Here is a 57362-nt window from a genome sequence, read left to right as displayed (position 1 = left end):
CGTTGCCTTGCGGCAGGTCTTGTTGGGGGAGCAGGCGCGGGAGCACGGCCTCACTGGCAGGCGCAAAGAAAGCGGAAGCAGTTCCCGTGATGGCAGCCAGGATGTACAGCTGCCACAGTTGCACGGTGCCGGTAAAGCTCATGGTCGATACCAATGCCATGGCACCGGCGCGCACTAAGTGGCAGACGAGCATGACGCGACCTGGCGAAAAGCGGTCTGTCAGTGCACCGCCGATCAGCAACAGCGTTCCCCGGGGTATCGCCTGTGCCAGCAGCACGCCGGCAAGGGCAACAATCGACCCCGTTGCTGTAATGACCAGCCAAGCCAGTGCGATAGAGAAGGCAGCTTCGCCTGCCATCGCCAAGCCTTCGCCGAGCAGAACGTGACGGAACTTCGGGTACTGTTTCAGCAGGGTCAAAGGGCTGCGCACTTCACTCCTCTGAGCCTCATCAGTACGTCCCAAAGAGAATGAGGTCTGATCTGCCGTCGTCCGCGGTCACGCCTCGGATCTCCGGGGTGGCTTCACGAATCTGCATGGCCACAGCGTACCGGGCGAGCCGAAACACCACCTCGTCCACACACTTATGCTCATCTCCGTGCGTGAGGCAGTTTTACTTGAGGAGTGCGAGGATGCCGAGTTCGTTGCAGATGTCCGCTGTACCTGGAATGACTCCTACCTTCCCATCAATGACGCATTCTGTGAGGAATGGGGTGTAGTTACCGAAGGTCCGGATGTTGGGGTCGAGGTAGAGGGGGTTGCGGCCGCGGGTGCCGAAGAGCTCCGTGCCCAAGCGGCGAAGCTCGCCCCCGAGATGGAGCGCCACCAGGTGCCGGTGGAGTACCTGGCCAATCCCGCACTGACCAAGGCACTCCAGCTTGCCCACAACGCTAAAACACCCAAGGCACGAGAGGTAGCCGACTCCGAAATCAAGGAGCGGATGTTCCTCATCGGCAAGGAGGGCGTTAACGGACCCGACATCGACCAGCTCCGTAAGGAAACCACCGCCAACGTCAACGGTGCAGGCGATGAACACTTCAAGGACCCCGCCTTTGTGGACGCAGCCAAGGACCTCCACGAAGCCAGACTGCTGGCAGAGGGCGGCTTCAAGGGCGACAAGTGGTCCACCCAGGAACAGCGATACGAGCGAGCGGAGAAGGAACTTTTCGCCCGCATGGAAGACGTCGGCCGGGAGATCGAGAACCGCGTCACCGGCAACGACAGCAGCCGGCTAAAAGACCAAGGCCTGAAAACCGAGACCGCTGCACAGGCCGGCTACGGTTCCGCTGAGCACCACAAGAAGTTCGCGGAATCACTCGCCGGCACCGGTGCCAACGAAACGCAGATCCGCGGCCCGACTGGCAGCCGCCCGCAGCGAGGGCACAAACCCCAGCGCAGCAGTGACGATCGGGAAGGTGGCCAAGGCCAGAAAATCTTGTTCAGGGTCCTCCGCAGGTGCGGAACGAGGCAAGGGCGGCCTGAGCGGGTACATTGTCGGACGCCCGAACCTTCAGACTGCGTCCTCACAGGCCACGTCAAGCTTAGGGTGTGCATAATGCGAGGGAAGCTTCGGTCAACCGCTATTTGATCGGGGCTTCGCCAAATTCCCGCCAGGGTTAGCGGCAGAGGGCCCGCGATTCGGGAAGGCCCTGTCATCACTTCATTGATCGTGCGATAGTGTTCCCACTCATACTGCTGGGGGAGGCTATGGCTAGGAAATTACCTTTGGTAGTACTTCTCCTGTCACTCTGCCTGGGCTGGTATTTTTTAGTCGCGTACATCGACCGGGGGCTCTTGGCCCACAATTCGCCATCCATCTCAGCTCCATGTCTCAGCAGCGAAAACCTTCCATCAGGTACGATCCATAGCCCGGAGGGTGCTCCCATTCCACCTGACGGAGGCTACGCCTTTTTGCCCCTGGGTTTGGAATGCACGTACACAATGATGGACGGCTCTCTGCAGCGGGCCTTTCACCCGCGATATGTTCAGATGACTATCGCTGTCGTTCCAGCCTTTGCACTGCTGATGTGGAGTGCCAAGAAGGCTACGTCTTCACGCACTTGGAAGGAAGCCACGTCGTTCAGCTAAGTTCTGATTCATTCGGCAAGGGATACGACATCGATCAGCTCTGCCAAGAAACTACTGCGAACATCAATGGTGCAGATGAAGAGCATTATTAGGACGTCGAACGGGACAACGAGGGGCGCCGAGCGGTGCAAGAGCGGCCCGGGAAAAAATCACAAATTGCCCCTTTGCCTCCTGACGAGGCTGTGCCGCCGGTGGACAGGGGTCCAGCTGTCTGTAAGCCCCTGTGATGTGTTGATGCTGACGAACAAATTCGTCTATGTTTAGACAGATTCACCTGCATCTTATGAACTCCTTTGCACTGCGCATTTCCCGGGCGTCCTGCTCCCGTTGATCGTGCTGGGAATCGGCCAGGGAATCGCGACCATCCTGCTGACCGAGTTCGGCATGTCCGAAATGGAACCGGGCGATAAAGGAGAAGCCGCTTCCGGATTGGTCAACACGGCACTCGTGTTGGGCGGCTCCATTGGCTTGGCGCTCTCACCGGTGGTTTTTGCCGGCTCCTCCGCGGGGCTGGCGGCGGCCCACGCCTATGGGACAGTCTTCACCGCGGCAACGTGGTTCTACGTCATTGCCCTCCCTTGAGCTGCGATTATCTATCTCGCTCAGCGGACGGCAGCGCGCAGGGTGCCGGCTGTCCAAAGATGACCTGCACGCAACAAAGGCAACTTTGCCTGCCATGAGATTCCTCTTGTAGCCAGGGCAGTCAAATCACCTCCTCACAAAAGCTGCAAAGGGGTTGAGCCGGAAAAGGAAAGCCGCCATGGCATCACGATCAACTGGTTGTAGGGGGCGGAATGTTCCGTCCGGCCAACCGGTGGAGACGCCCAGGGCCGAGATAAAGGAAATCTCTCTGTAAAACGGGTTATCCGTCTGTACATCCTTAAACGGACTCTCCGCTGGTGTTATGAATCGTGCGTGATCTACCGTGCGGTACAGGAAGGCGGCCATAGCGTCACGGTTCACTGGTTCTAGCGGACGGTAGGTTTGGTCAGGCCAGCCTTGGGAGATCTTGTTTGCGGCCAGCCAGGTGATCTCCTTGTAGAACTTGTCCGAGATGCTCACATCCGTGAACGGAGAAACGGCTGGAGGAGTGAAGTCAGGGGAGCCGTGGAACCGATACATGAATGCTGCCATGGCATCGCGGCGGACAGGTTCCAACGGCCTGAATGTGTGATCGTCGAAGCCCGTGGTGATACCGGCAGTCGCGAGCCAAGTGATTTCACGGTGGAAAGATGCTTCCGATGGTACATCAGTGAACCTGGGAGAAGGTTCTTCTTCGGGGATTGCGACTTGGGCAACGAAGTAGGGTCGGCTTTGTGTTACGTAGATGGTGCGATTGTCGGGACTTAACACGGCATCTGTCGCCCGGATGGTATCCGGGCGGTCCATCCAGTGTGAGCAGATCAGTGCGTTGGTGTTCAGGTCCACGACAGCGATGCTTGAAAACTCCCACATCGGAATATAGGCGCGCTTTTCCGATGAACTCAGAATGAAGTCGTACCCTGAGACTGGGATGGTGGCTTTGACGGATTTGGAGGGCACATCCACTACCGCAGTGCGTCGGTTGAAGGTGTCCATCACGTACAGAGTTCTGCCGTCACTGGAGAGGGTCAGATCCGAACCCCGGACAGGGATGCTGTCGACAATGGCCCCGGTTTTCAGATCGACAACATGAGTTTCGCCGCTCGCGATATAGGCATAGGTTCCTGTGGGTTCAACCACGATGTCGCTGAAGGACGGCAACCTTATGTCGTATTCCCAGGTGTCGATGACCGTGTCTGTGTCGGCATCTATGACATGGATCTTTTGGTTATAGTCCATGGCGTACAGCCGGGTCCCGTCCGGGCTGAAAGCCAGCCGCGAAGCCGCGAAAACAGGGATGGACGTGGCCATGGTGTTGGTGGCTGTGTCGAATACCTGGACCGTTCGGTTATTCGTGGGGAAGTAGCCCTTGCTCTGCGATGGGTTGAGCTGGACTTTTCCCGGGTACGCGTTGTAGCCCGGCACGGGCATGGCCGCCACTTCCGAGTGCGTCTTTGTATCGAAAACTGAGACAATCGCCTGGCTGTTGTCTTCTCCCAGAACAGAACGGGGGATATAGAGCCGGGATCCGTCTTTATTTAGCGTGACAGCACCAGTGTCACCTTCTTGAACGGGTAGCTGCCACAGCGGTGGACTCTGCGGTTGCCCACAACCGCTCACCGCCGCAGTAGAGGTTGGCCTAGTCGGTGGCGCAGACTCCTCTGCCGATGCTGGATTGACGGGCGCTAAAAGCGCCACCATAGTAACGAAGCCCGCAATCGCGGACAGGAATCTGCGATGACCCATTCTTATTCCCCCAATAGACACCATGGGCCACGTCAGTCGAACGAAGCGACAGCCGTTATCTGTCTCATCACTGGTGACCGTCTTAGAAGGGTACCGTTCCCTGCGCGTCAAAGGCCCCAAGAGGGAAAATACGAGAACAACTCATTTTACTGGTGCCGTGCGAGGCCATACGCTTCGATGGGGCTGACTCGGGCAAGAAGGCTCCAAGGTGTGGAAGACAAAAGCAGCTGTTCTATATTCAAAAGCAGATTGACAAGGGGCTCCGCCCGCCCCCTTACCCTTGGTAGGCAGTAATGAGTTTCCTTCTCGTCTTGCAATGGCCCGCCCGTTCTGAGGTTGACTATGACGAACTTATCGCCATGGAGGACCTGCTTCTGGAGCAGCTGCCGGAAGCCCACGGAGTGGTGGACGGGCACGATTTTGGATCAGGCGAGATGAACATTTTTGTTTACACGGAACGGCCGATGGAAGCCTTTGAGGATGTAATGACCTTGTTGAGTTCCCGGTCCCGCTGGTCTGACGCCCGGGCGGCGTACAGGCCGATAGATGCGGAGGAATTCGTGATTCTGTGGCCATAGGCCCTCGAATACTTTGCAGTGTCCTGAGAATTCGAGTGAGTCCTTGGAGGTTCAAGCCTTTGAAGTCAGCGGGAACACTGGTGGTTTCGAAGTCAAGGCCCAACCTTACTGGTAACCAGCATTATTCGATTTGGAACTATTCAGCAGAGTCACGCGAGGGGAAGCGGTCCGGATGCTTAGGATCCCGTCCTTTTTCCCGCCAGTACTCGTCCCGCTGCCATAGCGAGAATCTAGTGATCTGGACGCAGAACACGACGGCGGCGATTCCAAAGAGAATGCTCCGAGTCCAGAGCCATGGCTCCGAATCGACACCAACGAGACTTAGGGCGGTGGAGATCAGCATGATGATCGTTACTGGAAGGAACCAGCGGAGGATGCGTTGAAGCCTCCGCTGCAGTTCTTTCTTTGTTGCCACCATTGCCTCCATTAGTCGGGCCCTTCGGAGAGGCCCGCCCCCGTTCCAGATCGAAGATCTCGAGGGAGTGCCTATCGATCGATTCCGATGGTGTCAGTCACTATCCGCGTCGCTTGGATTTTTGGATAGCGGGACCAGACCCCGGACGACCATTCGTAGGGCATATCCGCAGGTCAGAGGCGCATTTCGACTTCAAGTGACGCGATACCTGGTGGCCGTGGACGGAGGAGGGGTGATCGTGCGTCCGATGCAATGATCACTGTTCTAGATTACATAACGCAGGCTATCGGTGAACTGTGCTGCTCGTGGGGAAGTGCGGGAGGCGTATTTTTGATCAAGCATTCTTAGGGACAGGTCCAACCTAACTCTCCACGTCGACGACGGCGATGCTTCGTCCCAAAGCGGTCACCTTGGCAGCTACGAGTCCCGGTGCATCCACTAGACGATAGCTGGACCTGCCCGCAGCTCCGCTTGAGCGGATGGTCGAAGCAATTAGAGGGTGTTCAAGCAACTGCAGAACCTCCTCAATGTCCCTCGTGGAGGGCCGGGGGTCGATTTCGTCTCTGACAATGAGGTAGATCTGTTCGGCTGACAGAGCGCCGAGGGTGACTTCGTCAGCTACACGAGCCTCATGTGCGAGAACTGCGACTACCTGGGACAACAGCGTGATTCGTCGCTCCGCTTGAGACCACCCACTTTCTAAATCCTTGCGGGCACCGGACCGTGCGTCCACGAGATTCAGGAAGGTGGCAGCTGACCTGGGGGTAATCTCCTGCCGGCGAAGCGCTCGACAAAGCTCCGCCACAGTGATGAGGGCAACGCCGTTCTGTTCGGCTCGTGCACGGACACGTCCACCATCGAAACCCGGTCCCACGAGTGCTACGAAGTCTGCCTGATGCTTCTCCTTGTGCTCCGAAAGAGTGTCAAAGGAAACAGCCCCTTCATTAACGGTCCCGCTTCGGGCAGCCTTCGCATCCAGGATTACCCTCACGGGGTTTCCATTTGAATCCTCCACGGTGGCAAGTACGTCAGTCTTGCCTCCGCCCCCGATGTGCCTCGCCTCAAAGCCTAGATACGAAAAGGCATCCGCAACAGCTTTCTCCAATCGGATCGGGGTTTCTCCTGCTATGGCCGCCGCCTCGAGCTCGAGCGAGAGAGTGTTAGCAAGCGAGTCGCCGGGCCCCCTTGCACCAGCATCACGGCCGCTACCAGTGTCCTCTTCTAAGACAGCTTGGAGGGGGACTTCGAGTGCCAGTCGTTCCCCCAAAGGCGTCGGCTGGTACCTCCAGTTAGCCCTCTCCGCGATGAGCCCAGCTGCCTTTAGGAGCTGCAACCGTGTTCGTACTCCGCCCACATCTACCCTGGCCATCCCATAGTGCTCGTATGCGGCTCGGGCTAGATCCGGGGCTTTATCGAACTCTGCCAGCATGGGAAGGATTTCGAGCATGAACAAATATCTGCGGTGTAGTAGAAGTACGAGATCTAGAGTGCTCTGACTCTCTAGCCACGCGGCTGCGGGTCCGGACGGGGAGTAGATATTGAAGCCAACCTGTTCGAGGAGGCCTGATTTATTCAGAGTTGTCATGACAGCGCTGAAGGAACTCTCTGAAACACCAAATGACTTCTGAGCAAATGCGAGAAGGTCTGCTCTTGAGATGCTTGGAGATGCTGCGTTTACCAGAAGATAAAGCGACTGCACCAAATCCGTCTCGCCGTTCCCCCTGGGTATGTAGCCGAGGACAGGGTTTCGGGCAGCTAACTCGTCCGGCGATAACTGCTTAAGAAGGGCGGCGATTATTTCAGGCGCCTCAGGCAGCGTGACTGCCGTAGCCATTGATTCAAGAATCTGCTCGGGCCCTCCTACCCGCAGTGAGGAAGTAGCCTCGAGTCCGGTCGCAGTCAGCCCAATGAGCGTATTCGTCTTGTACTCCACAAGCCCCATGGCTGACATCCAAGTGATGCGCCTTCTCACTTGATCCAGAGTGGACCACTGCAGCTGATACCTGGTTGTGGCCTCATCCGTGAGTTCACGCACCGTTTTGTGCCCAGCCGCGAATGTGTGAAGGAGCTCGCCAACAAACCGCACGTGCCGGTGGAAGATAGCGAGCAAGTCCCTCGGATCACGGGAAGACAACCAAACCCGCGCCTCATCCGACACCACGAGATGATCGCGGTCCAAGTGGGTTACGAAGCCTGCCGGTGCGATTTGCTTCACCGCCTCACGTAAGGACCGGTGAACCCCATCGCCCAAGTCGACTTCGGCCGTAGCAAGACCATCGTTGGAATCCACCGCGGCCAACAAGGTCTCCAGCGTTTGTATCTGGTTTTTGCCACCACCCGGCATATATGGCATTGCAGAAATTCGAGACGCCCACGGAAGTGGAACAATATCGGCTCGATCAGTTGGGACAAGAGTATCGTCCGCGGATGAAGCAGGGGTTTCCTCATTCATTTCTGCTGTACCTTTCAGTTTGCCGCCAGGGAGGCTACGACGGCGCTCATGCCCGAAGCTTTCCTCTAGATTGTCACCTAGTCGGCCGCAAGTTATGCGGAGGGAAACAAGGCTCCGTTAGAAGAGATGCGAAGGCGGTACGGTTAGGGCTCTCGCCCCAAGGTCCTAATGGCCCGCCAACAAAAATTGCCGGTTTCCGTCTAGGCTAAGGAAGCATATCGGCGCTGGGCCGGAGGCAATCATGCTCGTGGGGGCGAATTGAAGAAGACAGCAGTAGTAACTGTTGCCTTGGCCTTGACTGTCACATCCTGTGGTTCTCCAGTGAAAAAGGACGCGACCTACGGAACTGTCGAAGAGCTAGGGCGTGCCGTGAAAACTGTCGTGGAAGTTGATTGCGGGAAGGGAACCGGAAACTCGGCCAAGAGTGGCTGGGACCAGGACACATGTGGGGATCGAGCAATTCTGGGAGTCTTCACTAACGCGCAGACACAGCGGGAAGTCAAAGCGAAAAATCCAACCGATGCCAGCTCTGTCATCGTCGAAGGGCCTAACTGGATTGTGTGGGCCAGCGGCGGGAGAGAAAAGGCCGTACAAGAGAAGCTCGGGGGAACAATCGTCAAAGCTCCTACGCTGTTCACCGGCCGCATTGAAATGCATGTGACCACACCGCTAAAGCCAGGCATACAGAAACTCAAGCTCGGCAGCAAAAATGAGTGCAGCATCCACCCAGGCAGCCTAATGAAGGACCTGTCCGGAGACAGCAAGGCGACGATTACGACCGCATCGAAACTAGTCCTCACCGGAAGCATCGTTTCTGGGAAGCTAGTCGGTGAAACCTGCGTCCTGAGCTACGAAGTGCCAAACATCCCCGGGGAGGACGGTCCCTATGAGGTCATGGTCGGTTACCGCACTGCAGACCCAGTTTCGCAAAACGAACTAGTGAGGGGTGTCGGCCTGCAAATTGGTTCCGGCTGAGGGGCGTGGGTTGAGCATTAACAAATTGCTTCACATAACATCGTGGTCAACTGACTCTGTCCGGCCTCACAGGGAATCCTGTCGTCGCTGCCATGAAACAGTGCAGGATCTTAAGGAGATCCACACCGCGGGTATGACTGGTGCCTGAGGGGGGCCCCGATGCATCCTCACTTTACATAAGATCCCTTATCGGCACTTGAGCGGGGCGACCGGAAATACGTGAGAGAACCCGCCTCATCCTGATTCGGATGTTTTCGCGGGATAGCCGATGCAATCGGCGGCGTGCACCGCGGGCCGCAGCCTTCGCGCCTGCGGCGAGTACCGGCGTCGGACGCTGCTTCCGTAACCAAGCCCGCGCCCGCCATACAGAGACCGGGCTGAGACCGAATAAAAAACTTTTTCAATCCGCACCCATCCACCCAGCCCCACCCTCCGAATAGCTGGTGAGACACAAACAAGCCGGTGGCGCAGATGCAACGCCGGGCCGCCCGTGTCCCACTACCGAATGGATCCAACGCCCTGGTTCCAAAAACAAGGAGAATGACATGTTGTCCACAAAGCGCCCCGCCCTCGCCTTCGTTGGCCTCACTGCAGCCGCCCTTCTCGGACTCACGGCCTGTGGTGGTTCAAGCACCTCCAGCACCCCCGCTTCTTCGTCGGCTGCCGCGCCGTCATCCGCGGCTCCTTCTTCGATGGCACCGTCGCCATCGTCCTCGGCCATGGCCAGCACCGCCATGGATCCGGCCCGTGACTTGGTTGGTCCCGGCTGCGCCGGTTACGCGGCTCAGGTACCGAGTGGTTCCGGCTCCGTTACGGGCATGGCCCAGGACCCGGTAGCGGTAGCTGCGTCCAACAACCCGCTGCTGAAGACGCTGACCGCCGCTGTTTCGGGCAAGCTCAACCCCAAGGTGGACCTGGTTTCCACCCTGAACGGCAGCGAATTCACGGTGTTCGCACCGGTTGACGACGCGTTCGCCAAGATCGATCCCGCAACGATCGAAACGCTCAAGACGGACGACGCCCTGCTGAGCAAGATCCTCACCTACCACGTAGTCCCCGGCCAGCTGAGCCCGGACAAGATCGCCGGCACCCACAAGACTGTCCAGGGTGGCGAAGTGACCGTAGCCGGAACCAAGGACGCCCTCACGGTTAACGGAGCCAACGTGATCTGCGGTGGCGTTCACACCGCCAACGCAACGGTTTACCTGGTTGATTCGGTACTGATGCCCAAGTAGGCCTTGACGCTACAGCAGTCCAAACAAGAGCAGGCGCCGGGATCCGGCGCCTGCTTTGTTGTTGGTTCAGGAGGACTCTACTGGTGCGTGTGATCCGTCCGAGACTCGGCACAGCTCTCCGCGCACTCATGCTTGGTGACGAGGTCGAACTGGACACCGCCGTGTTGCTCCACACCCGTGCGGATGGCGCGTTCCACCACGGACGTGGCCAAGCGCTTGTGCAGCGACAGGGGATCGCGCCTCAGGTCCTTGGTCAGTGCGAAACAGAGCAACAGCATGACGATCACGAACGGCAGCGCGGCCACGATGGTGACTCTTTGCAATCCGGCCAAAGCCTCCGATGGCTCGTCACCACCGGCCAAGAGCATGACGGCGGCAACAGCGCCAGTGAGGCTTCCCCAGAAGATGACGACGGCGCGTCGCGGGTGCTCAGCCCCGTTGGAGCTGAGCGAACCCATGACGATCGAAGCCGCGTCGGCTCCGGTGATGAAGAAGATAGCTACGAGCACCATGGCCAGGACAATGACAGCGGCTGTGGCCCATCCGGGCATTCCGAGGTTCTTGACCAGGTCGAAGAGAGCGCCGTCGAAGTTGACGGAGGGGACCCCGTTGGTGGTGGTTACCAGCCCGGGTGTGCCGGCCTTGTCCGCTTCCTGTTGGATGTTGAACGCAGCCCCGCCGAAGATGCCGAACCAGATCACGCTGACAACGCTGGGGACCAGCAGCACGCCGGTAACGAATTGGCGGATGGTGCGGCCCCGGCTGATGCGTGCGATGAACAGGCCAACGAAGGGCGTCCAGGAGATCCACCAGGCCCAGTAGAAGATGGTCCAGCTGGTCATCCAACTGCGCAATGCGTCGTCGCCCACGGCTTCTGTCCGGGATGACATTTCGGCAAGGTCGCGGGCGTAGTCGCCGATGGCGGAAGGGATCAGGTTGAGGATGAAAAGGGTGGGGCCGGCAACAAAGACGATGAGGGCCAGCACCACGGCAAGAACCATGTTGATGTTGGACAGCCACTGGATTCCGCGGCTGATGCCGGAGACGGCCGATGCCACGAAGCAGAAGGTCAGGATAGCCACAATGACCACCAGCACAGGAGTGCCGACTTCACCGAGCCAGCCGTTGGACGTCATGCCGCTGCCGATCTGGAGGGCACCGAGGCCGAGGGACGCGGCGGTTCCGAACAGCGTGGCGAAGATGGCCAGGATGTTGATGAACTTGCCAACGGGCCCTTCCACCATCCGGATCCCGAACAGCGAGGTGAACGCAGCAGAGACCAGTTGCTTGCGGCCCAAGCGGTACGTCCCGTAGGCCATGGCGATGCCCACCACTGCGTACATGGCCCAGGGGTGGAGGGTCCAGTGGAAGATCGAGGTGGCCATGGCGGTCTGGATGGCGGCAGGGGTGCGGCCGTCCACAGTTCCGGGCGGCGGTGAGATGTAGTGGTAGAGCGGCTCGGCGACACCGTAGAACATAAGGCCGATGCCCATGCCCGCGGCGAACATCATGGCTACCCAGGAGACCGTGCGGAATTCCGGCTTCTCACCGTCCTTGCCCAGCGGGATGTTGCCGAACTTGCCAAGGGCCAGCCACAGCACGAAAACAACAAACAATGATGCAAGCACCATGAAGAGCCAGCCGGTGTATTCCATGACCCAGTTGAGGGCGCCCTTGGAAGTTTCCGAAAGGCTGTCGCGTCCCACGAAGCCCCAGATCACGAAGGCGACGGCGATGGCGCCCGTGATTCCGAAGGTGACTTTGTCGAGGGTAAGTTTCTGGTTCCGGCGGGCCGAAACGGCCTGCTCGGTCTTGGCGTTGCGCAGTTCTACCAGGATCTGTTCGTATTCTTCGGAATCCGGGAGAGCTGCTGCGCCTCCGTCCTCATCGTTGAGGGCTGTTGCATCGGGGGAGACAGTGATCTCCACGTGGACGGGGTCGGGTGCTGCGTTGGCAGGTAAATCCTCGGGGACTAAGGATTTTGTGTCACTGTTTGTAGCCATGAGCGGGTCCTTTACTCGGCGAGTCATGGGTTTGCGTTGATGCACGCCCCGTGGGTGTGCGTCCGGAGGTAGGGATCGTTCCGCATGAATCAACAACGTTCGCGGTAAGCAACAGAGTGCGCTTCGTCACACGTCAAAGTCAAGACTTTTACATCTTTTGTGGCGTATTGATATATCAATTGGCTTTGACAAAGTCCGTTGCTTATTATGAGTGGTGTTGCCTACAGAGTGCCCGCTAGGGGGACGTGTAACCCGTGTGCGCTGATGGTCAGCCCGGCCCTCGCCTAGCCCGTCGATGAGACCCGGTGCTGGTCCAGCAACGTCCTGATTTTCCCGGCCAGGAATTGCTGTCCTGCGCTGCTGGGGTGTTCTCCGTCCGGACCCAACAGTGGGGAGTCCGGCCCAGCGACCCATTGTTCGGCGACGGGGTCGATAAATTCGGCGCCGGCGTCGCGGGCTGCTGCCTGTTCCTGATCACGAATCATGGCGACGTCCGATTCGAGGGCGTCGAAGCCGGTCAGCGGGCCGATCATGATTTGCCTGGCGTGGGGAGCCAACGTCGTTATTTCCCCGAGGGCATCCGTAAGAGCGGCGCGTAGCTCTGCGGGGTCTTGGCCTGCGTCGTTGTCCGAACCAAAGAGCACAACGACGTCCGTCGATGCGTTAACGGATCCGCTGATCTGTGAGGCAAAGGTGGCGTCTTCGTCGCCGAGGGTAAGGTAGCCCGCGCCGTTTTGAGCCTCATTGGTGATCTTCGCCGGCACGGAGGCTGCATGGAGTTCATGCCGAAGGAGGCGGGGCCAGGCTTCCTCCGGGCTGGTCCCATATCCGGTGCTGAGAGAATCACCGATGATGACGATATGTTCGGGGGCAATCGAGCCGTGCACCGGATGCGCCGCATCCTGGGGTGGTTTCGGTTGTGGAGACTTCAAATCCACGGGACTGCTGGCAGCGAGGGAGCAGCCAGTAAGGACGAGAACGACAGCTGATGCGCATAAGGCGGCCACGGAAATGCCTGGGACTCGGAAGCCCCGGCTTGTCGAGCCGCGTCGTCGTGTCATGCCATTAACGATAAACGCTTACCGGTCCTTGGGTTCTTGCGGTGAGTGCAACACCTAGCCGATTGCACTATCCCGGCAAGCGGCTCCACGGCAGGGGAAGGACGGGAACCTGCCCGCCAGCGGCTGTACCTTCAGGTGGGACGGCCATATACCCATCGGCCCAGGCAAGCCCGCGCATCATCCCGGGGCCGGCATGGGCGGCAGGAAACACCAGTCCGTGGATGACGCTGCACGGTATGAGGCGGGTTTTTCCCGGGGCGGGTTCGATGTCGACGCCGGAGAGCATAGGTGTGGGCTCTTGGAGGGATTGCCTTCCCAAGGCAGCGAGGAGCGGTTCACCGAGGGTCATAAGGGCCAACATGGCGGCCAACGGATTTCCCGGCAGTCCCAGGATGAAGTGTCCGTCCGGTAGCTCCGCCAGCACCGCAGGATGGCCCGGGCGCATGGCAACCCCATCCAGCAGCAGCCGCCCACCAAGCGCCGCGACGGCAGCACGGAAGTGGTCTGTTCCGGACTTGCCGGTCCCGCCGGTGGTAATGGTGACCTCAGCCCGGTGGCGGTCAGCACCGCCGTCGTCACCGCCAGAGAGCGCAGCCAGCCACTCCTCGTAGGAGTCGCCGATCCGCAGCTGCCCTACCGCGACCCCGCCCAACTGCGGGATGACCGCATCAAGCTGCGGACCGAAAGCGTCGCGCACCTGTCCGGGCGCCGGGTCACCGGAGGTGACCACTTCCGAGCCCGTCATGACGACGGCGACCCGCGGCTTGCGCTGCACCTGGACGTGATCGTGTCCGGCTACTGCAGCGAGGGCAAGGTGTGCCGGATTGAGCCGGGTCCCGGCGGGTATGAGGACATCACCCGCACTGGCCTCTTCGCCGGCCGGTCGGATGTGCCGGCCGGGGAGAAGCTCATCCGGGTTTGCATGGGGAGTGAGCGAAAGACGCCCGTCTCCGGATATGTGACCGCTTTCCTTGCGGAGCACGCCTGTAGCACCGGCGGGTACCAGTCCTCCGGTTGCGATGACACTGGCTTCACCGGAGTAAAGCCGGCGTCCGGCCGTGGTGATGGTCCAGGGGCCTTCGCCGTTGACTGACCAGCCGTCCATGGCGGACGACGCGTAGTGGGGAAGATCCTGTCGGGCAATGACGTCACGGGCCAGGGTGCATCCGATTGCCGTGCCGAGTTCGGTCTTCCATGAGGGGAGCGGCGTGGCACAGCTGAAGGCCAACTGCCGTGCTTCGGCCCACGTGGTGGCGTGGTGCCGCGTGAGGCCGGCTGGTGAATCCGCTGGTGCAAGCATGGGCGTCCGATTCCTGGGTGCGTTCATGGGGCACGGATGCCGGGGACTCCTCGGCCTTCCCGTAATTACTGCCGCGCCGTCCCCGGCATCCGTTGAGTGCGTACTCAGTTCTTCACGTAGCCGTTGGGGTTCAGTACGAACTTTGTTGCCGCTCCGGCGTCGAACTCGGCGTAGCCGCGGGGTGCGTCCTCGAGCGGGATCGCCTTGGCGTTCACGGCCTTGGCGATCTGGACCTTGTCATGGAGGATCGCCATCATGAGCTGGCGGTTGTACTTCATCACGGGGCATTGGCCGGTGGTGAAGGACAGGGATTTGGCCCAGCCGGTGCCCAGGGACAGCGAAAGCGATCCGTGCTTGGCGGCCTCGTCGATTCCGCCCGGATCACCGGTGACGTAGAGGCCGGGGATGCCCAGGGAGCCTCCGGCCGCCGTGATGTCCATCAGGGAGTTCAGCACCGTGGCCGGCGCTTCATGCGATGCGTCCTTGCCGTGTCCGCGGGCCTCGAAGCCCACGGCATCCACGCCGCAGTCGACTTCCGGCACGCCGAGGAGCTGTTCGATCTGGTCCTTGGGGTCGCCCTTGGAGACGTTGACGGTTTCGCAGCCGAAGGAGCGTGCCTGGGCCAGGCGGTCTTCGTTCATATCGCCCACAATGACGACGGCGGCCCCCAGCAGTTGGGCGCCGACGGCGGCGGCGATACCCACGGGACCGGCGCCGGCCACGTAGACCGTGGAACCAACGCCCACACCGGCGGTGACGGCTCCGTGGAAACCGGTGGGGAAGATGTCCGAGAGCATGGTCAGGTCCATGATCTTCTCCAGGGCCTGGTCACGGTCCGGGAAGCGCAGCAGGTTCCAGTCCGCGTAAGGGACCAGGACATACTCGGCCTGTCCGCCCACCCAGCCGCCCATGTCCACGTAACCGTAGGCGCTGCCCGGCCGGTCCGGGTTCACGTTGAGGCAGATGCCGGTCTTTTGTTCCTTGCAGTTCCGGCAGCGGCCACAGGAAATGTTGAACGGCACCGAGACGATGTCGCCCACCTTGATGAACTCGACGTCGGGGCCCACCTCCACCACTTCGCCCGTGATTTCGTGGCCAAGGACCAGGTCTTTCGGTGCGGTGGTCCGGCCGCGGACCATGTGCTGGTCCGAACCACAGATGTTGGTGGTCACGGTGCGCAGGATGACGCCGTGGGGTACCTTACGGCCGACATTGGCGGGATTGACGCCTGGCCCGTCCTTGAGTTCGAAGGTGGGGTAGTCGGTATTGATGATTTCTACGACACCGGGTTCCTTGTAGGCGACTGCTCTGTTTCCTGACATGACACTCCTTAGGGCGTTTGGTGGTGCGGAAATGTGGGGCTGGCCGGTTGCCCGAAAGCGGTGCTTCGATGAGGAAATACCTCCCCAGGTTTCAGGCATCGAAGCACCATTTACAGGCAACCGATCAGCGGCGGTCCTGGGCTTATGGGCTGGCGGCTCGTTCCAGCCTGATGATCACTGACTTGGATGTCGGTGTTCCGCTGATGTCTGCAACCGAGTCCAGGGGCACCAGGACGTTGGTTTCGGGATAGTACGCGGCCGCGCAACCCTTCGGGGTGGAGTAGGAGACAATCCTGAACTTCTCCGCGACCCGGTCGGTGCCTTGGAACTCGGAGACCAGGTTGACCATGTCCCCGTCCGCGAAACCAAGCTCGTTGATGTCGTCGGCGTTGATCAGCACCACGCGCCGGCCGCCGTGGATGCCGCGGTACCGGTCGTCCTTGCCGTAAATGGTGGTGTTGTACTGGTCATGGGAGCGCAGGGTCTGCAGGACCAACCTGCCCGGCGGCACCTTGATGTACTCCAACGCATTGCCCGTGAAATGGGCTTTGCCGGAGGCTGTATTGAACTGCCGGGCATCGCGGGGAGGATGGGGAAGGACAAAGCCGCCGGGGTGCTGGATCCGGGTTTCGAAGTCTTCGAAGCCGTCAAAGACTGCCTCGATGTGTTGCCTGATGAGGGTGTAGTCATCCCGCATGGCCAGCCAGGAGGCCTTGGGGGTGTTGGGCAGTCGGTGGTGGCCATCGGTGAACAGCTTGTCCGCGAGGTTGCAGACGATCGCAACTTCGGAGTGGAGGTGCTCGCTGGCCGGCTTGAGCCTGCCCCGTGAAGCGTGGACGGCACTCATGGAATCTTCTACCGTGACCCGCTGGTCCCCGGTCCGCTGGGTGTCCTTTTCGGTCCGTCCAAGGGTCGGCAGAATCAGGGCCCGCCGGCCGGTGGACAGGTGGGAGTGGTTCAACTTGGTCGAGATCTGGACGGTGAGCCGGGTGTTGGCCAGGGCTTGCTCGGTCACCTCCGAATCCGGGGCGGCACGGACGAAGTTCCCGCCCATGCCCATGAAGAAGCGGACCTTCCCATCGCGCATGGCGCGGATGGCTGCCACTGTGTCATAGCCGTGTTCCCTGGGGGAGCGGAACCCGAATTCCTGGTCCAGGCGGTCGTGGAACGCCTCCGGCATCTTTTCGAAGATGCCCATGGTGCGGTCGCCCTGCACGTTCGAGTGTCCTCGAACGGGACAAACACCGGCGCCGGGTTTGCCGATGTTTCCCTGGAGGAGCAGGACGTTCACCACGTCCCTGAGCGTTGGCACTGAGTGCTTGTGCTGGGTGAGGCCCATTGCCCAGCAGACAATGGTGGAGCCGGAGGCCAGCAGCCGTTCGCCCGTGGCGTGGAGCTGCTCAAGGGTGAGGCCCGTGGCTTCCACGATGTCTTCCCATTCCACCTTTTCCAGGAAGCGCAGGTATTCGTCGATGCCCACCGTGTGGTCATTGATGAAGGCGTGGTCAAGGACGGTTTCCAGTCCCGGGCTGTTGCGGCCCGCTGTCTCGGCCTCCAGGAGGTACTTGCCCAGGCCCTGGAAAAGGGCCTGGTCGCCACCGGCGCGGATTTGGAGGAAATCATCGGTCAGCTGGGTGCCCACCACCATGCCGGCCACATGCTGGGGGTTCTCGAAGTGCAGAAGTCCCGCCTCGGGAAGCGGATTCACGGACACGATGACTGCGCCGTTTCTCTTGGCCTTCTCCAATGCGCTGAGCATGCGGGGATGGTTGGTTCCCGGATTTTGCCCGGCAACGAAGATCAACGATGCCGTTTCCAGGTCAGTGAGGCTGACTGAGCCCTTCCCGATGCCGATGGTTTCCACCAGGGCGGAACCTGAGGACTCGTGGCACATGTTGGAGCAGTCCGGCAGGTTGTTGGTGCCGATGCCTCGGACCAGGAGTTGGTACACGAAGGCTGCCTCGTTCGAAGTCCGGCCCGAGGTATAGAAAACAGCCTCGTCAGGTGACGCCATGCCTTTGAGTTCGGCTGCCATCAGCTCGTAAGCGTCGTCCCAGCTGATCGGCGTGTAGTGGGTGGCGCCTTCCTCGAGGACCATGGGATGGGTCAGTCGGCCCTGCTGTCCCAGCCAGTAGTCATCGCGGGTTTTCAGTTCTTCCACGGAGTACTTGGCGAAGAATTCCGGAGTGACGCGTCGGCGGGTGGCTTCCTCGGCCACGGCTTTCGCCCCGTTCTCGCAGAACTCCGCAGCGTTGCGCTTCTCATGCTCGGGCCACGCGCAGCCCATGCAGTCGAAGCCGTCCAGTTGGTTCACGGCCAGCAGGGTTTGGACGCTGCGAACCGGGCCCATTTGTTCCAGGGAGATCTTCAGTGCGTTCGCGACGGCGGGGATGCCGACGGCCTTTGTCTTGGGTTTGGTGACGGTCAGCTTCGACTCGTCGATGTTTCCTTCGGGGGCTTTCGTTGCCATGCGGGTTCCCTTCAGGTCCGGGCAGCAGACGTCGCGGCGGCCAGTTGGGCGGGTTTCTGCTGCCCTGCGGCCTCAACGGTATGCAGGAGCAACAGTGCGGTGGTGACGGAACCAACGCCGCCGGGAACGGGCGTCAACCCAGCTGCCACACCGGTGACGCTCGCTTCATCAACGTCCCCCACCAGCGAGCCGTCGGGCAGGACGTTGGTTCCGACGTCGACCACTACCGTCTCCGGCGAGAGGTGGTTGCCTTTCAGCAGTCCGGCCCGGCCTGCGGCAACAACCACGACGTCGGCCGGCTGGGTGTAGCGTTCCAGCGGCCCCGACTTGGAATGGCAGACAGTGACGGTGGCGTCCCGCTCCAACAGCAGCAGCGCCAGCGGCTTGCCCACCACTGCGGAACGCCCGACGACGGCCACGTTCCGGCCCGCGATGGGCACCTGGAAGTGTTCCAGGAGTTCAACCACGGCCTGCGCCGTTGCCGGGGCGAAGGCGGGTTGGCCGACGGCGAGGCGGCCGAGGCTGAGGGGATTGGCGCCGTCGATGTCCTTTTCGGGAGCGATGAGCCCTACCAGGGCATCAGCTTTCACTCCCGCCGGCAGCGGCGTTTGCAGGATGATTCCATTGACCGACGGTTCGGCGCTGAGGTCCCGCAGGACGCTGGCCAGGACGTCTTCGGTGGATTCGGGCCCAAGATCGATAATTCTGCATCCAATGCCCAGTCGTTCGGCCGCGCGTTCAATGGACCGGACGTACCAGAGCGTTGATTCGTCGTCCGTGGCCACAACCACGGCCAGGACAGGATGGCACCCGCTGTTTTCCAGGCCCCGCGCCTGTTCCTGGGCCTTTTGCTGGATGAGTGTGGCCAGTTTCTTGCCGGAAAGCACATTGGTGCTCACGAGAGAATCCTTTCGCGGACGCGCTTGACCAGGGAATCGGCCGCCAGGACCACTTTGTCTTCAAGCCCGTCGGTCTCCCCGGCCAGCTGGGCGCGGGCGGCGGGGTCCTTGATGGCCACCACGTTGATGTCGATGTTGACGCGTGCTGTCGTGGCTGCGGCACGGGCTGCATCCGCTGCTGCGGCAACATCGCTGATGACGTTGGGGTTCGCCGCGTCCAGGAGGTCGCTGGCGAGTTCCACTACTTCGCCGGCAACCCGGATGAGCTGCGCGGGGGTTTGGGCTGCCTGCACCAGGGCGGCCTGGATGGCTGCCTTGCGTGCACCCTTCAGTTCGTCCGTGTCGGACGGGAGCTTGTAGGAGTCGATGACCGCCTGGAAGGCGTGTTCATCGGCGTCGGCAAGGCGCAGGGCCGCTTCCACCAAGTGGTCGGCGGCGCTGGTGACCCGTGCGACGAGCCCGGCGTGCTGCTCGAACTTGGCCCCCGTGGTGTACCTGGCCACCATGGCAACCAGAGCCGCCCCCTGGGCTGCGTGCAGCGCGGCAGCCGCCCCGCCGCCCGGTGTGGGCTGGCGGGCGGCGAGCCTGGCGAGGTAGTCCTGAATGGTTTCTGAGCTGATCATGGGGACGTGTACTAGCCGCGGAGCCGGCTCATGGTGGGGTCGTACAGCGGGTCCTCGGTGACGGTCGCCTGGATACGGCGTCCGAAGTATTCGATCTCCACCGAGTCTCCCAGCGAAACGGCCGCAGGCAGGTAGGCGTAGGCGATCGGCTTGCGGACCGTGTAGCCGAAGGCCGCGCTGGTCACGTAGCCCACCGCCTGGTCCTTGTAGAACACCGGTTCCTTGCCCAGCACGAGGCTCCTGCCGTCGTCGACGGTCAAGCAGCGCAAGCGGCGGGCAGAGCCTTCCTCCGTGCGTCCTTCCAGGGCCGCCTTGCCGATGAAGTTCTCTTTGGTCATCTTCACGGCGAAACCGAGGCCGGCTTCGAAGGGGTCGTGCTCGGTGGTCATGTCCGTGCCCCAGGAACGGTAGCCCTTTTCCAGTCGCAGGGAGCTGAAAGCTGCGCGGCCCGCGGCGATGACGCCGAACGGCTGGCCGGCCTTCCACAACGCGTCCCACAGCCGCTGGCCGTTGTCCGCGCTGGTGTAGAGCTCCCAGCCAAGTTCGCCAACGTAGGACAAACGCATGGCGGTGACGGTGACGCCGCCGATGGTGACCTTCTTGGCACGGAAGTACTTCAGCCCGTCATTGGTGAAGTCGTCGCTGCTGACGGTGCTGATGAGGTCGCGGGCAAGGGGCCCCCACAGGCCGATGCAGCAGGTGCCGCCGGTGGTGTCGCGGACCTGGACCCAGTCGCTGGCACTGCCGCTGGCCGTCTGGTGGCGGGCCGCGCGCTCAAAGTAGGCGGTGTCGATGTTGCCGTTGGCACCCAGCTGGAACGTCTCCTCATCCAGGCGGGCAACAGTGATGTCGCTTCGGATGCCGCCGGCTTCGTCCAGGAGCAGGGTGTAGGTGACGGCACCGGGCTTCTTGGCGAGGTCGCCGGTGGTCAGTTCCTGCAGCAGCTTCAGGGCTCCGGGACCCGAAACTTCCAGGCGCTTCAGCGGCGTCATGTCGTACATGGCAACAGCAGTACGTGTCTTCCACGCCTCCGCCGCAGCGATAGGGGAGCTGAACATCCCGGACCAGGCATCACGGGCCGGCGGCTGCCACTCGTCCGGCATTTCCTTGAGCAGTTCGGCGTTCGCCTCGAACCAGTACGGGCGTTCCCAGCCGGCGCCTTCCAGGAAGAAGCCACCAAGCTGCTTGTGGCGGGCGTGGAAGGGGCTGACGCGGAGGTTGCGGGGGGAGAGCTTGGGCTGGAGCGGGTGCAGGACATCGTAGATTTCCACGAAGTTCTGCTGGGACGTTTCGCTGACGTACTCCGGCGTGAGCTGGACCTCTTCGAAGCGGTGGATGTCGCAATCGCCAAGATCGATCTTGGACTTTCCGTCAACCAGGAGCTCCGCCACCGCGCGGGCGATGCCGGCGGAGTGGGTGACCCACACGGCCTCGGCAACGAAGAAACCATCCACTTCCTTGGACTCGCCCACCAGGGAGCCGCCGTCCGGGGTGAAGGAGAAGATGCCGTTGAAGCCGTCCTCGATTTCGCTTTCGCGCAATGCCGGAAGGATCTGCTTGGTTGCCTCCCAGGCGGGAAGGAAGTCTTCCAGGGTGAAGTCCAGGCGCGACGGCATGTTGTGTTCGCTGATGCTGCTGGGCTCGTAGCTGCCGAGTTCGTCCAGGTCCACGGGCATGGGGCGGTGCGCGTAGGAGCCGATGCCGTAGCGCTCGCCGTGTTCGCGGTAGTAAAGGTCCTGGTCCTGGTGGCGCAGAATGGGCAACCGCGCGCCGTTGGGGAGCTCGTTCTTACCCTTCTGCGCGGGGACCGGCGTGGTCTTGACGTACTGGTGGGCCAGCGGCAGGAGCGGAACGGACATGCCGATCAGCTCGCCCACCTTGGCGCCCCAGAAGCCGGCGCAGGACACCACAATGTCCGCCGGGATCACGCCGTCGGCAGTTTCGACGCCGGTGACGCGGCGGTTGGACTGCTCGATACCAGTCACCTCGGTGTTGCCGATGTACTTCACGCCGGCGGCTTCGGTGCGCTTGATGAGCAACTGGACGGCGCGGGCGGCCAAGGCCAGGCCGTCGGTGGGTACATGGAGTCCGCCGAGGATGTCTTCCTCGTTGATGAGCGGGTAAAGCTCCTTGCACTCTTCACGGGAGAGGATCTTGCCGTCGATGCCCCACGCCTGCGCATAGCCGAGCTTGCGCTTGAGGTCCGCCAAGCGGGTTTCGGTGGTGGCAACTTCAAGGCCGCCCACCTGGTTGAAGCAGCTTTGGCCGTCCTCCGTGAGGGACAGGAGCTTTTCCACCGTGTACTTGGCGAAGAGTGCCATGGACTTGGAGGGGTTTGTCTGGAAGACCAGGCCCGGCGCGTGCGAGGTGGAGCCGCCGGGCATGTTCAGTGGTCCCTGGTCCAGGACGGTGATGTTGTTCCAACCACGGGTGACGAGTTCGTCGGCGAGGTTGGTGCCGACGATCCCGGCTCCGATGATGACAATGCGAGGCGTGGTTGCCATGGAAAATTCTCCTGCTGAAGTTCGTGGGGCTGGGGCGGGGTGGTTAGCGGAAGACGACCGTGCTGGTCTGGTCCAGAAGGACCCGGTGTTCGCAGTGCCAGCGGACGGCACGGGAAAGCGCAAGGGCTTCGGCATCCTGGCCCACGGTGGCGAGCGCATTGGGACCGTAGCTGTGGTCCACGCGGATGACTTCCTGCTCGATGATCGGGCCCTCGTCCAGTTCCGCCGTGACGTAGTGGGCTGTTGCACCCACCTGCTTCACTCCGCGGTCATAGGCCTGGTGGTAGGGGCGGGCACCCTTGAAGCCGGGCAGGAAGGAGTGGTGGATGTTGATTGCACGGCCTTCGAGCTTGCGGCACAAATCGTCGGAGAGGACCTGCATGTAGCGGGCCAGGACCACGAGGTCGGCCTCGTATTCGTCCACCAGGTCCAGGAGCCTCTGCTCCGCTTCAGTCTTGGTGTCCGCGGTGACGGGAACGTGGATGAAAGGCAGGCCTGCTGCCTCCGCCATGGCGCGGTGTGTCTCGTGGTTGGAGACAACTGCCACCAGCTCGCCGCCAAGGCTGCCTCCGCGCCAGCGGAAGATGAGGTCGTTGAGGCAGTGGCCAAACTTGGAGACCATCACCAGGACCCGTTGCTTGGTTTCGCCGTGGAAGCTGAACTTCATGTCGAAACGGTCCGCGATGGAGCGGAACTCGTCCTCAAGCTGTTCCGGTGTGAAGGTTTTGGCACCGGAGAAGGCCGTGCGGAGGTGCAGGGTCTGGCGCAGGCTATCGTCGAACTGCTGGTGTTCTTCGATGTTGAAGCCCCGGTCGAAGAGGAAGGTGGTGACTGCCTGCACGATGCCGGGCTGTTCGACGCACGACAGTGTGAGTACGAACTTCTGCGCCTGCTCGTCATTGAGCTGGCCGCGTTCAGCCGGAAGAGTGCTGAGGTGGGGGTCTGAAGCTACGAGGGTCATGGGTCCTCCTGGGATGTTTTGCCTAGATATATTCTTGGGACATGAACTGATATATTAGGATTGGAAATCAGCGTATACTGGTGTCCAAGGCAGGTCAATAGATTTCCCGTTCTTGAAAAAGGAGTTGGCGCGTTGGCAACTGGAACTCTGGCAAGCATCGGCGACGCCACCAGGAAATCGCTGGCTGACGTGGCCTATGAACGGCTTCGTGATCGACTCCTGATGCTCGAAATCAAACCCGGGGACATCCTCAACGATGAGCAACTCGCCAAGGAACTGGAAGTCGGGCGCACTCCCGTTCGGGAAGCCCTGAAGCGGCTGGAACTGGACCGCCTGGTGATTACCTACCCGCGGCGCGGAACATTCGCCACCCGTGTGGAGGTAACCGATCTTGCTTTCATCTCCGAAATCCGGGCGCAGCTGGAGCCACTTGCCGCAGCCCGGGCGGCGCGCGTCGCGTCGGCTGCCACCCGGGACCAACTACGCAGCGTGATGCGGGCTGTGGAGGAATTTGATGTCAGTGCCGCCTCGGTAGTGGAGACGCTACGACTCGACGCAAGCGTCCACCAGGGCATCTACGCGGCGGCGGCGAACCCGCACCTGGAAGACATCCTGATCCGTTATGACAACCTGGCTACCCGTATCTGGTGCATGGTGCTGGACCGCTTGCCGGATCTCGAACATCACGTCCGCGAGCATCTGGATCTCCTGAAAGCCGTGATCGACGGCAACGAAGATGAAGCTGCCGAGCTCGCCAGGGTCCACGTCAATGGATTCGAGCGCGCCGTCCGTCAGGCATTGTTCGCGGCCTAGGGGCAGTCTTCCCATTCGCGCGGTGGCTCCCGGGACATGGTTGACGCAGGGAGAAGCCGCTTGCATACTGACTTCACTAATATATCACTCGGATATCAGAAGAGCGTTGGCAGCTACCCAGCGTCCTTCCGGTGCTTGTGATGGCGTCCCCCAATTTCCCGGAGTATCAGATGAATACACGAGAACCACTTTTCGATGAGTCGATGGTCGGCATCACGTTCGACGAGATCCGCCATCCCCACCGCCTCGCAGAGCGCGGCCGGTGAGTCCGATGCCGCAGACAAAGCCGGCCCGGACGGTGCAAGGGCGGGCCTTGCGCAAGGACTGGGCCCAGCTGACGGGACATGTGGTGGAAGTGTGGTTCGCGGGCGACCGCGTAATGACCGGGGTGGTGGAGCAGGCGGCGGCTGATGACTCCGTCCTCTGGATCGCAGCGCACGGAGCTGATCGGCGGAAGCTCTTTGACCAGTCCACCGGCTACGAGGTGTGGGCCTAGCCCTGCAGCGAGGGTCCCTGGCTCAGGCCTCATCCTCGGGCCGGGCCATGAGGATGCGCTGCGCCGTCTTGTGGAGGATATCCAGCGACTCCTTGATCAGGGGCGAGCCCATGCTTCCCCTTCGTACCGCAGCGACGATGCGGCGTGCGGGCTTGCCCTTCCCGGTGATCCGTAGCCGGACCACATTTTCGGCACCGTGCAGGGGCGCCAGGCGGGGCAAAAGGCCGACGCCCAGCCCCGCACCCACGAACGCGATCTGGGTCTCCCATTCAACGGCCTCATGGGCGATCCGTGGTGTCACTCCGACCGCCGTGAAGGCCGCAGTGAACAGTGAGTGGTAGGTGGAGCCCGCCGCCTCGGTGATCCATGGCTCCGATGCCAGTTCTTCCAGAGTCACCTTTGCGCGGGCTGCCAGCGGGTGGTCTGCCGGAATGATCACGTCCAGGGGATCGTCAAGCAGGACCGTTTGCTCGAAGCGGGGATCGTCTTCGCCGTAGTTGTCGGACTGCATGGCAACAATGACCGCGAGGTCGATCCGCTCCGCCACCAGCAGGTCGAAGCAGCGTGAGGGGTTGGCCTCCAGCACCTGCACCTCCAGGAGGGGCCGTGTTGACCGCAGCGTGGCGGCCAGCGGCGCGAGCAACTGGGCTGCCGCCGTCGAAAATCCGCCGAGGCCAAAGTGGGACTGGACCTGGTCGCCGGCCTTCATGGCAGCGGCCCGCAGGTTCTCCCAATCCGCGATCAGGGTGTCCGAGCCGGAGACGAGGAAGCGGCCGGTGGCGGTCAGGCGCACGCCCCTGCCGTCCTTAGTGAGCAGTTGCATCCCCAGCATGCGCTGGAGCTCGCGTAGCTGCGCGGAAACCGCGGAGGGAGAGTACCCGGTGAGTTCCGCGGTTGCCCCGACGGTGCCGCAGCGGGCAAAAACCCGGAGGGTAATCAGCCGTGGATCGATCATGCACCCATCATGCACCGAATGTGCAGAGTTATCTCCTAAATGTTGCGCTTTTGTTGCAGGTCGATGGTCCCTAATCTCGTACTACGAAGACTTCGACAACGCCCGGCGCAAAGAAGCACCGGCGGCATCCCCAAACACGTACTTATTTAGCCTCCCGGGAGGAACCCCATGACTGCTCCAGTGAACTCACCCCTCAAATCACGCGGGAAACTCGCTTCCACCTTGCCCGCCGAGCAGCTCGCTGAAATCTCGGAGCTGTTCGAGTTCCGCCGCCCGGGGTACTCCCTGGACGCCCCCTTCTACACGGACTCCACGATCTTCAAGATCGACATGGAAGCCATCTTCGGCCAGCACTGGATCTTTGCCGGAAGCGTTGCCGAACTGCCGGAACCGGGCGATTACATCACGGTGGACTACGGCCCCTACTCCCTGATCGTGCTGCGCAACGACGACGGCGGCGTCAACGTCCTGCACAACGTGTGCCGCCACCGCGGCGCCCGCGTCCTGACCGAATCCACCGGCTCCACGGGAAACCTGGTGTGCGGCTACCACTCCTGGACCTACTCGCCCGAGGGCAACCTGATCCACGCTTCAGCACCGGGAGAGGCGAAGTTCGATAAGAACTGCTTTGCCCTCAAGCGCGCCCACAGCCGCGAGGTGGCCGGACTCATCTTTGTCTGCATCGCCGACGAACCGCCCACCGACTTTGACGAGACCGCCAAGATCTTCGAGCCCTACCTGGCGCCGCACGATCTGTCCAAGACGAAGATTGCCTACCAGCAGAACATCATCGAAGAGGGCAACTGGAAGCTCGTCATGGAGAACAACCGTGAGTGCTACCACTGCGACGGCCACCCGGAGCTCGCGTGCTCGCTGTTCCCCACGTGGGGCTTGACCGAGGGATTGATCCCGGCCCACCTCGAGGAAGTGTGGGACCGCAACAAGGAAGCACAGTCCTCGCTGGAAGAGCGCTGCCGCCGTTACGGCCTTCCCTACGAGGTGGTTGAGGAACTCGACACCCGCATTGCCGGTATCCGCATCTCCCGCGAATCCCTGGACGGCGAGGGCGAATCGTTCTCCGCCGACGGCCGCCGGCTCTCCAAGAAGCTGCTCGGCGACCTGCCGGACTTCCGGCTCGGCCGCTGCTCGATGCACCTGCAGCCCAACAGCTGGTTCCATTTCCTGGGCGACCACGTGATCACGTTCGGCGTCTTCCCGATCAACGAACACCAGTCCCTGGTCCGCACCACCTGGCTGGTAGCGGATGACGCCGTAGAAGGCGTGGACTATGACCTGGACAAACTGACCTACACCTGGAAGCAGACGAACCTGCAGGACAAGGCATTCGTGGAGCTCTGCCAGACAGGCGCCGGCAGCCCTGCGTATGAGCCCGGCCCGTACATGAAGAGCGAGTACCAGGTTGAGGCCTTCATCAACTGGTACGTACAGCGGGTCCAGGAGCACCTGGCGTGATGGAACTCCTTACTGAGACGGCCATCCAGGAGCCACAGCGCATCCGCGGCCTTGAGATGCCGTGGAACAGGGTGATGGGAAGTGCTGAGGCGCCAGCCCGTGCCGCCCGTGCGCTGGGTCCGTGGCATCCGCAGGAGTTCATGGCTGAATGCGTGGAGACCGTTCCTGAAGCGGGCGGACTCATGACCTTCGTCTTCCGACGCTGCGATGGTGCGCCCTTGGCATTCCGCGCCGGGCAGTACGTCAACGTCGCGTTCCCTGTGAACGGCGAGGACCAGGACCCGGTGGACCGCAGTTACTCGCTGTCCAGTTCCCCCACCGAGCCCTGGACCTTCAGCATCAGCGTCAAGCGCGACGCCGGTGGACTGGTTTCGCCGTGGGTGCATGAAAACGTCAAGCCCGGCACAGTGCTGGAGATGCTCGGTCCCGTGGGAGCCTTCCACCTGCCCGACGCCGACCGGCGCGCCCGTTACTTGCTGCTGGCCGCCGGCGCAGGCATCACGCCCATCATGTCCATGGTCCGGACCATCCATTCGCTGCCCGGCCATGCCGACGTCGTGGTCCTTTACCACGGGGCTGAAGCCGGCGGCTTCGCCTTCCATCGGGAGCTGGCCTATATCGCCTCCGTGGACTCGCGGATCCGTGTTTTCTACTCCCTGGGCGACCGCAGCAAGCCCGAAGGCTGGGAAGGCTTCACCGGGAGGCTGACGGCGGCCATGCTGGACCAGGTGGCCCCTGATGCCAACGGCAGGCAGGTGTACGCCTGTGGTCCGGAGGGTTACCTGAATACAGCCACGGAGCTCCTGAACAAGGTGGGCGTCGATGACACGTCCATTTACATGGAATTCTTTACCGGCGACCGCCAGACACTCCTCGAGTACCAGGCAGAGCTGGCGATTGCGGCTGACATTGCCGAGGAAATCGCGGATGAGATCGCCGATTCGGCCGAGGACTACTTTGAGAGCCAGCCGGCTGCGTTCGGTCTCTACGAGCCCGGCTACGATGCCGACGGCACGATGGAAGCGTCCGGGCTCACCCTGGAAACCCACGACGCCGGAGACGCGGCTTCCGAAGCGGACGACGGCGGTTCCGCCGCAGGTGCCGCGCCCGAGGCTGCAACACCTGATGCTTCGAGCTTTGACACGGTTGGAACGGGAAGCCTCACGTTGTCCTTCATGCGCACTGGCATCAACGTGCGGATCGACCCGACCGAGCACATCCTTGAGGTGGCCCAGCGCGCAGGTGTCAGGATCGGCGCGAATTGCAAGGAAGGCATGTGTGGTTCCTGCAAGGTGGTCAAGCTCTCGGGCGACATCGAGATGAACCACCAGGGCGGTATCCGGAAAAGGGAAATCGATGCCGGCAAGTTCCTGCCCTGCTGCTCCACTGCACAATCGGACTTGGTGATTGATGCCTGACCGTTCCAAGTTCGTGGCTCCGATGATGACCCCTCAGAGGATGCCCGACGCCAAGAGTTAATCTGCTTTCCTCTTCCGGGTAGCCGGAAGAGGGCTATAGTAGGCAAATAGGACATTCGCTGATGCAGCCCGGCGGCCCTTACTTCTCTCCGAAGAGGCCCCAAGAAATGACCGACACTCAAATTAGCCAATTCTTGCGCGACTCCGTGGTGTTCGAGGACGACAATGAGAAGGGCCTGGACTTTGACACACTCTATGGCCTGTACATCAGTTGGTGCGTTCTCGGCCGCAAAGTCCCCATTCCCGACTCCGCATTGAAGACAGCCCTGGCCCTTGAAGGACTGAAGCAGGTCAAGGAAAACGGCCAGCGGGTCTACCCGGGTATGAGCATGGTTGGCGCAGCAGCACGTGACTACGTGGTCAACTCCGTACCGATGTGGACCGAAACCGCCACCGACATTGCCGTGCAGGAAGTCATGGAGCAGGAACACGTCGCTTCCATCGCCTGACCCCGGCTTAACAGCTCGAACAGCCCATGCCCCTAGGATTTTGATAGGGGCATGGGCTGTTCCCATTTTCCGGTCGCCCACTGAGAGGAAAGATGTGAAGCCTTCCGTCGTTTGGTTCCGTGACGATCTCCGTGTGGCCGACAACCCGGCGTTACGTGCCGCCGTCGACGACGGCGAGGCCGTTGCGCTGTACGTCCTCGACGAAGAATCGCCCGGCATCCGCCCCCACGGTGGTGCCGCGAGGTGGTGGCTGCATCACTCGCTCACAGCGCTCAAGGAGGACCTTGCCGCCCTTGGCATTCCTTTGCTGCTGCGCCGCGGACCGGCCGGCGAGGTGGTCCGGAAGACGACGACGGCGATAGGTGCCGGCGCGTTGTACTGGAACCGCCGTTACGGTTCCGCCGAGCGAACAGTCGACGCCGGCATCAAGTCGTGGGCGGGCGAGGCCGGACTGCACGTCTCAAGTTTCCAGGCCTCGCTGCTCCACGAGCCGTGGGAGGTCACCACTAAGACCGGTGGCCAGTACAAGGTCTTCACACCGTTTTGGCGGACGATTTCCGCGCAGGAATTCCGTGAGCCCCTGGCTGTTCCCCAGAAGGGCCATGGCTTCGGCGGCGAGCTGCCGGCCTACGATGACCTCGAATCGTGGTCCTTGCTGCCCAAAAAGCCCGACTGGGCCGGAGGGCTGGCGGAGATGTGGACGCCCGGGGCCGCCGCCGGGCACAAGCGCCTGGCGGCATTCGTGGACAAGGGACTTTCCAACTACAGCGAGGGCCGTAACCGTCCCGATACCGATGGCAGCAGCTGCCTGTCACCGTATCTGCGCTGGGGTGAGCTGAGCCCCTTCCAAGTGTGGCACGCACTGGGTTCCCGGCGCTCCGAAAGTGCTTCGATCTACGCATCGGAGTTGGGTTGGCGGGAGTTCTGCTGGCACCAGTACTTCCATAATCCGCACTTGGCCACGGCCAACCTTCGCACTGAATTTGACCGCTTCCCTTGGGCCTGGCCCGGCTCCAACGGCAGCGGCGGCAAGCACCCGGGCCACGAGTCCGCCCCTGAGGAGTTCCGCGCCTGGCAGAAGGGCCGCACCGGTTTCCCCATGGTTGACGCCGGGCAGAGGCAACTGTGGCACACCGGCTGGATGCACAACAGGGTCCGCATGGTTGCTGCCAGCTTCCTGGTGAAGAACCTTGGAATCCATTGGCAACTGGGGGAGCAGTGGTTCTGGGACACCCTGGTGGATGCCGACCCGGCGTCGAACCCCGCCAACTGGCAGTGGGTGGCCGGCTCCGGAGCGGACGCTTCCCCGTTCTTCCGGATCTTCAACCCGGAGGCCCAACGCGTCAAGTTCGATCCCCAGGGGAAGTACATTGCCCACTGGATTCCCGAGTTCGGCACGCCGGACTACCCGGACGGGATCGTGGATCTCAAGACCACCCGGGCGGAAGCGCTGGAGGCCTACAAGGGGATGAAGGAAGTCCACTAGGGGCGGCCACACCCGGAAAACGGCCCTCTGGAAATTAGTAGGAAGTCCGAGTATATTCGGGTTCAGAGATGACCTGGATCACAGTTGGTCACGTGTTCCCCGCCTGGGTCCCAGACCCGGCGGCACGGCAGTCATTCACGATGCAAAGGAGCATTCCACCATGGTGCGCGAGCTTTCACACTACGTAGACGGCCAGAGGATCGACGGGACGTCCGGCCGGTTCAGCGATGTCTACGATCCCTGCACGGGCGAAGTCCAGGCCCGGCTCCCGCTGGCCAGCGCTGGCGAGGTCCGCGACGCCGTCGCAAATGCCGAGAAGGGCCAGCTCGAATGGGCGGCAATGAACCCGCAACGCCGGGGACGCATCCTGCTCAAGTTCGTGGACCTGGTCAACGAAAACATGGATGAGCTGGCCAAGCTCCTGTCCTCCGAGCACGGCAAGACGTTCGCGGACGCCAAGGGCGATATCCAGCGCGGCATCGAGGTAGTGGAGTTCTCGGCAGGTGCTCCGCATCTGCTCAAGGGCGAGTTCTCGGACAACGCCGGCCAAGGGATCGATGTCCATTCGCTGCGCCAGCCATTGGGTGTGGTTGCGGGCATCACCCCCTTCAACTTCCCGGCAATGATTCCACTCTGGAAGTCCGGCCCGGCGCTCGCAGCCGGTAATGCGTTCATCCTTAAGCCGTCCGAGCGCGATCCTTCCGTGCCGCTGCGCCTGGCAGAGCTGTACAGCGAAGCAGGCGTGCCCAACGGCGTGTTCAACGTGATCAACGGCGACAAGGAAGCCGTGGACGCGCTGCTCGAGGATCCCCGCGTGAAGGCAATCGGCTTCGTGGGCTCCACTCCGATCGCCCAGTACATCTACGCCACGGCCGCGGCGCACGGCAAGCGGGCACAGTGCTTCGGCGGGGCCAAGAACCACATGGTGATCATGCCCGACGCCGACCTGGACATGGCAGCCGACGCCCTCATTGGTGCCGGGTACGGTTCCGCAGGCGAACGGTGCATGGCGATCTCCGTGGCGGTGCCGGTTGGGCAGGAAACCGCCGATGCGTTGGTGGCCAAGCTGACCGAGCGCGTGAAGGACCTGAAGGTTGGCCACAGCCTGGACAAGGACTCGGACTTCGGGCCCGTGGTGGCTGCGTCCGCGAAGGAGAGGATCGAAGGCTACATCCAGTCCGGCGTGGACGAGGGCGCCACCTTGGTCACCGATGGTCGCGGCCTTACGGTGGACGGCTACGACGGCGGTTTCTGGGTTGGCCCCACGCTCTTCGACAACGTCACCAAGGACATGAAGATCTACAAGGAAGAGATCTTCGGGCCCGTTCTCAGCGTGCTGCGGGCGGCTGACTATGACGAAGCGCTCAGGCTCTGCAGCGAGCACGAGTTCGGTAACGGCGTCGCAATTTTCACCCGCGACGGCGACTCCGCGCGCGACTTCGCCAGCCGCGTCGAGGTGGGCATGGTGGGCATCAACGTCCCCATTCCCGTGCCCATTGCCTACTACACCTTCGGCGGCTGGAAGGCTTCCGGCTTCGGCGACCTCAACCAGCACGGCGCCGACGCTTTCCGCTTCTACACCAAGACCAAGACCGTGACGTCGCGGTGGCCTTCCGGTATCCGCCAGGGCGCCAGCTTCGTGATGCCGGCAGGCAGCTGATGGGGGACACGCAGGAAGAAGAAGAAGTTGTATTCGAACGCCGCGGACACCTCGGCGTCGTCACGCTCAACCGCCCCAAGGCAGTCAATGCTTTGAACGCCGGCATGGTGAAGGCCATGCTCCAGCAGCTGACCGCCTGGGCCGACGACGACGCCGTCGCCACAGTCTTGGTGCGCGGCGCCGGTGACCGCGGGCTGTGCGCCGGCGGCGACATCGTGGCCATCTACAAGGACATGCTCCACGGTGGGACGGAAACAGCAGAATTCTGGGCCGACGAATACCGGCTCAACGCGCTGATCTCGCACTACCCCAAGCCCTATGTCGCCTTCATGGACGGGCTGGTACTCGGTGGTGGTGTGGGTGTCTCGGCGCACGGTTCCGTGCGTGTCGTCACCGAACGGACCCGCACCGGCATGCCCGAAACCACCATTGGGTTCGTGCCCGACGTCGGCGGCACCCTGTTGCTGTCACGATCCCCGGGGGAGACCGGGACCCACGCGGCGCTGACGGGTGCGCACCTGTCCGGTGCGGACGCCCTGTTCCTTGGGCTCGCGGACCACTTCGTCCCGTCCGACAGTCTCCCCGCGCTGGCGGAAGCGCTCGAAAGCTCGACGGCGGCGGCCGCCGTCGAGCGCTTTGCCCAAGCCGCGCCGGACTCGCCACTTGCCGCCCAGCAGGGGTGGATCGACGCAGCCTACGCCCAGGACGACGCCGAAGAGATCGTCCGGAGCCTGCGCTCTGCGGGTGCTGAAGCTGCTGCCGCGGCGGACACCATCGAGGCGAAGTCGCCGACGTCCGTGAAGGTCACCTTGGAATCGCTGCGGCGGGTCCAGGGGTTATCCCTCGAGGAAGCGCTGGACCAGGAGTACCGGGTGGGGCTTCGCTGCCTGGCCGGCCCTGACTTCCGCGAAGGCATCCGTGCGCAGGTGGTGGACAAGGACCGCAACCCGCAGTGGAAACCGCCGACGCTCGCAGAAGTCCAGCGGTCCGACGTCGAAAGCTACTTCGCGCCGCTTGGCGAACGCGAACTGGGGCTCGCCAGCGTGGCTGCCCAAGCGAAGTAGGCAGCAGTGAGCAGACAGTGTCCAGCAGCCATTTTGAAGGAGACGACATGACAGATAACGCAGAATCGGCAACGGGACGCATCGCTTTCCTGGGACTCGGCCATATGGGTGGGCCGATGGCTGCCAACCTGATCAAGGCCGGGCATGACGTCATCGGTTACGACCCGGTTCCGGCGGCCGTCGAGGCAGCTGCAGCACACGGCATACCCATGGCGGCCACACCGGCGGAGGCAGTGGCGGAGGCATCCGTGGTGTTGACCATGCTGCCCAGCGGGAAGCACGTCCTGGACGCTTACCGGGGTGTCGGAGGGCCCGGCTTGTTGGCCGTCGCACGCCCGGACACCCTGTTCCTGGACTGCTCCACCATCAACGTCGATGAGGCCCGGGAAGCTGCGGCGATCGCGGTGGAAGCCGGTCACCGTTCCGTGGATGCCCCGGTATCCGGGGGTGTGGTGGGCGCCGAAGCGGGAACGTTGACCTTCATGGTGGGGGCCTTGCCGGAAGACTTTGAAACAGTGAAACCGATCCTGGAACTGATGGGCAAACGGATCGTGCACTGCGGTGACCATGGCGCAGGACAGGCCGCTAAGGTCTGCAACAACATGATCCTGGGGGTGTCCATGATTGCCGTCTCCGAGGCCTTCGTGCTGGGCGAGAAGCTGGGGCTCACACACCAGGCGTTGTTCGACGTCGCTTCCAACGCTTCCGGGCAGTGCTGGGCGCTGACCACCAACTGTCCCGTTCCCGGCCCTGTCCCCACGAGCCCCGCCAACCGTGACTACCAGCCGGGGTTTGCCGGTGCGTTGATGGCCAAGGACCTGCGCTTGGCACTCAACGCGCTGGAGAGCACGGGCGTTGCCGCGGAAATGGGGCCACTGGCGTCCCGGATCTACGACGCCTATGCGGCCGGGGAAGGTGCTGGCAGGGATTTCTCGGGCATCATCACCGATATCCGCGAAAAGTCCGTGTGAGAGTCTGGCCTGATGAGCATTAGCGAGAGGGAGCGCATGACGGAGCAGTACCAGAACATCGTGGTGGAGCAGCGGGGACGGGTTGGTTTGGTGACGTTGAACCGGCCCTCGGCGTTGAATGCGCTCAACACGGCACTCATGAACGAACTCGTTTCCGCGGTGCGGGACATGGATACCGATCCCGGCATCGGCGCCGTGGTGATTGCCGGCTCCATCAAGGCCTTCGCTGCTGGCGCCGACATCAAGGAGATGTCCTCCAAGAGCTACATGGAGATGTATGCCGCGGATTGGTTCCGGCACTGGGAGGACCTCACACGGCTGCGGATCCCGGTCATCGCCGCTGTGTCCGGGTTTGCCCTGGGCGGGGGATGCGAGCTGGCCATGATGGCCGACTTCATCATCGCCGGAGACAATGCCAAGTTCGGCCAGCCGGAAATCAACCTGGGAGTAATCCCCGGCATGGGTGGCTCCCAGCGGCTGACACGGGCCGTTGGCAAAGCCAAGGCCATGGACATGATCCTGACGGGTCGCTTCATGGATGCGGAGGAAGCCGAACGTTCCGGGTTGGTCTCGCGTGTCGTGCCTGCAGCTGAGGTGGTGGACGAGGCCCTGAAGGCGGCCGAAGCCATCGCGTCCAAGTCGAAGCCCGCTGCGATGGTTGCCAAGGAAGCGGTCAATGCGGCCTTCGAGATGGGCCTGGCCCAGGGAGTCGTGTTCGAACGCAGGGTGTTCCACTCGCTCTTCGCCACCGAGGACCAGAAGGAAGGCATGGCCGCGTTCAGCGAGAAGCGCCAACCTGAGTTCAAGCACAGGTAACCCGCGACTACCCGTCGCCGGCCTGCTATTCCGTCGTTGGCCAACCACGGATTAGCGGGCCGGCAACGTCCTCGGACACCACAGGCGGGGCTGCCTGGTATTTGGGTGCAGCGTGGATAGACTCGGGGCACTTACGAATGGGGAGAGAACATGTCAACGGAGATCGTTCAGACTAACCACACTGAAGCGTCCACCCAGCCGATCAACCGGCAGGCCCTCGTGGCAGCCGCGATGGCCGTCGTCGCCCTGGTGGGGCTGTTCTTCGCCGGCATGGCAGTCATCGCTGTGTTCGTCGTTGGGGCAGGGCACGTTGCCTTGAACCAGATCCAGCAACGCAGCGAACGCGGACGTGCGTTCGCCATCGGCGCTTTGGTTGTGGGCTACGGCATCGGGATCCTGTCATTGGGGTCGGCGCTGATCTTCGCCTTTACCTCGGCCGGATAAATAGGGCGCAGCTCACGGTCCTTCCTTCGTTACTTCCCGGTTGTTCGAGCCTCTTCCTTAGAGGACACAAGAACATGCGACGACGAGGGACCCATGACCTGGCAATTTTGCGACAACGACGACTGCCCCGAGAGCTGGCACTGGATGGATCCGGCGGGGACTCCCGAGGGCTGCCGGGGCTCCGATGAAGCAGCGGACTTCCCTGAAGAAGCAAGGCCTGGTGGAACTCAGTTGCACCGTCCGGAAGCCGCTTAGCGAAGAGCAGCCGGGGCAAGTGCGGCGTCGAAGAACGCCCGCTCCAGCCGTACCGCCTCGGCGAAGACGGCGGCAACCCGCTGACGCTCCTGCGGCTCTGAAGGCTCGACGGCGTCGAACTCGTCCCGCAGCCAGCTCACCCACGCGTTGTACTCGGGATTGTTGTGAAGGCGGATCCATTCGGCGTGCTTGGATTCGGCAGGCCAGGTGGCGGGTTCTCCGGCGCGTCCGGCCCAGTCGCCGTAAAGCCATTCGGCCACCAGCAGCACCGCCAGGACGTTTGGATAGGACCGGGTGGCCAGGGCGTCGCGCATGAGCGCATCGAATTCCGTGGTTGTGGCAGCAAGGACGGGGGACCGTCGTTCTCGTTCCGGCACGCCCAGCTCATCGAAGGAGTCCTGGAAGTACGTGTTCTCATCCGACGCGAAAGCGCCCAAGACGCGGGCAAAGACCAGCCGTGAGGGCAACGACGGCGCCGAGGCCACGGCCTGGCCGAGGAGGGCGGTAAACGCATCGCAGAACTGGTAATCCTGGACAAGATAGCGGCGCAGCTGCTCATCGGGGAGGGACCCGTCCAGCAGTTGGTCAACGAACGGATGGGTGACGGCGGCGTCCCAATCCTCGGCGGACCGGTTCCTGAGTTCTTCGGCAAATCCCACGGTGTTTCCTCCTGGAGTGTCAGCATCGGAGCCTAGCAGCGTACTGGGTTTTCGCGGCCGTCATGACGCTCAGGTGCTGCGTCCGGCACTCTGGTGCGGCTCCAGGGGACTTGGCGGACTCATGGGTTGGCCTTGTGCTGGTGTCCGGCCGGAGTCCCGACCGTAGGTGGTCCTGGGAGGGACTCCCTCGGCAGCCGGTCCGGACCTATGGTGAAGACATGGACAATCGGGCCGAAGTACGTGAATTCCTGATCACCCGGCGAGCACACGTGGCGCCGGAGCAGGTTGGACTGCCAACCGGTTCCAATCGGCGGGTCAAGGGATTGCGGCGCAGTGAGGTGGCCACTCTTGCCGGACTGAGCGTTGAGTATTACACACGTTTGGAGCGCGGTGCCATCAGCGGTGCATCGCCCCAAGTGCTTGAGAGTCTGGCACGGGCATTGTGCTTGGACGACGCGGAACGCGCCTACCTCTTTGACCTGGCCCACGCAGCGAGCCCAGTCGCGCGACCACCCCGGCGCCGGAACGCAAAGTCCTATGTGCCGCACCAGAGCCTGCAGTGGGCGCTCGATGCGATTACGGCCGGCCCCGCCTTCGTCCGCAATGGCCGCATGGATCTCTTGGCCGTCAACCCGTTGGCCCGGGCTTTCTACAAGGACTGCTACGACATGCCGGGCCAGCCGCCCAACATCGCGCGATTCACGTTCCTGGATGAACGGGCCTACGGCTTTTACCCCGACTGGGATGCCTTCGCCGAGGTCACTGTTTCCATCCTTCGCACTGAGGCCGGGAGGGACCCGCACAACAAAGACCTTCACGATCTCATTGGCGAACTCAGCACCCGCAGCGATGACTTCCGCACACGCTGGGGCGCGCACAACGTCCGCCACCACGGAACGGGGTTCAAGACGTTTAACCACCCGATCGTCGGTGAGATGACGCTCGCCTATGAGGGCCTGGAGATGGCGGCCGAACCTGGGCTCACATTGACGATCTACGCGGCAGAGCCTGGGTCGCCGTCGGCGGAACGCCTGCAACTGCTGGCGTCGTGGGCTGCCAGCGAATACGGATCTCAGACCCCCTCTGAAAAGAGCCGTGCGGACAACTGACAACCCTCAGTGGATGACGTCCACCCGGGCTTTCCGCGAGTGTTGGCTTTTGTGGCAGATGCCGACGCCGTCCACCAACGTTCGAGCGAGGTCACGGATTTTCTGATTGCGGTCGGTGGAGGTTTTGCGGAGAAGACGGAAGGCTTCTTCGCAGCTTCCGATCCTTCAGTATCAGCACTGTGAGGGGCAGGAAGTAGAGCGCGGCGATGCCCGTGCCCACCAATACCGGACCGCTGGCTCCCAACGCCGATTCCAGGGCGAAGCCGGCAATCCACGATCCCATGGCCGTGCCCAGGTTGAATGCCGAGGTGCTGAGCGCCGAAGCCAGAGTGGGCGCATGGCCGGCATATCCAACGGCCTTGCCAATAAGAATTGGATTGGTGGCCATGCCGAAGAGACCCAACAGGAAGATCAGCACCACAGTGACCAAGGCGTAGCTGGAGAACATGAACAGGGCACCGAGCACCAGAAAGGTCATGCTTGCCGGGATGAAGAGCGCCGGATAGGGGTGCTGGGCGCCGAAGCGGCCACCCAGGGTTGAACCGATAAACGCCCCGACGCCGTAAACCACCAACACCAGGGGAACCGCGGCTGCGGCAAGTCCGGTGTTCTCCGTGAGCAACGGGGAGATGAAGGTGTAGGCAGCCAAGGATGATCCGCAGACGATTGCACAGCCCCCAAGAACAAGCCACACCCTCGAATCGCGCATACTTGCCAGCTCTGCACGCACCGACGGCGTGTGTCCAGAGTGCGGATCCGCGGCAACCAATCGATAGACCGCAACCGCACCTACCAGCGCCAAGGCTGCGAGCACCCAAAACGGTCCCCGCCAGCCAATGACCTGGCCGGCAAACGCACCGAGGGGAACACCCGCGACGTTGGCGAGCATGCCGCCGCCCAAAACAACGCCCAACGCGCGGGACGCCGCAGCGCCTGCGGCTTTTGCACCCACGACGGCGGCTACCGCCCAAAAAGCGCCCGTCGCCAACGCCGTGAGGAAACGCGCACCGAGAATGATCGTGAAGTCCGGGGAAAGCGCCGCCATCAGGTGACCCATCGCGAAGACCACCAGTGCGAGGCTGAGCGTCAGGCGGCGTGGCAGCCTGAGCGTCAGGATCGCCATCGTGGGAGTGCCAACGATCATGCCGACAGCAAAAACAGTGATCATGAGACCCGCGTCGGCAACGGAGATACCCAGGTCGCCGGCGATGTCCGGCAGGATGCCCGCAACGATGAACTCGGTGGTTCCCATCAGGAACACACCCGCAGCCAAAACATAGGTCACCATTGGCAACCGGCGGCTCTTGGTTGTGGAAAGTGTGGTGGTCATATCTCCACACCATCAGGTTTGCAGAGCACCAGGGAGTCCCGCTTAAGGGAGGTCCTCCAAGGGACTCCCTCACGGCACGGCACGCATCTAGGCTGAACGGCATGACTCACACCATGACGTACGGGCACCTGGGTAGAACCGGGTTGAAGGTCAGCCGGATCGGACTCGGCACCATGAACTTTGGCTACACCGCTGACGAGCAAACGAGCCGCGCGATCATGGACACCGCCATTGACGCGGGAATCAACTTCGTTGACACGGCAGATGTTTACGGGGGCATACAGACTCCGGATATGGCCAAGGGCTACGGGATATCGGAGGAGATCATCGGCCGGTGGCTGCAGCGGACCGGTCACCGTGACCGCATTGTGTTGGCGAGCAAGGTTTACCAGCCGATGGGACTGGGCCCCAACGATAGGCGCCTCTCGGCGTACCACATACGCCGGGCCTGCGAAGCGAGCCTGCGACGCCTCCAGACCGATCACATCGACCTCTATCAGATGCACCATGTTGATCGGAGCACCCCATGGGAAGAAATCTGGCAGGCAATGGAGCAATTGGTCCGTGACGGCAAGATCAGCTACGTCGGCAGCAGCAACTTTGCCGGCTGGGACATCGCCCTTGCCCAATCCGCTGCCTCAGCCCGGCACTTCATGGGCTTGAGCTCAGAGCAGAGCCTCTACAACCTCACCCAACGGACAGTGGAAATGGAACTCATTCCTGCCCTGCGCGCCTTGGGTATAGGGCTCCTCCCGTACAGCCCGCTGAGCGCAGGCCTGCTGACAGGCGCACTCGCTTCCGTCGCAAAGGGCAACGGACAGACCCACCCGGATCTCGAGGCCCGGCGTGGTCAACTTCAAGCCTACGAAGACCTGTGCCACGAAATTGGAGCTAAGCCAACGGAGGTGGCCATCGCCTGGCTGCTACAGAACCCGGTAGTCACCGCCGCCATTGTGGGCCCCCGGACGGTAGAGGAGCTCCGGGAGGACCTCGGCGCGGTGTCAGTGGCGTTGGACGCTGGAACACTGGAAAGGCTCGACCGGATATGGCCCGGCCCGGGCGAAGCCCCGCAAGCCTATTCGTGGTAGACCCCCGACTCAAGGACAGGTAACCATGTCACTCCTCCTCGTCACCGGCGCTTCGTCCGGGCTCGGGCTGGAAACCGTGAACGCGCTCGCCGCGGCGGGGCACCGTATAGTGCTCCACGCCCGAAACCCGGACCGTCTGTCCCGACAGAACATTCGTGGGCGCGTGGAACACGTCCTGTTTGGCGATCTAGGAAGCCTGGACGAGACGGTCCATCTCGCCAAAGCTGCCAACGATCTAGGCCGCTTCGATGCCGTCATTCACAACGCCGGGGTCCTGAGTGGTCCGGATGTCTTGGCCGTCAACGTGGTTGCCCCGTACGTTCTTACGGCTCTCATGACCCCACCCAGCCGGTCGATCTTCCTTAGCAGTTCGATGCACTTGTCCGGGTCTGCTGACATCAATGCCCTGGACTTCGGGCGGCCCGCGCTTCGAGGCAGTTCTTACGCGGACAGCAAGCTCTATGTGACTTCACTGGCGATGGCCCTCTCCACCAAGTACCCGGAATTGATGGCGCACGCCGTGGATCCGGGGTGGGTTCCCACCAGAATGGGCGGCTCCGGAGCGCCGGACAGTCTTGTGGAGGGACATCAAACGCAGGAGTGGCTTGCCACGGCTGAGGCAGACAGCATCAAGCCGCGATCAGGGGCGTACTGGTACCACCGCCAAGTCCAAAAGGCTCACCGGGCTGCTGCCGATCCCGGGTTCCAGTACGTGCTCCTTCAGAAGCTTGAGCACCACACCGGAATTGCGTTGCCCTGACCCGATCAGGTCACTCGTCCGTGAAGTCCCCGGCATCCCTGCGGAAGGTGCCCAGGACGCGGATGAGGTGATCGACGTCGTCGTCCCCGAAACCGGACTTGCCGAAAACTTCGGCGTTGAGCGCCGCCGTCGCCTTCTTCGCCAGGCTGCGGCCATCTGCGGTGAGCTCGATCAGTGTGGTGCGGCCGTCGGTCGGGTGCGGTGAACGGGCCACCAGGGCGGCCTTTTCGAGACGGTCGACGGCGTTGGTCACCGACGTCGGATGGACCTGCAGGAGCGCGCTTGCTTTGTTCATGGGCAGCGCGCCGCTCCGGGCGAAACTGAGCAGTGCCAGCAGCTCGTAGCGCGCGAAGGTCAGGCCAAAAGGCTTTAGCACTGTCTCGATGCGTGCCAGCAGGATTTGCTGGGTCCGCATGATCGCGGTGATGGCTGCCATGGGCGCGGCGACATCGCCCCAACCATGCCGTTCCCAGTTGCGCTGGGCATCGGCAATGGGATCGCGGGGGAGTGGGGTGCCCATGGGCCTCCTTCGGTTGCTTGGTTGGCTAGTCTTTCAGATTCGGGAACTCTTCCTCGGTGTACTCCACGCCCAAACCTGCCGGCAGCGGACCGTCGCCATGCCGGGCCACTTCCGTCCCGCGGAGCTCCACACGGCGGATCTTGCCCGAGATTGTTTTGGGCAGCTCACCGAATTCGAGTCGTCGGATGCGCTTGAACGGGGCCAGATGCTCGCGGCAGTAGCGGAGGATGTCCTCTGCGACGCCGGGGCCGGGTTCGTAGCCGGCCGCCAGGACCACAAAAGCCTTGGGCACCGACAGCTTCACCGCGTCAGGTGAAGGCACGACGGCGGCCTCCGCCACTGCGGGGTGCTCGATCAGGACGCTTTCGAGTTCGAAAGGCGACAAGCGGTAGTCGGAGGACTTGAACACGTCATCGTCCCGGCCAACGTAGGTGATGACGCCGTCCGCGTCCCGGCTGGCCATGTCGCCTGTGTGATAGTAGCCGTCACGGAAGGCTTCGGCGGTTTTCGCTTCGTCCCCGAAGTAGCTTTTCATGAGTCCCACGGGCCGGGGGTCCAAGCGCAAGCAGAGTTCGCCGTCGTCGGCTTCCTGCCCGGTGACCGGGTCAACCAGCACCACGTCGTAGCCGGGCAGCGGCCGTCCCATGGAACCGATCTTGACCGCCTGGGCAGGCGTGTTGGCGATCTGGACCGTGGACTCTGTCTGCCCGAAACCGTCACGGATGGTGACGCCCCAGGCTTTCTCCACCTGGCCAATCACTTCGGCGTTCAGGGGCTCGCCGGCCGAAACCACCTTGCTGGGCGGGCTGGTGAGCTGCGTGAGGTCGGCTTGGATGAGCATCCGCCAGACAGTTGGCGGAGCGCAGAAACTCGTGACGCCCTCGCGGCCCATCTGGTTCATGAGGGCGGCAGCGTCGAAGCGGTCGTAGTTGTAGATGAAGACGCAGGCCTCGGCGATCCAGGGCGTGAAGACATTGGACCAGGCGTGCTTGGCCCAGCCTGGGGATGCGACGTTGAGGTGGACATCGCCGGGTTCAAGGCCGATCCAGTACATGGTGGACAGGTGGCCCACCGGGTAAGAGGTGTGGGTGTGCTCCACCAGCTTGGCCCGCGAGGTGGTGCCGGAGGTGAAGTAGAGGAGCAGCGTTTCATCGGCGCGGGTGGGGGCGTCGGGCGTGAAGCCGGTGTCGGCGTCGTACGAGTCAGCGTACTGTTTGGCCTGCCCGTTGCTGCCTTCCGCGCCGACCTCTATCAGGGTGTAATCACCCTGCACGGAATCGAACTTGCCGATGTTGGCGCTTCCGACGGCGACCCAAGCCGCCCCGCCGCGCTCCACCCGGTCCTGGAGGTCGCGGGCGCCCATGAGGGTGGTGGTGGGAATCATGACGATGCCCAGCTTGATGCCGGCCAACATGAGTTCCCAGAGTTCCACCTGGTTGCCGAGCATGATGATCATATGGTCGCCGCGCTTGACCCCCTGGCTCCGAAGCCAGTTGGCGACCTGGGAGGACCGCTCCGACAGATCGCGGTAGGTGCGCCGTGTTGAACTGCCGTCCTGTTCCACGATCACCAATGCCGGCTTGGAGCCCCTGGCCTCATCTGCAGCGATGTGGTCGAACCAGTCGAGGGCGAAGTTGAAGTATTCAAAGCGTGGCCACTGGAATTCTGCGTGCGCTAGTTTGTAGTCCTCGCGCAGCTCCAGCAGCCGGTCGCGGGCCGCACGGAAGTCTTCTGTGACTGTCATAGTCCGCCTTTCGCCTTGGGGTTGGCCTGGCGTCCTCGCCACAGCCCCCGCCTAGTGATCCACATCACCTTGCAATATACTAGGACATCCAAGGGTTTGGAAGAGCCTGCACGGGACATGACGAAGGGGTCCAATGCTCGACGAAAAAGCTGCCGGCACCACCACGAATGGCACGGCACCACAACACGTCCTCCCTCCCTATCCGGAGGCGGACCTGATGCACGTCATCGATCTCCTGCCCGAGGAGGAGCGCACGCGGTACCTCGAAATCCGGGAATTCCTGCAGGCGCGCATCCGCCCGGCCAGCATCGACTACTGGAACCGCGAGGAATTCCCCTTCGGGTTACTCGCAGATATGGCCAAGTTCGGGCTCGGCGGGCTTCAGACCGACGGTTCCACCAAGCTCTTCAAGGGCCTCATGTACACCGAAATCGCCCGGGCGGACGTGTCCCTCTCGGCCCTGGTGGGAATCCACAACGAACTCATCGTGGGCATGATCAACGAGCTCGGCTCTGACGAGCAAAAGCAGAAGTGGCTGCCGGGCCTTGAAGCCTTCACCCAGTTGGGTGCCTTCGCGCTCACCGAACCGGACCACGGATCGGACATTGCCGGAGGACTCTCGACGACGGCGCGGCGCGACGGCGGCGAATGGGTCATCAACGGTGCCAAGCGCTGGATCGGGGCAGCTACCATTGCAGACTTCGCCTTGGTCTGGGCCCGCGATGAGGGCGACGGGCACATCAAGGGTTTCATCGTGGAAACGGACCGGGCCGGCTTCACGGCCACCAAGATCTCCAACAAGATCGGCCTTCGCATCATGCAGAATGCGGACATCATGCTGGATGATGTCCGCATTCCTGAATCAAATCTCCTTCCCGGGGCCTCGGAATTCTCCCGGGCCAATGACCTCTTGCGTGATTCCCGGGCCTGGGTTGGCTGGCAGGCCGCGGGAATCCAGCTCGCCGCTTTCGACATTGCCCGTGCCTACGCGCTGGAGCGCCGGCAGTTCGGCAAGGAACTGGCCAAGTTTCAGTTGGTGCAACAGCAGCTCGCGGACATCCTCGGCAACGCCAACGCGTCGCTTTCCATGATGGTGGAACTGGCCCGGATCCAGCAGGCAGGCAAGCTCGAAATGGTCCAGGCTGCCATGTGCAAGGCCACCACCACGCGGCTGGCACGCTCCTCGGTGGCCATGGGCCGCTCATTGTTGGGTGGGAACGGGATCACCACGGATTACGAGATGGGCAAGCTCTTCGGAGACGCCGAGATCCTCTATACATATGAGGGCAGTTACGAGATCAACTCGCTCATTGTTGCCCGGGCAGTGACGGGAAAGTCGGCGTTCGTCTGAGGCTGCACGCTAGGAGTTTTGGGCTGCCACCAGGTCCGGGTCCGGGGAGGGGGCCGCGGCTGCGTGTTCAGCCAGCACGCCAGTCCGGTGCCTGATGCGGAGGCGGTATAGCAGTGTTCCGCCGATGACTACTGCCGCGACGAACATGACACCGCCCCATTGCAGGTACCACTCAAAGGGCGGCACCGAGTTGTAGATCTCCGGCCGTGGCCACACCAGGTTCAGTGTCATGGCGCCGCCCCAGAGCACCGCGAGGATGTTCACGGGCAGTCCCCATTTGCCGAGGCTGAACCCGGGTTCCGATCCGTCGTCCTTCAGGGGCCACTTCTTGAGGAACCGGCGCCGCAGCATAGGCACGGTAACCAGCAGGTAGGAGAGGTAGATCAGCACGATGCTGATGCTGGAGAGGATGGTGAAGATGGCCGGCTGGGAGATGTTGACCAGCAGGGGAATCACTGCCACCACGCCGATGACGATAGCCGCCACGGTAGGCGTCTTGCGGGTGGGGTGAACCTTGCTGAGCTGGCGGCTGAAGGGAAGGTTGTTGTCCCTGGCCATGGCAAACATCATCCGGATGGCAGCCGCGTGGACGGCCAGCGTGCACACCACTACAGCCACGACGATGCACGCCAGGAACGCCTTGCCGAAGGGTCCGCCGAGCACCGACAGCACGATGTATTGCAGCCCGCCGTCAGCAGCCCCGATCTTCGGGTCGGAGAGGTCCGGCGCGGCCAGTATTCCGCCCAGCAGGAGCAGGCCGCCCAGAAGGAAGGACGCCGTGACAGCGCGCAGGATGGCCTTGGGCGCCGTCTTCTTGGGGTCCTTGGTCTCTTCGCCCAGTGAGCTCGCCGTGTCGAACCCGTACATGACGTAACCCGAAGCCATGGCGGCGATCAGGAACACTCCGAAGAAGCCCAGGGGTTGCCCTTCGCCGAACCCGGCCGTGTCCAGGAGGACTTCCGGGCCCCGCACGGCGTGCCACAAAAGGGCCACGATCAGCAGGACCGCCGCGACCAGTTCCACGAACACGCCCACGCTGTTGATCATGGTCATGAGCTTCACCCCGAACGCGTTGATGAGCGTGGAGATGGCGATCATGATGCTGGCCAGGATCACCCCGTTGACCGCAAAGTCGTAAGGGCCGGTTCCATCGCCCACCAATTGGAAGCCGCTCCAGATCTGCGGCAAGGTGATTTGGAGGGCCAAGGCAACGGAGCCCAGGGCCATGATGGAGGAGAGCAGCAGCAACCAGCCCGCCAGCCAGGCCCACGTTCCGCTGGAGAGCCTCTTGGCCCAGTTGTAGACCGATCCTGCCACCGGATAACGTCCGGCCAGTTCGGCGAAACACAAGGCGACCATCAACTGGCCGACAAAGACGATGGGCCACGACCAGGCGTAGGCGGGCCCCGCCGTCGAAAATCCGAAGTAGAACAGTTGGAAAACGCCGGTGAGGATGGAGATATAACTGACGCCGGCCGCGAAGCTGGCAAACTTACCGATGCTGCGGTCAAGGGTTTGGGCATAGCCAAACTCGTCCATACCGCTTGCATCGCTCTTGCAGGGTCCTGATTTGCTGGGTTCTGACATGCGAACTCCTAGTTCAGACGTGCATGAATGGTGATTACCTGCGGCCGCCGTTGGCCGCAGTCGAAATCAAAACCGGGCACCTCTTTGTGCCTCCGGCTGTTCCCCCATTGTTTGTTGCGTGGGTCTTAAAGCAGGGCGCCTGTTCAGGCGACAGAAAAGCTGAAGTCGGCTTCCGCCGTCGTGGGTTCCTCCGTCCGGTTGTCGTTGATGAGGTCTGACTTAATGAGATCGGCACAGCGCTCGCCGATCATCATGACAGTGATGTTCGGGTTGACGGTGACGTGTTCGGGCATGACGGAGGCGTCGGCCACGCGAAGCCCAGTAACTCCCTTGACCCGCAGTTCAGGATCCAAGGGCGACATCCTGTCCTCCACCGGTCCCATCCGGACGGTACCGACAGGGTGGTAGACGGTGTTGTGGGTTTTGCGGATGTAGTCCTGGAGTTCCTCGTCCGTCTGTGCCTCGACACCGGGGGAGAGCTCACGTCCGGTCCACTCAGCCATGGCCGGTTGCGCCGCGATTTCCCGGGCCTTGCGGATGCCGGCCACCATGACGCGCATGTCGTGGCCCTCCGGATCGGTGAAGTAGCGGGGGTCCACCATGGGCTTGTCGCGGAAATCCCGGCTACGCAGCCTGACCGTTCCGCGGGAACGGGCGTGCGTGACGTTAGGGGTGAGGCTGAAGCCGTTCTCCGTGGTGGGGTAGCCATAGCGCAGGGTGTTCATGTCGAAGGGCACGGAACCGTAGTGCATCATCAGATCGGGGCGGTCCAGGCCCTCCTCCGTGGGTGTGAAAATGCCGATCTCCCACCACTGCGTGGAGGTCTGCACCATGGGCTGCTTGGCCTCATACTGCACCACGCCTTCCGGATGGTCCTGCAGGTGCTCGCCCACGCCGGGGGAATCCACCAGGACCTCGATGCCATGCGCGGCCAGGTGTTCTGCCGGGCCGATGCCGGAGAGCATGAGCAGCTTGGGGGAATCAATGGCACCGGTGGACAGGATGACCTCGCGTCGCGCGTCCAGCCTGTGCGTCCGGCCGAAAGCGGAGTCGACCACATCAACGCCGGTGCAGCGCTTGTCCGCGTCGAACACCAGCTGGCGGGCCCGCAGGCCGGTCAGCAGCGTGAAGTTTTCACGATCGACGATGGGGTGGATGTAGGAGACCGAGCTGGAGGAGCGGGTCCCGTCAGAGCGGCGGTTGATCTGGAAGAAGTTGGCGCCGTTGATCACGGTGTTGCCGTCATTGAACTTTGCGCGGGGAATGCCCGTCTGCTCGCAGGCATCCAGAAGCGCCACCCCGGCGGGATCGCTCGGAGGAACGTTCATCAAGTGGACCGGGCCGTTGTTGCCGTGGTGTGGTGCTTCCGGTCCGGCGTCTTCGTTGCTTTCCAGGCGCTGGTACAAAGGCCAGGCGGCAGCAGCATTCCAGCCGGTTGCTCCGTACTTTGACTCCCATTCGTCCAGGTCCTCGCGGGGAGCCCAGAAAGCGATGCAGGAGTTGTGGCTGGAGCAGCCCCCCATGACCTTGGCGCGGGCATGGCGCATGAAGGAGTTGCCGTTCTCCTGGGGTTCGATCGGGTAGTCCCAGTCGTAGCCGGATTCCAGCAGTTCCATCCAGCGGTCCAGCTGCAGGATCTCGGGGATGTTGCGGTCATCCGGGCCGGCTTCCACCAGGGCCACGGTGACCGCGGGGTCCTCGCTCAACCGGGCGGCGACGGCAGCCCCGGCAGATCCTCCGCCAATGACGACGTAATCGAACCCGCGGTTGCCCAGGCTCTCTATGTTGTCGACGTGCATCTAGTTCTCCTTGCCGTGGTCTGCGAACCAGCCGGTCACCTGGGGGCTGGTGTTCTGGTAGATGTGCTTGGCTTCCTGGTACTCGCCCAGACCGGTGGGGCCGAGTTCACGGCCGACGCCGGACTGGCCGAAGCCGCCCCATTCGGCCTGCGGAAGGTAAGGGTGGTAGTCGTTGATCCAGATCGTGCCGTGCCGCAGGCGGCCCGCTACGCGCTGGGCCTTGCCGGCATCCTGGGTCCAGACTGCGCCTGCCAACCCGTAGATGGTGTCGTTGGCGGTGGCCACGGCTTCGTCCTCGGTGCGGAAGGTTTCCACTGTTACTACCGGTCCAAAAGCTTCGTCGATCACAACGGACATTCCCCTGGTCACGCGGTCCAGGACGGTGGGCTGGTAGTAGAAACCGGCGTCGAACTGTTCGCCTTCAGGGGCCGCGCCGCCGCACCGCAGCCGCGCACCTTCGGCCACGCCGCGCTTGACGTAAGCGTCAACTTTCTCGCGGTGGGCCGCTGAAATCAGGGGTCCGGTTTCGGCGGACTCGTCGAACGGCCCGCCAATGCGGATGGCATTGGCCTTGCGGACCAGTTCGTCGACGAAGCGCTCGGCGATGGATTCCTCCACCACCAGCCGCGCCCCGGCGGAGCAGACCTGGCCTGAGTGCACAAAGGCGCCGTTCAGCGCATTGTCGACGGCGGCGTCGAAGTCAGCGTCCGCGAAGACGACGTTGGGGTTCTTGCCGCCAAGTTCCAGCGCCACCTTCTTCACGGTGCCGGCTGCAGCCGCGGCAATGCGCTTGCCGGTTTCCAGGCCACCGGTGAAGGAGACCAGGTCAATGTCGGGGTGCTCGGAAAGGGGTGCGCCCGCTTTTACTCCCGGACCGGTCAGCAGGTTGGCGACGCCGTCCGGCAGGCCCAGGTCCTTCAACAACTGCATGGTCAGGATTGCGGTGGACGGGGTCAGCTCGGCGGGCTTCAGGACGAAAGTACAGCCGGCGGCCAGCGCAGGAGCGATCTTCCACGCGGCCTGCAGCAGCGGGTAGTTCCACGGCGTGATCAGGCCGCACACTCCAACAGGTTCGTAGACGATTCTGCTGACGACGGCGGGGTCCCCGGCATCGACCACCCGGCCCGCCGACTGCCCGGCCAGGCGTCCGAAATATTCGAAGCAGGCGGCGATGTCATCCATGTCGATGCGGCTTTCGACGATGCGCTTGCCGGTGTCCAGCGATTCGGCGCGGGCGAACTTCTCGCGGCGTTCGCGCAGTTCTGCGGCGACCTTGAGCAGGAACGCTCCTCGTTCAGGAGCCGGGACGGAGGACCAGACTCCGGAATCGAAGGCAGCCCGGGCTGCGGCGATGGCGCGCTCGGCATCTTCGCGGCCGGCTTCGGACACCGTGGCGACCAGTTCGCCGTCGGCCGGATTATGGATCTCGCGCACCGTGCCGGACGCTGCCGGCTCCCACCGGCCGTTGATGAAGAGGGTGGAGGCGGAATCGGAAAATGTGGCTTGGGTCATACGGAGCAGGCTAATGCATCTTGAACACCTGTTCAAGGAAAATATGAACATCTGTTCAAAGTGCCGTTGTATGTCATGAGGGGTCGGCACCCATCCCCGCTCCCGCCCGCTACGAACCACTGTCATGAATAAGCTCGGACTCCGGAATAAAGGCCCCCAAACCATGGCCGCGCTGGCAGGCGTGGTGTCGGCCGCCGTCGTACTCGCCGTTGCGGAGCTGATCGGCGCCTTCTTCACCGCCAGGGCAACGCCGGTGTTCGCCCTTGGCTCCACGTTCATCGACTTCACGCCCCCGTGGATGAAGGACTTCGCGATCGCTACGTTCGGTACCAACGACAAGGCCGCCCTGTTCGTAGGCATGGGCCTGACGATCGCCCTGCTGGCCTGCGTCCTGGGCATAGTGGCCTACCGGAAGTGGGCCCTCGGGGTCCTGGGTGTGCTGTTCATGGGCACGGTAATAGTGGCTTCCGTCGTGACCCGCGCAGGTGTGGGGCCCGTCGATGCCATCCCTTCCGTCCTGGGAACGATCGCCGGCCTCATCGTCCTGCGTCGGCTCATGGTGCCGCTGTGGGGACTGAAGGCGTGGCCGGAAGCTCCTTCTGACATAGCGGCCGACGCCGATAGCCGGGTTGGGGGCGCCGGCGCCAGCCGCCGTCGCTTCTTCGCTGCGGCAGGGGTTGCCGCAGTCGCGGCAGGAATAGCGGCAACCGGTGGCAGGCTTCTGAGCGCCGCGCGCAACAATGTTGCGCAGGCCCGGGACGCCCTTCGCCTCCCGGCGCCGGTCAAGGCCGCCGCCGCCGTGCCCGCCGGGGTCCAGTCTCCGGTTCCGGGAGTCTTTCCCTGGCTGACGCCGAACAACGAGTTCTACCGCATTGACACGGCCCTGAGTGTCCCGGAGATCAACGTCAAAGATTGGTCACTCCGGGTGCACGGAATGGTGGAACAGGAGGTCACCCTGACTTTCCAGGACCTGCTGGACGCGGACCTGATCGAATCCCACGTCACCCTGACCTGCGTCTCCAACCCTGTGGGTGGCAAGCTGGCCGGCAACGCCAAGTGGTTGGGCTTCCCCATTCGCGAAGTCCTGAAAAGGGCCAAGCCGAAGGAGGGCGCGGACATGGTGCTCTCAAAGTCCATTGACGGTTTTAGCGCCTCCACTCCGCTGGATGTCCTGCAGGATGACCGCGACGCCATGCTGGCCATCGGTATGAACGGTGAGCCCCTGCCGGTGGAACACGGATACCCCGTACGTATGGTGGTTCCGGGGCTGTATGGATTCGTTTCCGCGACCAAATGGGTGGTGGATCTGGAAGTCACCCGCTTCGCGGACAGCAAGGCTTACTGGACTGAGCGCGGATGGTCGGAACGTGGGCCCATCAAGACCATGGCACGTGTGGACGTACCGAAGTCCTTCGCGAAGTTCCCGCCAGGGAAGGTAGCTGTGGGTGGTACCGCTTGGGCCCAGACGCGCGGCATCACCAAGGTGGAAGTGCAGATCGACGACGGCGAATGGGTGGAGGCAACCCTCTCCACCGAAGCCTCCACGGTCACTTGGCGTCAGTGGTCCTACGAATGGGATGCCACACCCGGCATCCACTACGTCAAAGCGCGTGCCACCGACGGCACGGGTGAAACCCAGACCGAAAAGCGCGCCGATCCGGTGCCCGATGGAGCCTCGGGTTGGCCGTCGGTGATGGTGACGGTGGAGTAGCCCGGGTATCCGTTTCCCGGTGGGGGTTGACGGCTTACTTGCATTTTGCAAGTATGGCCCACATGAGCCTTTTCATCACCTGCCCCGTCGACAACGTCGAACGCGCCACCGCCTTCTATACCGCTCTCGGTTGGACCCTCAACACCAAGATGTCCGACCACAACGTGTCCTGCTTCGAGATCGCGCCAGAGCAGTACGTCATGCTCGGCAGCCGCGAGATGTATGCGAGCGTTGGGGGATCCGAGGACCTCATCGGTGGACCCGAAACCCCCTCCAAAGTCACCGTTTCCTTCGACATGGACAGCCGGGAGGCGGTGGACCAGATCATTGAGCGCGCCGCAGCTGCCGGTGGGCGGATCGGTGACACCGACGACTACCCCTTCATGTACCAACGCCAATTCGACGACCCCGACGGCTACCACTACTCGCCGTTTTGGATGAAGCCGGATACCGATCCCACGGCGTGAGCAACCTCGCCGCTGCCCTCGACATTGTCGGAGCACGGTGGGCGCTGCTCATTGTGGAACGCCTCCTCGACGGGCCACAGCGCTACGGTGACCTTCAACGCGACCTTGGTGTGCCAACCAACATGCTGGCAACCCGCTTGCGGGAGCTCGAGGCCGCCGGGGTCCTGGTCCGGCTGCCGCTCCGGCACAACACCCGCGCTTACGCGTTGACCGATCGCGGACGCGCCCTTAGTGAAGCTATCGACGCCTTGGCTCGCTGGGGCGACGAAAAGTAGCCAGGACCGATAACGGTCTTTAGCTGCCAGGGGCGAACGCAATCTCTTCCGTGCGCGCGATTCCCCGCTCGATGGCTGCCTTGTCTATGCCCAGCAGGGTGGTGAGCCACATGCCGTTTTGCACAACGACGATGTCGGACGCCCGGTCCTTGCATTCATCCACGGAAAGCCCGGGAACGGCGTTGCCGATCAACGCCGCAAGCCCTTGGAGATACCTGTCAAAGGCCGCTGCGTTGATCTGCGCGAAGTCCTCGTGCGCCTGGGCCAGGGCCCACAAGTGGAGGCGGAGTGACAAATATGGCGTTGTGAGGAGCCCGGGGTCGGCGACCCGCCGGAGTGATTCCCGGAGTTGCTCATCCGGGGCTGAGGTGGGGGCCGGCTCCACCAGCAGGAGGTCGTGCTCTTCGATCTGGTGCAGCACCGCCCTGATCAGGCTCGACTTGTCTTCGTAGTAGTAATTCACCAGTCCCAGTGCCACGCCGGCTTCACGCGCGACCGCCCTCATGTTGATGCCGGAAATGCCGTGGCGGGACAGCAGTTCCAGGGCCGCTTCCAGGATGCGCGTCTGTCTGTCAGCCTGTTCGCCGGTTTTAGCGGTGCTTGTACCCATTCGGCCAGACTATTGCCTAACTCGGGTCGGCGCATCCTGACCGTCTACAGGTTCTCTTCCGCGTAAGCCCGCAGGGCATCCCTGACAAACGTCGCCCCTGCCTCCCCGCCATAGTTGGCGCCGAAGCGAGGATCCGCCACGTACATTTCGCCGAGTCCCGTGACGTAACCTTTGACGTCTCCGCCGGGTGCCGCCGTCGGGGTTCCCGGTATGCCGCGCAGCCACTCAACGTGGCGTCGGGCAAGATCCTGCGCCTCGGCGCTCCCGGGAGAAACGCCGGATTGGGCAGCGGCAATCCAGTCGGCACTCAACTTCTGCAGGCGATCCTTCCACTGCTGCTTCTCGTCGGGGCTCATGCTGCGCCACCACGAATCACTGGTGGCGTAGGCGTCCTTACCCCAACGCTCCTCCACCTCATCTTTGTACTGAGTGTGGTCGAAGCCGTCGAACATGTCCTGTGCCATGTACTTTCCATCCCCTTTCAATGTGTCGATGGTTTGCCGGACGGACGCGATCTGCCGGGTAAGCCGGTCCTGCTCGCGGGCGAGCCATTCCAGGTGGCTGCTCAACGCTTTGACGGTGTCCGTCTCGCGATGGAGCACTTCGGCAATCGCCGGCAGGCCGAGGCCCAGTTCCCGGAGCAGGAGGATGCGCTGGAGCTGAACCAGTGCCGGACCGTCATAGTAGCGGTAGCCGTTATGGCCGGTCCGGCTGGGTTTCAGCAACCCGATGTCGTCGTAATGACGCAGCGTGCGGCTGGTGGTTCCTGCCATTTTCGCGATTTCCTGGATTGACCAGTCCATCCGTCCCCCGTCCTGTGCTTGTACTTTCGACAGTAGAGGTTGACGTTACGTCAAGGTCAAGGGGGCTTCGGCAGGCATTAGTCGGCCAGGATCAGGTAGAGCGCCCGACGGGTCTCGTCCAGCTTTTCAATGGCAGCCTGGCGCTGTTCGTCGGTGGCCGCCGCCCGGAACTGGTGGATGACGCCCATGAGCTTTCCGACGCTCTGGTGGAACGCGGCGCCGGTGCCGTCTGCCTCGGTGTTCCAGGCATTGGCAAGCTCTTCTTCGTGCTCGGCGATGTAGGCCTTGCCGTCTTCAGTAAGTGTGAATTCGGTGCGGCGTCCCTCGCCGACAGCGACGATCAATTCTTCATCGACCAGCTGCTGCAGTGTGGGATAAACCGAGCCCGGGCTGGGGCGCCAGGCTCCGGACGTCTTCTCGGCGATGGTCTTGATCAGCCCGTATCCATTGGACGGCGCCTCTGCCAGCAGGGAGAGGATAGCCGCGCGGACGTCGCCGCGGTTGGCCCGGCGGGATCCGCCGGGGCCGAAACCCCTGGGGCCGAAGCCGGGTCCGAAACCACCAGGGCCGAATCCTGGGCCGAAGCCGCCGGGACCGAATCCACCCCCGCCGTGGCCGCCCGGACCGCGACGACCCTTGCCGCGATTGAAGCGGCCCCGGCCGTGTTCGTGCTCAGGGTGTCCATGTCCGTGATCCGGGAAATTGTTGTCGTGTTCGTTGATGCCTTTCATAGCAGCATCGTCCTTTCGGTTGTTGTTACGCCGAAGGAGTATCGGCGATAGTTAACGATATATCGGTATCTATCGCGACGTCAAGGGTTTGTGAGTGAGCGTTTGGGGGAAGGGGGTGGGATGTGAGAGAGGGTGCTTAAAGCACGACGGCGGGTGCGGACTTCCGTACGGAATCCGGCACCCGCCGTCGTGGTTTAGGCCGATGTGGTTAGAGGGTGGGCTACTTCCACCAGGTGTCGAAGATGGTCACCGGAACCGTGCGCTTGTGGCGCGTGCGCAGGTACTTCTGCTCGATGATCTCCGCAACTGCCTCGGGTACCTCGCGCCCCTCAAGGTAATCGTCGATTTGGTCATAGGTGATGCCGAGCTCGTCCTCATCGGTCCGGCCGGGCTTGTCGTCCAGGAGGTCCGCCGTGGGCACCTTTTCCCACACGCGGGAAGGGGCCCCGAGTTCGGCCAGGAGTGCACGGTTTTGGCGCTTGTTGAGGCCGAACAGCGGCAGGATGTCCGCACCGCCGTCGCCGAATTTGGTGAAAAAGCCCGTCACGGACTCAGCGCCGTGGTCCGTGCCGATGACCAGGTAGTTGTGCTCGCCGGCCAGCGCATACTGGGCGATCATGCGGGCGCGGGCCTTGGTGTTGCCCTTGTGGAAGTCCGAGATGGGCGCACCGGTGGTCTTTTCGAACTCTTCCTCGAAGCCGTCCACGGCCTGGGAGATGTTGTAGGTCCATTCGGTCTTGGCCTTGATGAAGTCCAAAGCTGCCTGGGCGTCGTCTTCATCATGCTGGATGCCGTAGGGGAGACGGACCGCAACGAAGTTCGCGTCCACGCCGTCGGCTTCCAGTTCCTCCACGGCCAATTGGGCCAGGCGGCCGGCAAGCGAAGAGTCGATGCCCCCTGAGATACCTAGAACGAACCCTTTGGTGCCGGTAGCTTTCAGGTAGTCCTTCAGGAAGGCGACCCGCTTGCGGATCTCCTCCGCAGGATCGATCCGGGGCTGGACGCCCATTTCCTCAATGATCTTGGCCTGGAGTTCGCGCATGTGTTCCACACTAGTCAGCCCGGTCACAAAGGCTCAACCATATTGCGTCGTGATTCGGCCTATACGGAGGGTGCCGCACCTGTTGAGCCGCGGACTGTGAGATGTGTAGGCATGATGGAGCGGCTGCGGTTTCCGCCGCCGGCCAGCGGGTTCAACTGGGCCAGGAGCATGGAAACTGCCACCCGTCCGGCCTGTTCGATGGGCGAGCTCATGGTGGTTAGAGGTGGATTGCAGAAGTCCGCGCCGAAGATGTCATCGCATCCCACGATGCTCATATCCTCCGGCACCCGCAGTCCCCGTTCCCGGAGTCTCTGCAGCATGCCAATGGCAATGAGGTCGTTGAATACGATGCACGCCGTGACGCCGCTGTGTACGGCGGCGTCAGCGGCGGCGGCACCGGACTGGGTTTTGGGGGCGAACGGACCGAGGCTGCGGACCTCGACGCCGCGGCTTTCCGCGGCCGCGGACAGGGCACCCCAGCGTCGGGCACTGGACTGCGATACAGCCGGCCCGCCGACGTAGGCAACGGACGTGTGCCCCAGTGAAATCAGATGGTCCAGGGCCTGAGGCATGGCCGAGGGGGTGTCGATAAGGACTGCCGGGACGCCGTCGACGTCGCGGTTGACGGTGACCATGGGCATCCGCGCGGCAGCATCGGCGAGGGCTTCGTCGTTGAGTCGGGACGCTGCAACGATCACGCCATCAGCGCTCTTGCGCAGCTGCTCCAGCGTGCTTGCCTCGACTTCGTCAGATTCTTCGGTGTCCACCAGCAGCTGCGTGTACCCGGCTGCCTTGAGTTGGAGCTGCGTTCCCCGGATGAGGTCGAAGTAGAACGGGTTGGTGATGTCCGGTACCAGGACCCCCACGGCTCCGGTCCGGCCTGAGCTCAGCGCTTTAGCTTGGGAGTTGGGGGTGTAATTGAGTTCGGCGGCGGCTGCCTGGATGCGCTCACGGGTGCGGATGTTGACGCGGTCCGGATTGGCGAGGGCCCTGGAGACGGTTGATGCCGCGACGCCGCATAGGGCGGCAATGTCATGGATGGTTGCAGGCCTGCCTGCAGCCACGGGCTGCGTCGCCATGGGCGTTCCTCTCTGAACGTCAGATCATGCGGCTGTGACAAGTGCCACACCGTTGATCAAGAGTGCCACAACTTGGCAGAGAATGGCAATCGGTTGTCAAGGCTGTGCCAAGGTGGCTAAACTCGTGGGGAACATGACTTGCCTGTGAACTGCGTCACCGGGCCCCGCCGGAGCTGCCACAGGACTACTTAGGAGATTTCGTGACTCAACCCAATGCCGTGTGGAACCTGTCCGGTTTCGGCGACGAAGTAGATCCCGATCCCACAATCCAGGCCGCCGTGCTGCTGGCCCTCGGTGCCAGCCACATCGAGGTTCGTAGCGCGTGGGGCACCAACGTCTCCGAACTTGCGCCGGCCGACGTCGAACGGCTCAAGGCCATCCTCGATGAAAAGGGCCTCAAAGTCTCCGCCGTCGCCAGTCCGATCGGCAAGGTGGATGTCACCCTGCCGGTGGAACACGAGGTGGCCCGGCTCCGGCAGATCATTTCGGTCGCCCAAGCGCTGGAGACCAAGTACATTCGGATTTTCTCCTTCTATCGCGCTGAGGGACAGAGCCAGGAAGACATCCGCGATGCAGTCATGGAGCGGATGTCTGCGCTGGCAGAGGTAGCAGCGACGGCCGGCGTCGTCCTTCTTCACGAGAATGAAAAGGGCATCTTCGGTGATACGCCGGACCGCGTCCTGGACATCATGGAAACGGTCAACTCGCCGGCGCTTCGGGTTGCCTGGGACAACGCGAACTTTGTCCAGGTGGGAGTCAAGCCGTACACCGAGGGCTACGCCATGCTGCGCCCGTACCTTGAATACCTCCAGGTCAAGGATGCGATCGCTGCCACCGGTGAAGTGGTTCCGTCCGGTGAGGGCGACGGGGAACTGGATGCAACCATTGCCGCACTCGCAGCTGACGGGTACGCGGGCTTCGCTTCGCTGGAACCGCACCTTGCCAGTGCCCACGAGCTGGGCGGCTACTCCGGCCCGGTCGCCTTTGGCGTCGCGGCCCGCGCCTTCGCTGGACTCGCAGCAACGAACGGCGTCACCCTCGCCTGACAAAGGGCGCCACCTGGACAGTGCATCATCCTTCGAAGGAGCAGGAATGACTACAGCGGCAATCATTGGTTGCGGTGACATCTCAACCGTCCACTTTGCAGCGATCGCCACAATGGACGACGTCCAACTCGTGGCGGTGTGCGACACCGACCCGGCGCGGCTGATGGCGGCGGCAGCCGCCCACGACGTACCCGGGTACGCGGCCTATCTGGAGATGCTCAACGAGGTGCGGCCCGACGTCGTGCATATCTGTACGCCGCATAATCTTCACGCTTCAGTGGCCGCCGACTGCCTTGAGCGCGGCGTCAATGTGATCGTCGAGAAGCCGCTCGCGCACACGCTGGCGGAGGGCAAGCGGCTGATCGAGGTGGCCGAGCGCAGTCCGGCGAAAATCGCCGTTTGCTTCCAGAACCGCTACAACGCGACGCCGCAGGCTATGCGTAAAATGCTCGACGACGGCGGGCTGGGTCAAGTGATCGGCGCGTCCGCCACCGTCATGTGGCACCGGAACGGCGACTATTACCGGAGCCGGCCGTGGCGTGGAACCTGGGCCGGGGGTGGGGGTGG

General features: G+C 62.6%; 51 protein-coding genes (1 of these 51 running past the window's edge). 25 read left to right on the top strand and 26 right to left on the bottom strand.

What is annotated here, in order from left to right; all coding sequences use genetic code 11:
* Positions 1-430, bottom strand: the start of a protein-coding gene (locus NEK97_RS11870) for an MFS transporter (RefSeq protein ID WP_257370126.1). It extends 794 nt beyond the left edge of the window; 430 of the gene's 1224 nt are visible here — the first part of the coding sequence; the start codon lies at positions 428-430; its stop codon lies beyond the left edge, outside the window.
* 166 nt (positions 431-596) lie between these two features.
* On the opposite strand from NEK97_RS11870, the gene NEK97_RS11865 reads away from it, so the two are divergent.
* A complete protein-coding gene (locus NEK97_RS11865; protein WP_306673009.1) occupies positions 597-1586 on the top strand; it encodes a hypothetical protein in 990 nt (329 codons plus the stop codon).
* Between the two features lie 833 nt (positions 1587-2419).
* Positions 2420-2668, top strand: a complete 249-nt coding sequence (locus NEK97_RS11860) for a hypothetical protein (protein ID WP_257370125.1) — start codon at positions 2420-2422, stop codon at positions 2666-2668.
* Between the two features lie 126 nt (positions 2669-2794).
* Here the strand turns inward: NEK97_RS11860 and NEK97_RS11855 are convergent, their stop codons facing one another.
* On the bottom strand, positions 2795-4414 hold the full coding sequence (locus NEK97_RS11855) for an S-layer homology domain-containing protein (RefSeq protein ID WP_257370124.1): 1620 nt from the start codon (positions 4412-4414) through the stop codon (positions 2795-2797).
* A 293-nt stretch (positions 4415-4707) separates the two neighbouring features.
* Between NEK97_RS11855 and NEK97_RS11850 the strand changes: the two genes are divergently transcribed.
* Positions 4708-4992, top strand: coding sequence for a hypothetical protein (locus NEK97_RS11850; protein WP_257370123.1), 285 nt, complete (start codon positions 4708-4710; stop codon positions 4990-4992).
* 776 nt (positions 4993-5768) lie between these two features.
* On the opposite strand, the gene NEK97_RS11845 is transcribed toward NEK97_RS11850, so the two are convergent.
* Entirely contained in the window at positions 5769-7859 is a 2091-nt protein-coding gene (locus NEK97_RS11845; protein ID WP_257370122.1) for a restriction endonuclease, read from the bottom strand.
* Between the two features lie 258 nt (positions 7860-8117).
* Here NEK97_RS11845 and NEK97_RS11840 point away from each other — a divergent pair, with 258 nt between their 5' ends.
* Positions 8118-8834: a hypothetical protein gene (locus NEK97_RS11840; protein WP_257370121.1), complete on the top strand. Its 717-nt coding sequence runs from the start codon at positions 8118-8120 to the stop codon at positions 8832-8834.
* A gap of 545 nt (positions 8835-9379) precedes the next feature.
* Positions 9380-10069, top strand: coding sequence for a fasciclin domain-containing protein (locus tag NEK97_RS11835; RefSeq protein WP_257370120.1), 690 nt, complete (start codon positions 9380-9382; stop codon positions 10067-10069).
* Positions 10070-10146: 77 nt separating this feature from the next.
* Here NEK97_RS11835 and NEK97_RS11830 read toward each other — a convergent pair whose 3' ends face one another.
* The 9 genes from NEK97_RS11830 to purU form a co-directional block, all read right to left on the bottom strand.
* Entirely contained in the window at positions 10147-12072 is a 1926-nt protein-coding gene (locus NEK97_RS11830; RefSeq protein ID WP_257370119.1) for a BCCT family transporter, read from the bottom strand.
* A 284-nt stretch (positions 12073-12356) separates the two neighbouring features.
* Positions 12357-12959 (bottom strand): SGNH/GDSL hydrolase family protein, encoded by a 603-nt coding sequence (locus tag NEK97_RS11825; protein WP_257370118.1) that lies wholly within the window; start codon positions 12957-12959, stop codon positions 12357-12359.
* 241 nt (positions 12960-13200) lie between these two features.
* Entirely contained in the window at positions 13201-14433 is a 1233-nt protein-coding gene (locus NEK97_RS11820; protein ID WP_257370117.1) for a molybdopterin molybdotransferase MoeA, read from the bottom strand.
* A 104-nt stretch (positions 14434-14537) separates the two neighbouring features.
* Positions 14538-15755 carry a formaldehyde dehydrogenase, glutathione-independent gene (gene fdhA, locus NEK97_RS11815; RefSeq protein ID WP_257370116.1) on the bottom strand — a complete coding sequence of 406 codons (1218 nt, stop codon included), beginning with the start codon at positions 15753-15755 and terminating at the stop codon, positions 14538-14540.
* A gap of 142 nt (positions 15756-15897) precedes the next feature.
* Positions 15898-18225 carry an FdhF/YdeP family oxidoreductase gene (locus NEK97_RS11810; RefSeq protein WP_257370115.1) on the bottom strand — a complete coding sequence of 776 codons (2328 nt, stop codon included), beginning with the start codon at positions 18223-18225 and terminating at the stop codon, positions 15898-15900.
* Positions 18226-18236: 11 nt separating this feature from the next.
* Entirely contained in the window at positions 18237-19124 is an 888-nt protein-coding gene (locus NEK97_RS11805) for a bifunctional 5,10-methylenetetrahydrofolate dehydrogenase/5,10-methenyltetrahydrofolate cyclohydrolase (protein WP_257370114.1), read from the bottom strand.
* On the bottom strand, positions 19121-19747 hold the full coding sequence (locus tag NEK97_RS11800) for a cyclodeaminase/cyclohydrolase family protein (RefSeq protein ID WP_257370113.1): 627 nt from the start codon (positions 19745-19747) through the stop codon (positions 19121-19123). The genes NEK97_RS11805 and NEK97_RS11800 overlap by 4 nt, the downstream gene beginning before the upstream one ends.
* A gap of 11 nt (positions 19748-19758) precedes the next feature.
* Positions 19759-22251 (bottom strand): FAD-dependent oxidoreductase, encoded by a 2493-nt coding sequence (locus NEK97_RS11795; RefSeq protein ID WP_257370112.1) that lies wholly within the window; start codon positions 22249-22251, stop codon positions 19759-19761.
* A 43-nt stretch (positions 22252-22294) separates the two neighbouring features.
* Positions 22295-23212, bottom strand: a complete 918-nt coding sequence (gene purU, locus NEK97_RS11790) for a formyltetrahydrofolate deformylase (protein ID WP_257370111.1) — start codon at positions 23210-23212, stop codon at positions 22295-22297.
* Between the two features lie 132 nt (positions 23213-23344).
* Between purU and NEK97_RS11785 the strand changes: the two genes are divergently transcribed.
* Both NEK97_RS11785 and NEK97_RS11780 read left to right on the top strand, forming a co-directional pair.
* Positions 23345-24025: a GntR family transcriptional regulator gene (locus NEK97_RS11785; RefSeq protein ID WP_257370110.1), complete on the top strand. Its 681-nt coding sequence runs from the start codon at positions 23345-23347 to the stop codon at positions 24023-24025.
* Positions 24026-24296: 271 nt separating this feature from the next.
* Positions 24297-24521: a hypothetical protein gene (locus tag NEK97_RS11780; protein WP_257370109.1), complete on the top strand. Its 225-nt coding sequence runs from the start codon at positions 24297-24299 to the stop codon at positions 24519-24521.
* Between the two features lie 22 nt (positions 24522-24543).
* On the opposite strand, the gene NEK97_RS11775 is transcribed toward NEK97_RS11780, so the two are convergent.
* On the bottom strand, positions 24544-25476 hold the full coding sequence (locus NEK97_RS11775) for a LysR family transcriptional regulator (protein ID WP_257370108.1): 933 nt from the start codon (positions 25474-25476) through the stop codon (positions 24544-24546).
* A gap of 168 nt (positions 25477-25644) precedes the next feature.
* Between NEK97_RS11775 and NEK97_RS11770 the strand changes: the two genes are divergently transcribed.
* The 9 genes from NEK97_RS11770 (at position 25645) to NEK97_RS11730 (ending at position 35317) form a co-directional block, all read left to right on the top strand.
* Complete coding sequence (locus tag NEK97_RS11770; protein WP_257370107.1) at positions 25645-26949, top strand: aromatic ring-hydroxylating dioxygenase subunit alpha; 1305 nt, start codon at positions 25645-25647, stop codon at positions 26947-26949.
* Positions 26946-28367: a ferredoxin reductase gene (locus NEK97_RS11765; RefSeq protein ID WP_257370106.1), complete on the top strand. Its 1422-nt coding sequence runs from the start codon at positions 26946-26948 to the stop codon at positions 28365-28367. The genes NEK97_RS11770 and NEK97_RS11765 overlap by 4 nt, the downstream gene beginning before the upstream one ends.
* A 167-nt stretch (positions 28368-28534) precedes the next feature.
* Complete coding sequence (locus NEK97_RS11760) at positions 28535-28876, top strand: hypothetical protein (protein WP_257370105.1); 342 nt, start codon at positions 28535-28537, stop codon at positions 28874-28876.
* A gap of 94 nt (positions 28877-28970) precedes the next feature.
* Positions 28971-30362, top strand: a complete 1392-nt coding sequence (locus NEK97_RS11755; RefSeq protein WP_235521396.1) for a deoxyribodipyrimidine photo-lyase — start codon at positions 28971-28973, stop codon at positions 30360-30362.
* 160 nt (positions 30363-30522) lie between these two features.
* Positions 30523-32022 carry a CoA-acylating methylmalonate-semialdehyde dehydrogenase gene (locus NEK97_RS11750; protein WP_257370104.1) on the top strand — a complete coding sequence of 500 codons (1500 nt, stop codon included), beginning with the start codon at positions 30523-30525 and terminating at the stop codon, positions 32020-32022.
* Entirely contained in the window at positions 32022-33086 is a 1065-nt protein-coding gene (locus NEK97_RS11745; RefSeq protein ID WP_257370103.1) for an enoyl-CoA hydratase/isomerase family protein, read from the top strand. The genes NEK97_RS11750 and NEK97_RS11745 overlap by 1 nt, the downstream gene beginning before the upstream one ends.
* 47 nt (positions 33087-33133) lie before the next feature.
* The gene (gene mmsB, locus NEK97_RS11740; protein ID WP_257370102.1) at positions 33134-34057 is read left to right on the top strand and encodes a 3-hydroxyisobutyrate dehydrogenase; all 924 of its coding nucleotides are present in this window, start codon (positions 33134-33136) and stop codon (positions 34055-34057) included.
* Positions 34058-34093: 36 nt separating this feature from the next.
* Positions 34094-34873, top strand: coding sequence for an enoyl-CoA hydratase (locus tag NEK97_RS11735; protein ID WP_257370331.1), 780 nt, complete (start codon positions 34094-34096; stop codon positions 34871-34873).
* A gap of 150 nt (positions 34874-35023) precedes the next feature.
* Entirely contained in the window at positions 35024-35317 is a 294-nt protein-coding gene (locus NEK97_RS11730) for a DUF4190 domain-containing protein (protein WP_257370101.1), read from the top strand.
* A 251-nt stretch (positions 35318-35568) separates the two neighbouring features.
* Here the strand turns inward: NEK97_RS11730 and NEK97_RS11725 are convergent, their stop codons facing one another.
* Entirely contained in the window at positions 35569-36231 is a 663-nt protein-coding gene (locus NEK97_RS11725; protein WP_257370100.1) for a TenA family protein, read from the bottom strand.
* A gap of 218 nt (positions 36232-36449) precedes the next feature.
* On the opposite strand from NEK97_RS11725, the gene NEK97_RS11720 reads away from it, so the two are divergent.
* Entirely contained in the window at positions 36450-37340 is an 891-nt protein-coding gene (locus tag NEK97_RS11720) for a helix-turn-helix transcriptional regulator (RefSeq protein WP_257370099.1), read from the top strand.
* Between the two features lie 6 nt (positions 37341-37346).
* Here NEK97_RS11720 and NEK97_RS19955 read toward each other — a convergent pair whose 3' ends face one another.
* Positions 37347-37502, bottom strand: a complete 156-nt coding sequence (locus NEK97_RS19955) for an ANTAR domain-containing protein (RefSeq protein WP_374111532.1) — start codon at positions 37500-37502, stop codon at positions 37347-37349.
* Positions 37432-38670, bottom strand: coding sequence for an MFS transporter (locus NEK97_RS11715; protein ID WP_257370098.1), 1239 nt, complete (start codon positions 38668-38670; stop codon positions 37432-37434). The genes NEK97_RS19955 and NEK97_RS11715 overlap by 71 nt, the downstream gene beginning before the upstream one ends.
* A 113-nt stretch (positions 38671-38783) precedes the next feature.
* On the opposite strand from NEK97_RS11715, the gene NEK97_RS11710 reads away from it, so the two are divergent.
* A complete protein-coding gene (locus tag NEK97_RS11710; protein WP_257370330.1) occupies positions 38784-39758 on the top strand; it encodes an aldo/keto reductase in 975 nt (324 codons plus the stop codon).
* 25 nt (positions 39759-39783) lie between these two features.
* The gene (locus NEK97_RS11705) at positions 39784-40518 is read left to right on the top strand and encodes an SDR family NAD(P)-dependent oxidoreductase (protein ID WP_257370097.1); all 735 of its coding nucleotides are present in this window, start codon (positions 39784-39786) and stop codon (positions 40516-40518) included.
* A 10-nt stretch (positions 40519-40528) separates the two neighbouring features.
* On the opposite strand, the gene NEK97_RS11700 is transcribed toward NEK97_RS11705, so the two are convergent.
* Positions 40529-41038 (bottom strand): MarR family winged helix-turn-helix transcriptional regulator, encoded by a 510-nt coding sequence (locus NEK97_RS11700; protein WP_235521386.1) that lies wholly within the window; start codon positions 41036-41038, stop codon positions 40529-40531.
* Positions 41039-41063: 25 nt separating this feature from the next.
* Positions 41064-42782 (bottom strand): AMP-binding protein, encoded by a 1719-nt coding sequence (locus NEK97_RS11695; protein WP_257370096.1) that lies wholly within the window; start codon positions 42780-42782, stop codon positions 41064-41066.
* A gap of 133 nt (positions 42783-42915) precedes the next feature.
* On the opposite strand from NEK97_RS11695, the gene NEK97_RS11690 reads away from it, so the two are divergent.
* Complete coding sequence (locus NEK97_RS11690) at positions 42916-44133, top strand: acyl-CoA dehydrogenase family protein (RefSeq protein WP_257370095.1); 1218 nt, start codon at positions 42916-42918, stop codon at positions 44131-44133.
* Positions 44134-44142: 9 nt separating this feature from the next.
* Here NEK97_RS11690 and NEK97_RS11685 read toward each other — a convergent pair whose 3' ends face one another.
* The 3 genes from NEK97_RS11685 to NEK97_RS11675 all read right to left on the bottom strand — a co-directional run bounded on the left by NEK97_RS11685 (position 44143) and on the right by NEK97_RS11675 (position 49031).
* Positions 44143-45720 carry an APC family permease gene (locus tag NEK97_RS11685; protein ID WP_257370094.1) on the bottom strand — a complete coding sequence of 526 codons (1578 nt, stop codon included), beginning with the start codon at positions 45718-45720 and terminating at the stop codon, positions 44143-44145.
* Positions 45721-45863: 143 nt separating this feature from the next.
* Positions 45864-47519: a GMC family oxidoreductase gene (locus NEK97_RS11680; RefSeq protein ID WP_257370093.1), complete on the bottom strand. Its 1656-nt coding sequence runs from the start codon at positions 47517-47519 to the stop codon at positions 45864-45866.
* Positions 47520-49031, bottom strand: a complete 1512-nt coding sequence (locus NEK97_RS11675) for an aldehyde dehydrogenase family protein (protein WP_257370092.1) — start codon at positions 49029-49031, stop codon at positions 47520-47522.
* Positions 49032-49155: 124 nt separating this feature from the next.
* Between NEK97_RS11675 and NEK97_RS11670 the strand changes: the two genes are divergently transcribed.
* From NEK97_RS11670 to NEK97_RS11660, 3 genes are all read left to right on the top strand, one after another.
* Positions 49156-50742 (top strand): molybdopterin-dependent oxidoreductase, encoded by a 1587-nt coding sequence (locus NEK97_RS11670; RefSeq protein ID WP_257370091.1) that lies wholly within the window; start codon positions 49156-49158, stop codon positions 50740-50742.
* Between the two features lie 62 nt (positions 50743-50804).
* A complete protein-coding gene (locus NEK97_RS11665) occupies positions 50805-51209 on the top strand; it encodes a VOC family protein (RefSeq protein ID WP_257370090.1) in 405 nt (134 codons plus the stop codon).
* Positions 51206-51484, top strand: a complete 279-nt coding sequence (locus NEK97_RS11660) for a helix-turn-helix domain-containing protein (protein WP_257370089.1) — start codon at positions 51206-51208, stop codon at positions 51482-51484. The genes NEK97_RS11665 and NEK97_RS11660 overlap by 4 nt, the downstream gene beginning before the upstream one ends.
* A 19-nt stretch (positions 51485-51503) precedes the next feature.
* On the opposite strand, the gene NEK97_RS11655 is transcribed toward NEK97_RS11660, so the two are convergent.
* The 5 genes from NEK97_RS11655 to NEK97_RS11635 all read right to left on the bottom strand — a co-directional run bounded on the left by NEK97_RS11655 (position 51504) and on the right by NEK97_RS11635 (position 55749).
* On the bottom strand, positions 51504-52094 hold the full coding sequence (locus NEK97_RS11655; RefSeq protein WP_257370088.1) for a TetR/AcrR family transcriptional regulator: 591 nt from the start codon (positions 52092-52094) through the stop codon (positions 51504-51506).
* A 44-nt stretch (positions 52095-52138) separates the two neighbouring features.
* On the bottom strand, positions 52139-52897 hold the full coding sequence (locus NEK97_RS11650) for a MerR family transcriptional regulator (protein WP_257370087.1): 759 nt from the start codon (positions 52895-52897) through the stop codon (positions 52139-52141).
* 77 nt (positions 52898-52974) lie between these two features.
* Positions 52975-53628, bottom strand: coding sequence for a PadR family transcriptional regulator (locus NEK97_RS11645; protein WP_257370086.1), 654 nt, complete (start codon positions 53626-53628; stop codon positions 52975-52977).
* A gap of 220 nt (positions 53629-53848) precedes the next feature.
* Positions 53849-54670, bottom strand: coding sequence for an ammonia-dependent NAD(+) synthetase (nadE, locus tag NEK97_RS11640; protein WP_257370085.1), 822 nt, complete (start codon positions 54668-54670; stop codon positions 53849-53851).
* 59 nt (positions 54671-54729) lie between these two features.
* Entirely contained in the window at positions 54730-55749 is a 1020-nt protein-coding gene (locus NEK97_RS11635) for a LacI family DNA-binding transcriptional regulator (protein WP_257370084.1), read from the bottom strand.
* 200 nt (positions 55750-55949) lie between these two features.
* On the opposite strand from NEK97_RS11635, the gene NEK97_RS11630 reads away from it, so the two are divergent.
* On the top strand, positions 55950-56795 hold the full coding sequence (locus NEK97_RS11630; protein WP_257370083.1) for a sugar phosphate isomerase/epimerase family protein: 846 nt from the start codon (positions 55950-55952) through the stop codon (positions 56793-56795).
* A 46-nt stretch (positions 56796-56841) separates the two neighbouring features.
* Positions 56842-57362 (top strand): Gfo/Idh/MocA family protein (locus NEK97_RS11625; RefSeq protein ID WP_257370082.1); only part of this gene is annotated, 521 nt, incomplete at its 3' end.

Source organism: Paenarthrobacter sp. UW852 (assembly GCF_024608385.1).
Lineage (GTDB): Bacteria > Actinomycetota > Actinomycetes > Actinomycetales > Micrococcaceae > Arthrobacter.
This window is presented reverse-complemented; position numbering and strand designations above follow the sequence as displayed.

What these genes read in the sequence shown, in the direction of transcription:
- NEK97_RS11820 (WP_257370117.1), bottom strand. Translation starts at nt 14,433, where the DNA reads ATGCTTGCACCAGCGGATTCACCAGCCGGCCTCACGCGGCACCACGCC.
- NEK97_RS11780 (WP_257370109.1), top strand. Translation starts at nt 24,297, where the DNA reads ATGCCGCAGACAAAGCCGGCCCGGACGGTGCAAGGGCGGGCCTTGCGC.
- NEK97_RS11830 (WP_257370119.1), bottom strand. Translation starts at nt 12,072, where the DNA reads ATGGCTACAAACAGTGACACAAAATCCTTAGTCCCCGAGGATTTACCT.
- NEK97_RS11690 (WP_257370095.1), top strand. Translation starts at nt 42,916, where the DNA reads ATGCTCGACGAAAAAGCTGCCGGCACCACCACGAATGGCACGGCACCA.
- NEK97_RS11670 (WP_257370091.1), top strand. Translation starts at nt 49,156, where the DNA reads ATGAATAAGCTCGGACTCCGGAATAAAGGCCCCCAAACCATGGCCGCG.
- NEK97_RS11795 (WP_257370112.1), bottom strand. Translation starts at nt 22,251, where the DNA reads ATGGCAACCACGCCTCGCATTGTCATCATCGGAGCCGGGATCGTCGGC.
- NEK97_RS11695 (WP_257370096.1), bottom strand. Translation starts at nt 42,782, where the DNA reads ATGACAGTCACAGAAGACTTCCGTGCGGCCCGCGACCGGCTGCTGGAG.
- NEK97_RS11735 (WP_257370331.1), top strand. Translation starts at nt 34,094, where the DNA reads ATGACGGAGCAGTACCAGAACATCGTGGTGGAGCAGCGGGGACGGGTT.
- NEK97_RS11750 (WP_257370104.1), top strand. Translation starts at nt 30,523, where the DNA reads ATGGTGCGCGAGCTTTCACACTACGTAGACGGCCAGAGGATCGACGGG.
- NEK97_RS11705 (WP_257370097.1), top strand. Translation starts at nt 39,784, where the DNA reads ATGTCACTCCTCCTCGTCACCGGCGCTTCGTCCGGGCTCGGGCTGGAA.
- NEK97_RS11635 (WP_257370084.1), bottom strand. Translation starts at nt 55,749, where the DNA reads ATGGCGACGCAGCCCGTGGCTGCAGGCAGGCCTGCAACCATCCATGAC.
- NEK97_RS11650 (WP_257370087.1), bottom strand. Translation starts at nt 52,897, where the DNA reads ATGGACTGGTCAATCCAGGAAATCGCGAAAATGGCAGGAACCACCAGC.
- mmsB (WP_257370102.1), top strand. Translation starts at nt 33,134, where the DNA reads ATGACAGATAACGCAGAATCGGCAACGGGACGCATCGCTTTCCTGGGA.
- NEK97_RS11810 (WP_257370115.1), bottom strand. Translation starts at nt 18,225, where the DNA reads ATGGCAACGAAAGCCCCCGAAGGAAACATCGACGAGTCGAAGCTGACC.
- NEK97_RS11715 (WP_257370098.1), bottom strand. Translation starts at nt 38,670, where the DNA reads ATGACCACCACACTTTCCACAACCAAGAGCCGCCGGTTGCCAATGGTG.
- NEK97_RS11745 (WP_257370103.1), top strand. Translation starts at nt 32,022, where the DNA reads ATGGGGGACACGCAGGAAGAAGAAGAAGTTGTATTCGAACGCCGCGGA.
- nadE (WP_257370085.1), bottom strand. Translation starts at nt 54,670, where the DNA reads ATGCGCGAACTCCAGGCCAAGATCATTGAGGAAATGGGCGTCCAGCCC.
- NEK97_RS11700 (WP_235521386.1), bottom strand. Translation starts at nt 41,038, where the DNA reads ATGGGCACCCCACTCCCCCGCGATCCCATTGCCGATGCCCAGCGCAAC.
- NEK97_RS11675 (WP_257370092.1), bottom strand. Translation starts at nt 49,031, where the DNA reads ATGACCCAAGCCACATTTTCCGATTCCGCCTCCACCCTCTTCATCAAC.
- fdhA (WP_257370116.1), bottom strand. Translation starts at nt 15,755, where the DNA reads ATGTCAGGAAACAGAGCAGTCGCCTACAAGGAACCCGGTGTCGTAGAA.
- NEK97_RS11855 (WP_257370124.1), bottom strand. Translation starts at nt 4,414, where the DNA reads ATGGGTCATCGCAGATTCCTGTCCGCGATTGCGGGCTTCGTTACTATG.
- NEK97_RS11850 (WP_257370123.1), top strand. Translation starts at nt 4,708, where the DNA reads ATGAGTTTCCTTCTCGTCTTGCAATGGCCCGCCCGTTCTGAGGTTGAC.
- NEK97_RS11845 (WP_257370122.1), bottom strand. Translation starts at nt 7,859, where the DNA reads ATGAATGAGGAAACCCCTGCTTCATCCGCGGACGATACTCTTGTCCCA.
- purU (WP_257370111.1), bottom strand. Translation starts at nt 23,212, where the DNA reads ATGACCCTCGTAGCTTCAGACCCCCACCTCAGCACTCTTCCGGCTGAA.
- NEK97_RS11680 (WP_257370093.1), bottom strand. Translation starts at nt 47,519, where the DNA reads ATGCACGTCGACAACATAGAGAGCCTGGGCAACCGCGGGTTCGATTAC.
- NEK97_RS11655 (WP_257370088.1), bottom strand. Translation starts at nt 52,094, where the DNA reads ATGGGTACAAGCACCGCTAAAACCGGCGAACAGGCTGACAGACAGACG.
- NEK97_RS11720 (WP_257370099.1), top strand. Translation starts at nt 36,450, where the DNA reads ATGGACAATCGGGCCGAAGTACGTGAATTCCTGATCACCCGGCGAGCA.
- NEK97_RS11665 (WP_257370090.1), top strand. Translation starts at nt 50,805, where the DNA reads ATGAGCCTTTTCATCACCTGCCCCGTCGACAACGTCGAACGCGCCACC.
- NEK97_RS11775 (WP_257370108.1), bottom strand. Translation starts at nt 25,476, where the DNA reads ATGATCGATCCACGGCTGATTACCCTCCGGGTTTTTGCCCGCTGCGGC.
- NEK97_RS11710 (WP_257370330.1), top strand. Translation starts at nt 38,784, where the DNA reads ATGACGTACGGGCACCTGGGTAGAACCGGGTTGAAGGTCAGCCGGATC.
- NEK97_RS11770 (WP_257370107.1), top strand. Translation starts at nt 25,645, where the DNA reads ATGACTGCTCCAGTGAACTCACCCCTCAAATCACGCGGGAAACTCGCT.
- NEK97_RS11685 (WP_257370094.1), bottom strand. Translation starts at nt 45,720, where the DNA reads ATGTCAGAACCCAGCAAATCAGGACCCTGCAAGAGCGATGCAAGCGGT.
- NEK97_RS11835 (WP_257370120.1), top strand. Translation starts at nt 9,380, where the DNA reads ATGTTGTCCACAAAGCGCCCCGCCCTCGCCTTCGTTGGCCTCACTGCA.
- NEK97_RS11800 (WP_257370113.1), bottom strand. Translation starts at nt 19,747, where the DNA reads ATGATCAGCTCAGAAACCATTCAGGACTACCTCGCCAGGCTCGCCGCC.
- NEK97_RS11730 (WP_257370101.1), top strand. Translation starts at nt 35,024, where the DNA reads ATGTCAACGGAGATCGTTCAGACTAACCACACTGAAGCGTCCACCCAG.
- NEK97_RS11645 (WP_257370086.1), bottom strand. Translation starts at nt 53,628, where the DNA reads ATGAAAGGCATCAACGAACACGACAACAATTTCCCGGATCACGGACAT.
- NEK97_RS11760 (WP_257370105.1), top strand. Translation starts at nt 28,535, where the DNA reads ATGACCGACACTCAAATTAGCCAATTCTTGCGCGACTCCGTGGTGTTC.